The 57671-nt window shown below is 40.8% G+C and carries 50 protein-coding genes, 3 tRNA genes and 2 pseudogenes; 33 read left to right on the top strand and 22 right to left on the bottom strand.

Annotated features, from left to right (window positions below; genetic code table 11):
• Positions 1-45 precede the first annotated feature (45 nt).
• Positions 46-2883: an RNA polymerase-associated protein RapA gene (rapA, locus tag C1A47_RS09235; protein WP_111894646.1), complete on the top strand. Its 2838-nt coding sequence runs from the start codon at positions 46-48 to the stop codon at positions 2881-2883.
• 56 nt (positions 2884-2939) lie between these two features.
• Here rapA and C1A47_RS09230 read toward each other — a convergent pair whose 3' ends face one another.
• Both C1A47_RS09230 and fabR read right to left on the bottom strand, forming a co-directional pair.
• Positions 2940-3956 (bottom strand): AI-2E family transporter, encoded by a 1017-nt coding sequence (locus C1A47_RS09230; protein WP_111894892.1) that lies wholly within the window; start codon positions 3954-3956, stop codon positions 2940-2942.
• A gap of 142 nt (positions 3957-4098) precedes the next feature.
• A complete protein-coding gene (gene fabR, locus C1A47_RS09225) occupies positions 4099-4797 on the bottom strand; it encodes an HTH-type transcriptional repressor FabR (protein WP_111894644.1) in 699 nt (232 codons plus the stop codon).
• A gap of 158 nt (positions 4798-4955) precedes the next feature.
• Between fabR and C1A47_RS09220 the strand changes: the two genes are divergently transcribed.
• Positions 4956-6026, top strand: coding sequence for a flavin reductase family protein (locus C1A47_RS09220; protein ID WP_111894891.1), 1071 nt, complete (start codon positions 4956-4958; stop codon positions 6024-6026).
• A 14-nt stretch (positions 6027-6040) separates the two neighbouring features.
• On the top strand, positions 6041-7135 hold the full coding sequence (locus C1A47_RS09215) for a fatty acid desaturase family protein (protein WP_111894642.1): 1095 nt from the start codon (positions 6041-6043) through the stop codon (positions 7133-7135).
• A gap of 43 nt (positions 7136-7178) precedes the next feature.
• Here C1A47_RS09215 and C1A47_RS09210 read toward each other — a convergent pair whose 3' ends face one another.
• Positions 7179-7541 (bottom strand): hypothetical protein, encoded by a 363-nt coding sequence (locus tag C1A47_RS09210; RefSeq protein ID WP_111894640.1) that lies wholly within the window; start codon positions 7539-7541, stop codon positions 7179-7181.
• A gap of 32 nt (positions 7542-7573) precedes the next feature.
• The gene (locus C1A47_RS09205) at positions 7574-8272 is read right to left on the bottom strand and encodes an SIMPL domain-containing protein (RefSeq protein ID WP_111894638.1); all 699 of its coding nucleotides are present in this window, start codon (positions 8270-8272) and stop codon (positions 7574-7576) included.
• 463 nt (positions 8273-8735) lie between these two features.
• Here C1A47_RS09205 and C1A47_RS09200 point away from each other — a divergent pair, with 463 nt between their 5' ends.
• Together C1A47_RS09200 and C1A47_RS09195 are read left to right on the top strand one after the other, a co-directional pair.
• Positions 8736-10109, top strand: a complete 1374-nt coding sequence (locus C1A47_RS09200) for a diaminobutyrate--2-oxoglutarate transaminase (protein WP_111894636.1) — start codon at positions 8736-8738, stop codon at positions 10107-10109.
• Positions 10109-11641 carry a pyridoxal phosphate-dependent decarboxylase family protein gene (locus tag C1A47_RS09195; RefSeq protein ID WP_111894634.1) on the top strand — a complete coding sequence of 511 codons (1533 nt, stop codon included), beginning with the start codon at positions 10109-10111 and terminating at the stop codon, positions 11639-11641. The genes C1A47_RS09200 and C1A47_RS09195 overlap by 1 nt, the downstream gene beginning before the upstream one ends.
• A 57-nt stretch (positions 11642-11698) precedes the next feature.
• On the opposite strand, the gene C1A47_RS09190 is transcribed toward C1A47_RS09195, so the two are convergent.
• Positions 11699-12169 carry an Lrp/AsnC family transcriptional regulator gene (locus C1A47_RS09190; RefSeq protein WP_111894632.1) on the bottom strand — a complete coding sequence of 157 codons (471 nt, stop codon included), beginning with the start codon at positions 12167-12169 and terminating at the stop codon, positions 11699-11701.
• Positions 12170-12301: 132 nt separating this feature from the next.
• On the opposite strand from C1A47_RS09190, the gene C1A47_RS09185 reads away from it, so the two are divergent.
• The 7 genes and pseudogenes from C1A47_RS09185 (at position 12302) to sohB (ending at position 21858) form a co-directional block, all read left to right on the top strand.
• Positions 12302-14023 (top strand): alpha-keto acid decarboxylase family protein, encoded by a 1722-nt coding sequence (locus tag C1A47_RS09185; protein ID WP_111894630.1) that lies wholly within the window; start codon positions 12302-12304, stop codon positions 14021-14023.
• 71 nt (positions 14024-14094) lie between these two features.
• Positions 14095-15506, top strand: a pseudogene (locus tag C1A47_RS09180) (amino acid permease).
• Positions 15507-15924: 418 nt separating this feature from the next.
• Positions 15925-16956, top strand: coding sequence for a PstS family phosphate ABC transporter substrate-binding protein (locus C1A47_RS09175; protein ID WP_111894628.1), 1032 nt, complete (start codon positions 15925-15927; stop codon positions 16954-16956).
• Positions 16957-17039: 83 nt separating this feature from the next.
• Complete coding sequence (gene pstC, locus C1A47_RS09170; RefSeq protein WP_111894626.1) at positions 17040-18419, top strand: phosphate ABC transporter permease subunit PstC; 1380 nt, start codon at positions 17040-17042, stop codon at positions 18417-18419.
• Positions 18416-19807: a phosphate ABC transporter permease PstA gene (gene pstA / locus C1A47_RS09165; protein ID WP_111894624.1), complete on the top strand. Its 1392-nt coding sequence runs from the start codon at positions 18416-18418 to the stop codon at positions 19805-19807. The genes pstC and pstA overlap by 4 nt, the downstream gene beginning before the upstream one ends.
• A gap of 15 nt (positions 19808-19822) precedes the next feature.
• Positions 19823-20734 carry a phosphate ABC transporter ATP-binding protein PstB gene (pstB, locus tag C1A47_RS09160; RefSeq protein WP_111894622.1) on the top strand — a complete coding sequence of 304 codons (912 nt, stop codon included), beginning with the start codon at positions 19823-19825 and terminating at the stop codon, positions 20732-20734.
• Positions 20735-20895: 161 nt separating this feature from the next.
• Positions 20896-21858, top strand: a complete 963-nt coding sequence (gene sohB, locus C1A47_RS09155) for a protease SohB (protein WP_111894620.1) — start codon at positions 20896-20898, stop codon at positions 21856-21858.
• Positions 21859-21904: 46 nt separating this feature from the next.
• On the opposite strand, the gene C1A47_RS09150 is transcribed toward sohB, so the two are convergent.
• On the bottom strand, positions 21905-22507 hold the full coding sequence (locus C1A47_RS09150) for an alpha/beta fold hydrolase (protein WP_111894890.1): 603 nt from the start codon (positions 22505-22507) through the stop codon (positions 21905-21907).
• A gap of 135 nt (positions 22508-22642) precedes the next feature.
• On the bottom strand, positions 22643-23899 hold the full coding sequence (locus tag C1A47_RS09145) for a L,D-transpeptidase family protein (RefSeq protein WP_111894618.1): 1257 nt from the start codon (positions 23897-23899) through the stop codon (positions 22643-22645).
• Positions 23900-24083: 184 nt separating this feature from the next.
• Between C1A47_RS09145 and hemE the strand changes: the two genes are divergently transcribed.
• On the top strand, positions 24084-25157 hold the full coding sequence (hemE, locus tag C1A47_RS09140; protein WP_111894616.1) for a uroporphyrinogen decarboxylase: 1074 nt from the start codon (positions 24084-24086) through the stop codon (positions 25155-25157).
• 51 nt (positions 25158-25208) lie between these two features.
• Positions 25209-26000: a DUF817 family protein gene (locus tag C1A47_RS09135; RefSeq protein ID WP_171294369.1), complete on the top strand. Its 792-nt coding sequence runs from the start codon at positions 25209-25211 to the stop codon at positions 25998-26000.
• A gap of 24 nt (positions 26001-26024) precedes the next feature.
• Here C1A47_RS09135 and folE read toward each other — a convergent pair whose 3' ends face one another.
• The 6 genes from folE to C1A47_RS09105 all read right to left on the bottom strand — a co-directional run bounded on the left by folE (position 26025) and on the right by C1A47_RS09105 (position 30538).
• A complete protein-coding gene (gene folE / locus C1A47_RS09130; RefSeq protein ID WP_171294368.1) occupies positions 26025-26573 on the bottom strand; it encodes a GTP cyclohydrolase I FolE in 549 nt (182 codons plus the stop codon).
• 91 nt (positions 26574-26664) lie between these two features.
• Positions 26665-27351, bottom strand: coding sequence for a Smr/MutS family protein (locus C1A47_RS09125; protein ID WP_111894610.1), 687 nt, complete (start codon positions 27349-27351; stop codon positions 26665-26667).
• Between the two features lie 84 nt (positions 27352-27435).
• On the bottom strand, positions 27436-27909 hold the full coding sequence (locus C1A47_RS09120) for a hypothetical protein (protein ID WP_111894608.1): 474 nt from the start codon (positions 27907-27909) through the stop codon (positions 27436-27438).
• A 170-nt stretch (positions 27910-28079) separates the two neighbouring features.
• Entirely contained in the window at positions 28080-28886 is an 807-nt protein-coding gene (gene trpC / locus C1A47_RS09115) for an indole-3-glycerol phosphate synthase TrpC (protein WP_111894606.1), read from the bottom strand.
• A gap of 9 nt (positions 28887-28895) precedes the next feature.
• Positions 28896-29945, bottom strand: coding sequence for an anthranilate phosphoribosyltransferase (gene trpD, locus C1A47_RS09110; RefSeq protein ID WP_111894604.1), 1050 nt, complete (start codon positions 29943-29945; stop codon positions 28896-28898).
• An 8-nt stretch (positions 29946-29953) separates the two neighbouring features.
• A complete protein-coding gene (locus C1A47_RS09105; RefSeq protein ID WP_111894602.1) occupies positions 29954-30538 on the bottom strand; it encodes an anthranilate synthase component II in 585 nt (194 codons plus the stop codon).
• Positions 30539-31326: 788 nt separating this feature from the next.
• On the opposite strand from C1A47_RS09105, the gene glnA reads away from it, so the two are divergent.
• The 3 genes from glnA to C1A47_RS09090 all read left to right on the top strand — a co-directional run bounded on the left by glnA (position 31327) and on the right by C1A47_RS09090 (position 33799).
• Positions 31327-32736 carry a type I glutamate--ammonia ligase gene (gene glnA, locus C1A47_RS09100; protein ID WP_111894600.1) on the top strand — a complete coding sequence of 470 codons (1410 nt, stop codon included), beginning with the start codon at positions 31327-31329 and terminating at the stop codon, positions 32734-32736.
• A gap of 113 nt (positions 32737-32849) precedes the next feature.
• Positions 32850-33284, top strand: coding sequence for a MarR family winged helix-turn-helix transcriptional regulator (locus C1A47_RS09095; RefSeq protein WP_111894598.1), 435 nt, complete (start codon positions 32850-32852; stop codon positions 33282-33284).
• Between the two features lie 89 nt (positions 33285-33373).
• Positions 33374-33799 carry an organic hydroperoxide resistance protein gene (locus tag C1A47_RS09090; protein WP_111894596.1) on the top strand — a complete coding sequence of 142 codons (426 nt, stop codon included), beginning with the start codon at positions 33374-33376 and terminating at the stop codon, positions 33797-33799.
• A 47-nt stretch (positions 33800-33846) separates the two neighbouring features.
• Here the strand turns inward: C1A47_RS09090 and C1A47_RS09085 are convergent, their stop codons facing one another.
• Both C1A47_RS09085 and C1A47_RS09080 read right to left on the bottom strand, forming a co-directional pair.
• Complete coding sequence (locus C1A47_RS09085) at positions 33847-34116, bottom strand: hypothetical protein (protein ID WP_111894594.1); 270 nt, start codon at positions 34114-34116, stop codon at positions 33847-33849.
• Between the two features lie 160 nt (positions 34117-34276).
• A tRNA-Asn gene (locus tag C1A47_RS09080) sits at positions 34277-34352 on the bottom strand.
• A gap of 195 nt (positions 34353-34547) precedes the next feature.
• Here C1A47_RS09080 and phoA point away from each other — a divergent pair.
• The 5 genes from phoA (at position 34548) to C1A47_RS09055 (ending at position 39934) form a co-directional block, all read left to right on the top strand.
• Positions 34548-35966: an alkaline phosphatase gene (gene phoA, locus C1A47_RS09075; RefSeq protein WP_111894592.1), complete on the top strand. Its 1419-nt coding sequence runs from the start codon at positions 34548-34550 to the stop codon at positions 35964-35966.
• Positions 35967-36213: 247 nt separating this feature from the next.
• A complete protein-coding gene (locus tag C1A47_RS09070) occupies positions 36214-37587 on the top strand; it encodes an amino acid permease (protein ID WP_111894590.1) in 1374 nt (457 codons plus the stop codon).
• 20 nt (positions 37588-37607) lie between these two features.
• Positions 37608-38090 (top strand): Lrp/AsnC family transcriptional regulator, encoded by a 483-nt coding sequence (locus C1A47_RS09065; protein ID WP_111894588.1) that lies wholly within the window; start codon positions 37608-37610, stop codon positions 38088-38090.
• Positions 38083-38718: a YitT family protein gene (locus C1A47_RS09060; RefSeq protein ID WP_111894586.1), complete on the top strand. Its 636-nt coding sequence runs from the start codon at positions 38083-38085 to the stop codon at positions 38716-38718. Before C1A47_RS09065 ends, C1A47_RS09060 begins: the two co-directional genes overlap by 8 nt.
• A gap of 16 nt (positions 38719-38734) precedes the next feature.
• Entirely contained in the window at positions 38735-39934 is a 1200-nt protein-coding gene (locus C1A47_RS09055; RefSeq protein ID WP_111894584.1) for an aromatic amino acid transaminase, read from the top strand.
• Between the two features lie 110 nt (positions 39935-40044).
• Here the strand turns inward: C1A47_RS09055 and C1A47_RS09050 are convergent.
• The 4 genes from C1A47_RS09050 to C1A47_RS09035 all read right to left on the bottom strand — a co-directional run bounded on the left by C1A47_RS09050 (position 40045) and on the right by C1A47_RS09035 (position 41902).
• A tRNA-Asn gene (locus C1A47_RS09050) sits at positions 40045-40120 on the bottom strand.
• A 4-nt stretch (positions 40121-40124) separates the two neighbouring features.
• Positions 40125-40200 (bottom strand) — tRNA-Asn (locus tag C1A47_RS09045).
• 167 nt (positions 40201-40367) lie between these two features.
• Entirely contained in the window at positions 40368-40994 is a 627-nt protein-coding gene (locus tag C1A47_RS09040) for a superoxide dismutase (RefSeq protein WP_111894582.1), read from the bottom strand.
• 149 nt (positions 40995-41143) lie between these two features.
• Complete coding sequence (locus C1A47_RS09035) at positions 41144-41902, bottom strand: Nif3-like dinuclear metal center hexameric protein (RefSeq protein WP_111894580.1); 759 nt, start codon at positions 41900-41902, stop codon at positions 41144-41146.
• 191 nt (positions 41903-42093) lie between these two features.
• Here C1A47_RS09035 and C1A47_RS09030 point away from each other — a divergent pair, with 191 nt between their 5' ends.
• The gene (locus C1A47_RS09030) at positions 42094-43275 is read left to right on the top strand and encodes a S1C family serine protease (RefSeq protein ID WP_111894889.1); all 1182 of its coding nucleotides are present in this window, start codon (positions 42094-42096) and stop codon (positions 43273-43275) included.
• A gap of 60 nt (positions 43276-43335) precedes the next feature.
• Here C1A47_RS09030 and C1A47_RS09025 read toward each other — a convergent pair whose 3' ends face one another.
• Positions 43336-44283 carry a Tim44 domain-containing protein gene (locus tag C1A47_RS09025; protein WP_111894578.1) on the bottom strand — a complete coding sequence of 316 codons (948 nt, stop codon included), beginning with the start codon at positions 44281-44283 and terminating at the stop codon, positions 43336-43338.
• Between the two features lie 159 nt (positions 44284-44442).
• Positions 44443-45837 carry a DNA repair protein RadA gene (gene radA / locus C1A47_RS09020; protein ID WP_111894576.1) on the bottom strand — a complete coding sequence of 465 codons (1395 nt, stop codon included), beginning with the start codon at positions 45835-45837 and terminating at the stop codon, positions 44443-44445.
• Positions 45838-46073: 236 nt separating this feature from the next.
• Here radA and C1A47_RS09015 point away from each other — a divergent pair, with 236 nt between their 5' ends.
• The 8 genes from C1A47_RS09015 (at position 46074) to xerC (ending at position 55936) form a co-directional block, all read left to right on the top strand.
• Positions 46074-47486: an amino acid permease gene (locus C1A47_RS09015; protein WP_111894574.1), complete on the top strand. Its 1413-nt coding sequence runs from the start codon at positions 46074-46076 to the stop codon at positions 47484-47486.
• An 853-nt stretch (positions 47487-48339) separates the two neighbouring features.
• Positions 48340-49836 (top strand): alanine/glycine:cation symporter family protein, encoded by a 1497-nt coding sequence (locus C1A47_RS09010; protein WP_111894572.1) that lies wholly within the window; start codon positions 48340-48342, stop codon positions 49834-49836.
• 271 nt (positions 49837-50107) lie between these two features.
• Entirely contained in the window at positions 50108-51517 is a 1410-nt protein-coding gene (locus C1A47_RS09005; RefSeq protein WP_111894570.1) for an amino acid permease, read from the top strand.
• Between the two features lie 102 nt (positions 51518-51619).
• On the top strand, positions 51620-51826 hold the full coding sequence (gene lptM / locus C1A47_RS09000; RefSeq protein ID WP_111894568.1) for an LPS translocon maturation chaperone LptM: 207 nt from the start codon (positions 51620-51622) through the stop codon (positions 51824-51826).
• 15 nt (positions 51827-51841) lie between these two features.
• Positions 51842-53092, top strand: a complete 1251-nt coding sequence (lysA, locus tag C1A47_RS08995; protein ID WP_111894566.1) for a diaminopimelate decarboxylase — start codon at positions 51842-51844, stop codon at positions 53090-53092.
• Positions 53093-53096: 4 nt separating this feature from the next.
• Positions 53097-53942: a diaminopimelate epimerase gene (dapF, locus tag C1A47_RS08990; RefSeq protein ID WP_111894564.1), complete on the top strand. Its 846-nt coding sequence runs from the start codon at positions 53097-53099 to the stop codon at positions 53940-53942.
• Positions 53943-54202: 260 nt separating this feature from the next.
• On the top strand, positions 54203-55006 hold the full coding sequence (locus C1A47_RS08985) for an enhanced serine sensitivity protein SseB C-terminal domain-containing protein (protein ID WP_227539762.1): 804 nt from the start codon (positions 54203-54205) through the stop codon (positions 55004-55006).
• Positions 55007-55024: 18 nt separating this feature from the next.
• Positions 55025-55936 (top strand): tyrosine recombinase XerC, encoded by a 912-nt coding sequence (gene xerC, locus C1A47_RS08980; protein ID WP_111894560.1) that lies wholly within the window; start codon positions 55025-55027, stop codon positions 55934-55936.
• Positions 55937-55939: 3 nt separating this feature from the next.
• Here the strand turns inward: xerC and C1A47_RS08975 are convergent, their stop codons facing one another.
• Positions 55940-56434, bottom strand: coding sequence for an Lrp/AsnC family transcriptional regulator (locus C1A47_RS08975; RefSeq protein WP_111894558.1), 495 nt, complete (start codon positions 56432-56434; stop codon positions 55940-55942).
• A 114-nt stretch (positions 56435-56548) separates the two neighbouring features.
• Here C1A47_RS08975 and C1A47_RS08970 point away from each other — a divergent pair, with 114 nt between their 5' ends.
• Positions 56549-57154: a LysE family translocator gene (locus C1A47_RS08970; RefSeq protein WP_111894556.1), complete on the top strand. Its 606-nt coding sequence runs from the start codon at positions 56549-56551 to the stop codon at positions 57152-57154.
• Positions 57155-57569: 415 nt separating this feature from the next.
• Positions 57570-57671 (top strand): annotated as a pseudogene (locus C1A47_RS08965) (electron transfer flavoprotein subunit beta/FixA family protein); the annotation flags it as partial.

Raw genomic sequence — 57671 nt, 5'->3', positions numbered from 1 at the left:
AAGCTAAAAGCCAGCGCGTGCTTTTAGTGCAAACTTGAAATAAAGGTGAAAAAATTGCAACAGTTTGCTATTGGTCAACGTTGGTTATCCGATACTGAAACAGAACTTGGTCTGGGCGTGGTCATCGATGTAGATGAGCGTTCCCTCAGCATTTTATTCCCAAAAAGTGACGAAACACGAGTGTATGCGCGTAGCAATGCACCTTTATCTCGAATTATCTTTAATATCAATGATGAAATCCACGATCAGGAAGGTCAGCTGTGGCTGGTTGAGTCATTAGAAGAACGCTTTGGCGTAATTCGTTACAATGCTGTTCGTACCTTAGACAACGGCGAAGAAGAGCGTAAAACGCTGAATGAAACCCGTATTGGCGCACAAATTCAGCTTTCTAAACCCCTCGATCGCTTATTGGCAAGCCAAGTTGATATTAAAGCTTGGTATGACCTGCGTATCGAAGCGCTTCAACTACAAGCGGGCATGCAAACTAGCCGTTTACGTGGTTTGTTAGGCGCACGCGTCGGTTTAATTCCGCATCAGCTTTATATCGCACATGAAGTGGGTAAGCGTTTTGCACCGCGTGTTTTACTCGCCGATGAAGTCGGTTTAGGTAAAACCATTGAAGCAGGCTTAATCGTACATCAGCAGCTTAAAACTGGGCGTGCTGAACGTATCCTGATTTTGGTGCCAGATTCACTTCAATATCAGTGGATGATTGAAATGCGTCGCCGTTTCAATCTGAATTTTTCATTGTTTGATTTGACCCGTACAGCATCGATTAAAGAACATGATCCTGAACTCAATCCATTCCTGACTGAGCAATGTATTATTGCCAGCGTCGATTTGATGATTGACCATGACGATTTGCGTGAACAAGCAGTCGAAGCAGGCTTTGACTTGCTTGTGGTCGATGAAGCACACCATTTGATGTGGAGTGAAGAAGAGGGCGGCAATGACCGTTACGACTTGGTTGAAGAACTTGCAGAACAAACCGCAGGGGTATTGTTACTGACTGCGACACCTGAACAGTTGGGTGTTGAAAGCCATTTTGCCCGTTTACGTTTGCTTGATCCTCAACGCTTTAGCAGCTTAGATCGTTTCTTGGATGAAGAAGAACAATATCAGCATACTGCGAAAATTGCTGAAGTTTTAATGTCTAATGAAGCCTTGACTGAGCAGCATTTAACTGCGCTTGAAGGTTTGTTGGGGCATCGTATTGAAGATCAGCCTGAACAGCGTTATCAGGCGATTCATGAATTGCTTGACCGTCATGGTACAGGTCGTATTTTATTCCGTAATACTCGTGAAGCCATTCAAGGCTTTCCAGGGCGTGATTGTCAGCCTGCGGCATTGCCTGCACCTGCTGATTGGTCAATCGATGGTAAGCTACGTGAGCAAATGTGGCCAGAAGAAGAACAGCTTGATGGTTCTTGGATGGAAACAGATCCACGCGTGGCTTGGCTCATGGAAATTCTGCGTAAAGATTTAAAACACAAAAAAGTTTTATTGATTGCACGTAGTGGGCCAGTAGTTGAAGCATTGGAAAGTGCTTTACGCTTGCATGCGGGTGTACGTACCGCAATGTTCCACGAAGGCATGAGCCTACTTGAACGTGACCAAGCGGCAGCCTACTTTGCTGAAGAAAGTTATGGTGCACAAATCCTCCTGTGTTCTGAGATTGGTTCAGAAGGGCGTAATTTCCAGTTTGCCAGTGACCTGATTTTATTTGACTTGCCTGCCAACCCAGATGTACTCGAGCAGCGTATTGGTCGTTTAGACCGTATTGGTCAGCAAAACCGTATTCAGATTCATGTGCCGTACTTACAAGGTACAGCGCAAGAACGCATGTTCCGTTGGTATAACGAAGCCTTAAATATCTTTGGCAACATTTCACCAACTGCACAGACCTTACAAGAAAACTTTATTGTTGATCTGAAAGAATGCTTGCTGGCGGATATGGGGCAGAAGTTTAAAGATTTACTTGAAGAAGTCAATGTTCAGCGTGAAGCACTTGAAGCAGAACTCCAAGCAGGTCGTGATCGTTTGCTTGAGTATAATTCTTGTCGTCCAGTGATTGCACAGGAAATTGTGCAGGCACTTGAAGATTACGATGACAATACGACATTGCCAATGTTTGTGAAGCGTTTCATGTCTTCGACCAACATTGACTTTGACGAGCAAAGCAATGGTACGGTCATCATTAAACCGACGGATCAAATGCAGGTTCAAGGTTTGACACTGGATGAAGAAGGTATGACCGCGACGTTCTATCGTGATCAGGCGCAGATTCGTGAAGATGCACAGTATTTGACCCTTGAGCATCCATTTATTGAAAGCATGATGGAAATGATCAACACCCAAGCGTTTGGCAGTACCAACGTTGCTGTGTTGAAATCAAATGCCTTGAAACAAGGTTCAGTGCTGATTGAAGTTTGGTTTAAAGTTGATGTGATTGCACCAAAGTCACTGAATTTACCTGCAAGCTTGCCACAGCAGTTGGTGCGTGTCTTACTCAGTGAAAATGGTCAGGACTTGTCAGCCAAGATTGATCCAATGATGTTGAGACCACATTTGCACCATCTTGATGGCAATAGCTGTCGCCAAGTAGTGAAAGCTCGCCGTGATGTGATTGAATCACGCTATCGTCAGGCACTCGACATTGCTAAAACTGTGCTGCCTGAACTGAAACAGCAAGCGAAAAACAACTATGGTCAGCAATGGCAATACGAAATTGAGCGTTTAAGCTATTTAAAACAGTTCAACCCAAGTATTCGTCAGGATGAAATTGAACGCCTGCAAAAATTCCAGCAGGAAGGTTTGAGTTTGTTAGATAGCTTGTCGATTACACCAGAAGCGATTCAGGTTTTGGTCGTGGTTAAGCCTTAATCTACGCTGAAAAGAAAAAAGCCCTTCATTTTGAGGGGCTTTTTTATACATCAGATTTATATCAGTTTTGCATCGGTCATTTCGAGCTTGATATAGGCATAGAAAATTGGTGCTGCAATCAGTCCACCAAAACCGAAAATGGCTTCGAAGATCAGCATGGCAAGCAAGACTTCCCATGCATGTGCATTTATTTTGCTGCCTACAATTTGGGCATTAATAAAATACTCAAGTTTATGAATCAAAATTAAATAAACCAGTGCAGCAGCAGCTACAGGCAAAGAAATTGTTAGACCTGAAATGATGATTAGGGTATTTGAAATTAAATTTCCAGCAATTGGAATTAATCCAAAAATAAATGTCAAAATGGTTAAGGTCTTTGCGAAAGGAATGTGCACACCAAAAAATGGTAAAGCGATAAACACAAAAATAATAAAGAGTGCGGTATTGATCAGTGAAATTTTAATTTGGGCAAAAACCACATTTCGAAATGATAATGCTAGTTTTTCAATACGTTGCATCAGCGCAGATTTGAATACGGGTTGAGTATCTTGGTAGCTAAAGGAATGAATCGAAACTAAAACTCCAATAATCAGTCCAATTAGCATTGTGGCGAAATTATGCAGAATATCAGAGCCTGTATGCCTTAAAATGGTGACATTATCCTTTAATAAAATAAAGATATGATTTTTGAGATCAGTCACACTGTTCGGAATATAGATCGGAACATATTTGGAGACTTCTTGTTGTAATAAAATCAGGGTTTGGTCTACTTTTTCGCTAAAAGCAGCAAGACCAGGGCCTTGCAGATCGTAAATGACAAAGCTGGTTAGGCTGGTAATCAGGAAAGCGATTAAGGAAACAACAACAATGCTGAGCACAATACTGATAATCAATCTGGCACGATGACTATCAATATATTTATCAATCATTTTGCTTAAGCTATGAATAATTTCGTAAATTAAAAAACCAGAAAAAAAGCTCGGTAAGAGGTGCAAAGGGATAACGACGAGCAAAAAAAGAATAACAAGAATATAGCTTGCCAGAGTACTCTGTCTGTCGCTCAAGATATTCATGATGATGTATGACCCGATATTTAGCAAAAGAAGTGCCATAGGAGATGCAATGAGACGGGGCAGAATTGTATTAATCCTAGACAAGTTGTCATTCTAACTGCTTCGGGAATACTTAGAAATAACCAAATTGATGTTTATTAATTTAGTGAATTTTTGCTTCATCTAGTCGGCGGGCACCTTCCAAAATCATCTGAATCATGATCATGGTTTGCGCAGCAACAGCATTTCGCTCATTCGCGGGTAGATCAATGACTTTAGCGCCCATATTAAAAACAAGCTGGGTAATGGCTTTAGCGGCCAAATCTGGATGAAAAAGACGGTTTCGATTCAATCGCTCTAAACGAATCAAGTCTTCTTGTAATTCTTGTTGGAAAAAACTGAGCTGTTGTTCAACGGCTTGTTTATAAGAAGTAGAGCCTGTATAGCCTTCTCTGAGTAAGAGGCTCAAGTTGCCATCATCTGCATCTAGCTGCTGTAAAAAAACTTCGACTGATGTACGAATGATACTTGCTTCTTTAGATGCTTTAAGGCGTGCTTCACGAATAATTTGACGTAGCACAACCCCTGCACGATTGATGAGTTCGATGGCAAGTTCATCTATATCTTTGAAATGTCGATAAAAGCTATTAGGTGCAATGCCTGCCTCACGTGCGACTTCACGCAAACTTAGTGAGGAAATACTTTTTTCTGGACCAATCAGATTAAGTGCAGCTTGAAAGAGTTCTTCCTTGGTAATTGTGGCTTTTCGACCTGCGCTACGCGTAGGTGTTTTTGCTTGAGCAGCAGGAGCGTCAAGTAATAAGTGGTCAGTCGGCACAGCAATTGTCGATACAGGTGGCATGGAAACTCATGTAGCAAGCTCGGATTTATTTATGGATTATAGCCTTAGAATTGAAAGATAAGAAATAGTAGAAAGAATTGTTTATCTATTGCATAAATACTATACAAATATATATACATGTGTATAATAATTAAAAAGTCATAGTTGAGATGACCATGGTGCATACAATACAACGTAAAAAACAGCTTGTAGATTTTTTGTCTGGCAGTGTTTATGACAGTAAAACAGTGAATTTCTGGCTTCAGAAAGTGAACCCACTGTGGTCAACTCATGAGATGCTTGGACGAATTGTTAAAAAGCAAGAAATTGCTGATGATGTCGTGAGTTTGACGATTCACTGCAACCAGCGCATGCAATTTGGTGTTGCGGGTCAGCATCATCCTGTACATGTCGAAATTCATGGTCGTCGTTATGAGCGTACATATAGCTTGACGCAGTTGGATGCACATCATGTACAGCTGACTTTGAAAAAGATTCAAGGTGGTATTGTGAGTACTTGGTTGTGTGAAACAGCACAAGTCGGCGACATTATTGAATTTGGTCAACCGTATGGCGACATGCTGATTAATACACAGTCACAAAAGCAGTTGTTACTCTTGGCTGCAGGTAGCGGTATTACACCAATTTACAGTATGTTGGCTGCATTAGCGAAATCAGGCCAGCTCAAAGATTATGACATTCATTTGATGTACTGGGCTCAACATGCAACAGGTTTAGCCTTTAAAACAGAATTTGAAGCGTGGCAACAGACTTATCCAAACTTCAAATTCACCGCTTTGTGTACACGTGATGAGCCAGCAGCAGAGCGTATTAATGCAAAACATACAGAATTGGCTGCTGATTTTGCTGAGCGAACTGTCTTTGCTTGTGGTCCATCTGGTTTTGTAAACGCAGCAGAAAATGTTTTTGCTGGTGCAAAACTCTTTAAAGGTGAAGCCTTTAGCTTAACGCCAATCGAAACCAATGATATTGGTTTTGTAAACGTGACTTTAAGCAAATCAAATAAAACGATTGCAATTGCAAAAGGACAGCCAATTTTGGTGGGTCTGGAGCAAGCTCAGTTAAAACCAACACATGGTTGCCGTATGGGTATTTGTAACAAGTGTGCTTGTAACAAAGCATCTGGTGCAACAAAGAATTTAAATAACCAGTCTGAAAATACTGAACCTAATAGTTTACTCCGTTTATGTGTCAACTCCGCCCAAACTGACCTTGTGTTAGATCTTTAAGAGAGGCATCTACTATGAATATGCAAGTAAAACCGCAATATTTTAAAAATCCGAAAAACAGCGAACTTACAGAAGAACAGTTAGATGCACTTGCTCAAGAGTTAGATGCAATCAAGCAAGAAGTTGTGGATGACTTGGGTGAAAAAGATGCCAAGTATATTCGCCGTGTTTATTCAGTGGTGCGCTATAGCAGCCTTGCAGGTCGTGCGTTGTTGTTCGCGGGCTGGTTCCCGCCAGCATGGATATTGGGTACGGGCTTATTAGGCGTATCTAAAATTTTGGAAAACATGGAAGTCGGTCACAACGTCATGCATGGTCAGTATGACTGGATGAACGATCCGAAATTCATGGGTCAAACTTACGAATGGGACAACGTGGGGACAGGGGATAACTGGCGCCAAACTCACAACTATAAGCATCATACTTATACCAACATTAAAGGTATGGATGATGATATCGGTTATGGCTTGGTTCGTTTGTTCCCAGAACAACGCTGGAAGAAAAGCTACCTGTTGCAACCGTTGTACAGCATTCCATTTTGCTTGTTGTTCCAATGGGGCGTTGCGATTCAAAATCTAGAAGTTGGTAAACTGATGATGGGTCGTAAAACCAAAGCTAGGTTCTTGCAAGAAATGCGTCCAGTTCAACGCAAAGCTGCAAAGCAATTGTTTAAAGACTATGTCTTTTTCCCATTGGTTGCAGGCCCAAGTGCTGTTCCAGTTCTACTTGGAAACTTGGCTGCAAATGGTATCCGAAATGCTTGGACATTTAGCATTATTTTCTGTGGGCACTTCACTAAAGATGTTGAAGTTTTCCCGAAAAGTGTTTTGGAAAATGAAAGCCGTGGACACTGGTATATGCGCCAAATTCGTGGTTCATCAAACTTATCAGGTTCAGAAGCATTTCATATTTTGACTGGTCACTTGAGCCATCAAATTGAACATCACTTGTTCCCAGAAGTACCTGCACGCCGTTATCGTAAGATGGGGCCAAAAGTTGAAGCAGTATGTAAAAAATATGGCTTGAACTACAACAATGCCAGCCTGTTTAAACAATACGGACAAGTTTTAGGACGTATCTTGAAATACTCATTACCATTTAAAAAGTAATGTGTTAGGCATAAAAAAGCGCAGTTTAAACTGCGCTTTTTTATTAATTAAAGATCAGGTTGACACTTGATCCAGTAAACATCTGCTTGATTGCTTTACGTAAGTCATCATGCTGATCTGCAAGTTCAATATGAATACTGCTGTACTCTAAATCTTCGGCAACATCGTCCGTGAGTTGAATGACCATTTGTGTATCAAAGATACGAATAGATTCAATTACATGTTGGAACTCAACATCAGTTTCATTGACGAGTAATCCGATTTGTTGATCGGCAGGGACATCAGATTCTTCAAAACGGCTTAAAATGACAAAATCAATTGGGTCAAATTCATCATCTGCTAAGCCAATGCTGAAAACATCATCATCATGACTACATGAAATATGATTGGCATTGAAAGATTTCATCTGGTTATCCCGCTAAATATTAATTCAAGCTTTTATTTTAATTGAATTGTTCCGTTTGCGCTGACACTAATTTTAGATTCACCCGCATTCATATCCTGTGCCATTGGTGAAGCTTCAGCAAATTTTGCAGTGCGCAATGAACTCATCATCACTGGTCGGTAATTATTATTTGTGTTGATGTTGAGATTAATCAGGTTGTAACCATTTTTGTGCCAAGACTGGCTCATGAGTTGGGCACGTTGTTGGAAATTTTTGGATGCTTCCATCATAAGCTCATTTTCGATTTTGCTACGTTGTTCATCAGAAACACTAAAGCCGATTGAATCTGTTTGGAAGTTTTGTTGCAATTCACTGATTAGCTGACTTGCTGCTTTAAAGTCATGGCTTTGAATCTGTAATTCGGCACGACCACGCCATTCTTTAAGCTTCTTGTTGTCAGTATCATAAATTGGGTACGTGCTTTGAGCCCCTGTTTTGACTTTTACTTGAGGATATTTTTTTGCTAAAGCTAATGCCTGATTCATTTGCATGTTGATCTGATTGGCCAGTTCAGCAGGTTGTTTGTTGCTTTTCTCAATATAGAGTACAGCTTGAATCTGATCGTTAGAAACTTCGCGAGAAGCATCGGCCTGAATACTCACAACGTTGTAATTTAATGCATCTGTGGTGGCTGCAAAAACAGGGCTACTGACACTAGCAAGAATTAAGCTAGATACAAGCAAATTTCTCATAAATTTTCCTTAAATTTGGAGTGTTTGTTATCAGGCTCATGTTAATTGTATAAAACGGATTATATAAAGTGAAATTGTCGCTTCTTTGTAATACTTTTTTGGTTTTTGTATCTAATGTTAAAGTATAAAAATTTTTAAATTCAGTAGCTTAAATATTGAGTGATTTATTGTGAAAGCTATTGATTGAAAAATAGAAAAATATTTCTTAAGAGATGGATTTTCTTATTTTTGTCATGGAGTATCATGATAATGAAGCTAATTGATTAGATAAATTTTTTTTTTAATGAAATTAGGTTAAATAAAGAGCTAAAAGGTCTTTATTTTTATAGAAAAAAGGGTATTATCGCCCTCCTAGTTATAAGATATAAATTTTGTCTAACTAGAACTCTACAAGCACCGAGTCAAAGGACCACAAGTCACCAGACTTATTTCTTTCAACCCATATCAGAGATGGTAATTCGATATGAGCGTTACTTCTGTAAATCCTGCCACCAATTCTACTAACGAATATTATTTGACTCGCCAAAGTCAGATGGAATCGAATGTTCGTAGTTATCCACGTAAATTACCGTTAGCGATAGCGAAAGCACAAGGTTGTTGGGTTACTGATGTTGAAGGTACTGAGTACCTTGATTGTTTAGCTGGTGCAGGGACATTGGCATTAGGTCATAACCACCCTGCGGTTATTCAAAGCATTCAGGACACTCTTACAAGTGGTATTCCTTTGCATACTTTGGATTTAACGACTCCTTTAAAAGATGCTTTTACCGAAGCTTTATTGGCGTACTTGCCAGGTGGTAAAGAAGAATATTGTTTACAGTTCTGTGGTCCATCTGGTGCAGATGCAACAGAAGCAGCAATTAAACTTGCAAAAACATATACTGGCCGTTCAACAGTGATCAGCTTCTCTGGTGGCTATCACGGTATGACACACGGTTCATTGGCAATGACAGGCAACTTGAGTGCAAAAAATGCAGTCAATAACTTAATGCCTGGCGTGCAATTTATGCCATATCCACACGAATACCGTTGCCCACTAGGTCTTGGTGGTGAAGCGGGTGTTGATGCATTAACTTACTACTTTGAACAATTCATTGAAGACGTTGAAAGTGGTGTAACTAAGCCAGCAGCCGTGATTCTTGAAGCAATTCAAGGTGAAGGTGGTGTGGTTGTTGCGCCAACCAAATGGTTGCGTAAAATCCGTGAAGTGACTGAAAAGCACAACATCGTTTTAATCTTGGACGAAGTTCAAGCTGGTTTCGCACGTTCAGGTAAAATGTTCGCCTTTGAATATGCAGGAATCGAGCCTGATGTTGTTGTAATGTCAAAAGCGGTTGGCGGTGGTTTACCACTTGCTGTATTGGGTATTAAACGTAAGTTTGATGCTTGGCAACCTGCGGGTCACACGGGTACTTTCCGTGGTAACCAATTGGCAATGGGTACAGGTTTAGTGGTATTAAAAACCATTACTGAACAAAAACTTGCTCAAAATGCCCAAGAACGCGGTGATTTCTTACAAGCTGAAATTAAACAATTGGCACAAGAATTCCCATGTATCGGTAACGTACGTGGCCGTGGTTTGATGGTTGGTATTGAAATTGTAGATGAGCGCAAAGCGGCTGATCACATGGGTTCTTTACCAGCAGATGCACAACTTGCAGCAGCAATTCAGACAGCATGCTTTAACAACAAATTGTTGTTAGAAAAAGGTGGTCGTAACGGTACAGTAATTCGTTTACTTTGCCCATTGATCATCACTCAAGAAGAGTGTGTAGAAGTTATTACACGCTTCAAGAAAGCAGTTGCTGAGGCGCTTGTTGCCGTTCGAGGTGCTTAATGGTTGATTTTGCGCAACATCGTAAAGCTTTACTTTGTAATGATGCACAATCTATTGCTGACTATGAGTCAGCAATGGGTGAAGCTGTAAAAGCAGTTTCAGCATGGTTGCAAAATGACAAAATGTACACGGGCGGCAGCATCAAAGATTTGCGTGCAGCGATTTCTTTCAAGCCATCAAAAGATGGTTTGGGTGTACAAGACTCATTGCAACGTATGGTTGAGCTTTTTCTCAATAAAAGCTTAAAAGTCCATCATCCACATTCTTTAGCACATTTACACTGCCCGACTATGGTGATGAGCCAAATCGCGGAAGTGTTAATCAATGCAACCAACCAATCGATGGACTCTTGGGATCAAAGCCCAGCGGGCTCATTGATGGAAGTTCAGTTGATTGACTGGCTTCGTCAAAAAGTCGGTTATGGCTCAGGTCAGGCAGGGGTATTTACCTCTGGTGGTACGCAATCTAACCTTATGGGTGTATTGCTTGCACGTGACTGGTGTATTGCTAAAAACTGGAAAAATGAAGACGGTCAGGAATGGTCTGTTCAGCGTGATGGCGTACCTGCCGATGCGTTGAAAAAAGTCAAAGTCATTTGTTCTGAAAATGCACACTTCTCTGTGCAAAAGAACATGGCAATGATGGGCATGGGCTTCCAGTCAGTTGTTACTGTTCCTGTGAATGAAAATGCACAGATGGATGTTGATGCGCTTGAAAAAACCATGGCGCATTTACAAGCTGAAGGCAAAATCGTGGCTTGTGTGGTTGCAACAGCAGGTACAACCGATGCTGGTGCAATTGATCCACTCAAGAAAATTCGTGAACTGACCACTCAGTATGGCGCATGGATGCATATCGATGCAGCTTGGGGTGGCGCACTGATTCTTTCTAATGACTATCGTTCAATGCTGGACGGTATTGAATTGTCAGACTCAGTGACACTGGATTTCCATAAGCACTATTTCCAAAGCATTAGCTGTGGTGCGTTCTTGTTGAAAGATGAAGCCAACTATCGCTTTATGCATTATGAAGCAGAATACCTAAACTCTGCTTATGATGAAGAACATGGTGTACCAAACCTTGTTTCTAAATCATTACAAACGACTCGTCGTTTTGATGCATTGAAATTGTGGATGACTGTTGAAGCATTGGGTGAAGAACTTTACGGTTCAATGATCGATCATGGTGTTAAATTGACACGTGAAGTTGCTGACTATATTAAAGCAACACCAGGTCTTGAATTGTTGATTGAGCCACAATTTGCTTCTGTGTTGTTCCGTGTTGTGCCTGAAGGTTATCCTGCTGAATTCTTGGATAGCTTGAACCAGAACGTTGCTGATGAATTGTTTGCACGTGGTGAGGCAAATATTGGTGTAACTAAAGTGGGCGATGTTCAATCATTGAAAATGACCACTTTAAGCCCAGTGGCAACACTAGAAAACGTTCAGAACTTACTTGCATTGGTCTTGGCTGAAGCAGATCGCATTAAAGATGCGATTGCAGCAGGAACTTATGTTCCAGCGATTGACTAAGCCCTAAGCTGCTTTGTAAAAAAGCCCAGTTTCAATGACTGGGCTTTTTTTATGGAATTAATAACGCAGTTTTGGCTGAACTGAAAAATGACACTGTTCTTTAAATTTTTTTAGGACGATGTAGGATTTAATATGGCTGATTAAATTACAGGATAACAGCTTGTCAGTCACAAACTGCGAGAGCTGTTCCAGATTCTCAGCGACCACTTTTAAAATAAAATCAGCATCACCACTTAAAGAAAATGCATCCTGAATGCTGTCTTCGTTTTCAATTAATTCCTGAAAGGCCTGTTGTGATTGTTTTTCATGTGTACGTAGATTAACGTGAATCATGGCGGTCACTTCAAGCCCTAACGCTTTCTGATAAATGCGGGCACTGTAACCCAAAATTACGCCTTTTTGTTCAAGGAGCTGTCGCCTGCGTGAGCATTGGGATGCAGATAAACCAATCAAATCGCCAATTTCCTGATTGGTCAATCGACCATTGTGTTGTAAGGCATGAATGATCTTCCAGTCAAACTTATCCATTGCATCAAATCCTTTTATGATACACATCTTGTGCATTTTTATTAAAATCCGTTTCTATTATGCATGAAATCAAAAAAACAGATGAAATATTATTTCTTATGGAAGGATATCTAAAATAAGGAATAGATAAAAATGCGTATGGAAATTGGTGAGTTTTTAAATAAACGATTGAAACAGCTTGGAATTTTTCATGTATTTGGTGTGCCAGGCGATTTTAATTTGTCTTATCTTGAGCAGATACAAGCAGATACCCAGCTCGAATTTATAGGCAACTGTAATGAATTAAATGCAGCTTATGCCGCTGATGGTTATGCACGTATTCAACGTTTTTCAGCTTTAGTGACGACTTATGGTGTGGGTGATTTAAGCGCGATCAATGCCATAGCAGGAGCTTATGCTGAGCATGTGCCTGTGGTTCATATTTCAGGTATTCCACCATTGCATGCAGTGCAAAATGGGGAGTTGATTCACCATACCTTGGTGGATGGTAACTATGATAACGTCATGCACTGCATGCAAGAGTTTACAGTTGCACAAACACGTTTAACACCTGCCAATGCCGTGAGTGAAATTGATCGTGTACTGCGTCAGTGTATTTTGGAACGTCGACCTGTCTATTTGCAATTGCCTTCCGATATTACTCATCTCAAGATAGAAGTCAATGTGCCTGAACTTGATTTAAATCATCCTCACAGTGATCCTGAGCAGTTGCAGGCTGTGGTTGAGAAAATTGCGCAGAAGTGGAGTAAAGCACAGCGACCAGTATTGTTAATTGATCAGGAAGCTCAGGTTTTTCAGGTCACAGCATTATTAAAAACACTGGCTGAACGATGCTCGATTCCTTTTGTTTGTTTGCCCACCTCTAAAAACATTATGGATGAAGGCTCGGCATCTTATGCTGGGGTCTATGTTGGAGCGGCGAGCCATCCGCAGACACGTGAGATTGTGGAGAATTCAGACTGTTTGATTGGTATCGGTGTGCGTTTTACCGATGTGGCAACAGGGCTTTTTTCACATCAGATTGATTTTCAAAACTACATTGAGATTCGACAGTCTTTTATTGGTGTGGGAAAACATAATTTTTCAGGCATTGAAATTCAGCAATTACTCACCGAGTTGAATCACTGTCTTGTTAAAAAGACAGTTACTTGGTCAAAACCACAGCAGCCAGTAGCAACACTCGATGTCATTCAGCCAGAGCAAAAGCTCTCTCAAGCAATCTTGTGGAACAGGGTGATGCCATTTTTCCAAGCAGATGATGTGATTTTAGGTGAAGTGGGAACGTCTAACTCAGCATTGTCAGGTTTAAGTTTGCCAGCCACAGCGACTTATATTTCACAACCAATTTGGGGTTCGATCGGTTATACCTTGCCTGCTTTGTTGGGCACATTATTGGCAGCACCTAAGCGTCGTCAAATTCTTTTTATTGGGGATGGTTCACTACAACTGACTGTGCAGGAATTATCGACCATTGTTCGTCATGGACTTAAGCCGATCATTTTTGTGTTGAACAATGGCGGCTATACCATCGAACGGCTGATTTTGGGTGAGCATGCAGCTTATAACGATATTCAAAACTGGAAATACACCAAAATTTTGGATGTCTTTAATGCCGAGCAGCGCTACCACAATTTTAGTGTTGAAACAGAGGGACAACTTGAAACGGTGTTACAGCAGGTGGCGAATCTAGATGAATTGACTCTGATTGAACTCAAGTTGCCTGCCTTGGATGCACCTGCAAGCTTGCATAAATTTGCCGATGCTGTAGCACGTTATGACTATGGTGATTTGGCCTATCAAAAATTAAAAAAGGTTTCAGCAGAACTTAAACCTCAGGTGGTCGTGCCTGTATGAGGTGAGTTAAAAACGCCCAGTGTGAAATGTGTTCAGGGTCACTGGGCAAATAAAAAATCAGTCAAGGATAGATGACGATGACAGTAGATAACATGATGGATGAGCAACAGACATTAAAACAGGGATTATCCAATCGGCATATTCAGTTGATTGCACTGGGTGGTGCAATTGGAACAGGGTTATTTTTAGGAATTTCTCACACTATTCAGCTTGCAGGGCCATCAGTTTTGTTGGGATATGCATTGGCGGGTGTAATCGCATTTCTGATTATGCGGCATTTGGGTGAAATGGTGGTTCATGAACCTGTCAGTGGCTCTTTTAGTTTTTTTGCCAACAAATACTGGGGGCGTATGGCTGGCTTTATGTCGGGCTGGAATTATTGGGTGTTATACGTCTTGGTTAGCATGGCAGAGCTCAGTGCGATCGGGACATTTATTCAGTTTTGGTGGCCTGCAATTCCAACGTGGATGAGTGCATTATTTTTCTTTGTGCTGATCAATGGGATTAACCTGATTAATGTACGTTTTTTTGGTGAGTCGGAGTTTATATTCTCCTGTATCAAGATTATAGCCATTTTAAGTATGATCGGGTTTGGCACAATTTGTTGCTGTCAGGCAATGCAGGTGCTCAGGCGTCGGTCAGCAATTTATGGCAACATGGCGGATTTTTCCCGCATGGCGGTTATGGTCTGGTAATGGCAATGGCACCGATCATGTTTGCTTTTGGTGGGCTGGAACTCATCGGAATTACTGCCGCTGAAACACGAAACCCAAGCCAAACCATTCCTAAAGCCATCAATCAGATTGTGTATCGAATCCTGATCTTTTATGTGGGGGCGATTGGGATTTTACTGTGTTTGTTTCCTTGGGATCATGTGGCACAAGGTGGTAGCCCATTTGTACTGATTTTTCAGTCACTCAATAGTCACGGCGTTGCCAATGTCTTGAATTTTGTGGTGTTGGTGGCCGCGATTTCGGTCTATAACAGTTGTATCTATTGTAATAGTCGGATGCTCCACGGTCTGGCGATGCAAGGCAATGCACCTAAAATATTGAAACGTGTAAATGGGAGAGGAATACCTGTACCAGCAGCTTTGGTCTCTGCTGCGATTACGGCGGGTTGTGTATTGATTAATTATGTGATGCCTGAACAAGCTTTTGGGTTGCTGATGATGCTGGTTGTTTCTGCATTGGTGATTAACTGGTTAATGATTTCATGGACGCATCTAAAGTTTAAGAAAGCGATGCATCAACAGCAATTACAGCCAAGCTTCCAGAGTATTTGGAGTCCTTGGAGTAATTATCTCACCATTGGTTTTGTATTTTTTATCTTACTGATTATGAGCTTAACGCCAGATATGCGAATCGCTGTCATTATGGTGCCGATTTGGTTAGGTTTTTTAGCGGCGATGTATATTTTCAAATACCGTAAACAACAGCTTAGTGGAGATGTTCAGCAAGCACCTTCTAAATTAACGATGTAAAATTACGTCTGAAACAATGAAGCCTTTTCAAGTAGATAAGGCTTCAATCAGATAACAATGACATATTTATGACCGATTAATATGAACTGATATAAATCGGTCATGAATTCGTGACAAATTATTGAGTAACTGATGTTTTTCGCTTTAAAAATAAACAAAAAATATTTGCTAATTCTCTAAATTGTTCAATTTTTATAAGATTTAATGATGAATTTTAGAGGCTTTTTAAGATTTCTAGAAAATACATAAACTTAAGGTTTTGAATTTTAAATATTTTATTTATTTGTTTAAAAAATATGAATAAGTCGTGGGGTTGTAACCTAAGTGTAATATAAAAAAATCAGAATGCAGTCTATCAAATATGAGTTTGCGCAAGAAAAAAGTGAGAGAATTTCTTGGCATAAATTGAGAGATGACAATGAATTTTGGCAACAAATACCTAGCCCTGGCATTTGCTTTGACTGGAGGAACGCTGGCAACAGGTGCACATGCTGCACGCGATACCATCCAAATTGCAGGTTCTTCTACGGTATTGCCTTATGCAAGTATTGTTGCTGAAGATTTTGGGCATATGTTTCCACAATTCAAATCACCTGTTGTTGGTTCTGGTGGTTCATCTGCGGGTTTAAAGCAGTTTTGTCAGGGTGTTGGTGATAACACGATTGATATTGCAAATGCATCACGAAAAATTAAAGACACAGAAATCAGTGCATGTAAAAAAGCAGGCGTCAACAAAATTCAGGAAATCAAAATTGGTTATGACGGTATTGTGTTTGCATCAAGCAGTTCCAAACCGGCATTCAAGTTAAAGCCTTATCATATATTTGCAGCCTTGGCTGAAAAATTGCCATCTAAAGGTAAATTGGTTCCAAACCCATATACACGCTGGAACCAGATTGATCCTACTTTGCCAAATGAACCCATTACACTTGTCATTCCTGCCGCGAATCACGGCACACGTGAAGTATTTCAGGAAAAGATGGTTAACGCTGGATGTGAAGCATACGAATACTTTAAAAAGCTAAATACAGATGAACAGAAAAAAGCATGTTCGAGCTTTCGTAGAGATGGTCGTGTGATTGAGATTTCGGGAGACTACACAGAAACCTTGGCACGTTTGAAAACTGCGCCAAATGCTGTTGGTGTATTTGGATTGGGTTTCTATAATCAAAACCGTGACCGTTTGCGTGTTGCAACGGTAAATAATGTTGTACCAAGTGAAAAAACCATCTTAAATGGTCAGTATCCTGTGTCTCGACCTTTGTATTTCTATGTTAAAAGTGAGCATATGAAAATTATTCAAGGTTTGCCTGAATATGTTGAGTTCTTTTTGAGTAAAAAGGTTTCTGGTAAAGGTTCACAACTTGAAAAAGCAGGTTTGATAGCAATGTCTGATGCTGAGCGGGCACAAGTATTGGCAGATTTCAAAGCAGGTAAAACGGTTAAGTAATTGGATTTGCTCATAAGAAGTTAGTCTAAATCTTCAGATTGACCTTTTGAGCTTTATATAGATGTAAAACGAGCGGAGATACGATGAATCTGCTTCTTTTAGGCGTGCTTTTAGCACTCGTTGCAGTGGCATACCAGTTAGGCTTGAAAAAAAGCCGCCAGTTGGCAGGAGCAGGCAATAGCTCAGTCAGTTTACATTCTCGTCCAGGGTATTATGGGGCACTTGTTGCGATTTGGTGTGGAATTCCTGCTTTTCTCATTTTAGCTCTTTGGAATATTTTAGAGCCTGTTTTCTTAAATCAGGCCATATTTAACCAAGTTCCTACTGCTGTTTTGTCAAGTTTAGATGAAGCGAGTCGAACCGTGCTACTTGAGCGTGTGCAGGCTATTGCTTCAGGGTTTGGTGTAACCGACAGTGCAATGCCGTATGAGCTAAAGGCGGCAGCAGAATATGCCCAAATGGCAAAAATTGGTGAATATGCCAAGTTTGCAGTTGTCATTTGTGTAGCATTAATTGGACTTATTGTTGCACAAAAGAAAATTAGCCAGAAATATCGTGCAAGGAACCGTGTTGAGATCACCATTCGTGTCGGTTTGGCACTTTGTTCAGGTGTTGCGATTCTCACTACCATTGGTATTGTAATGTCGATGCTGAGTGAGGCATTGCACTTCTTCCATTTTGTCAGCCCAAGGACATTTTTCTTTGGTACAGAATGGAATCCTGGTTTTAGTAGCACAGGAAGTGCAGATGGGAGCTATGGTTTATTGCCATTGCTATGGGGAACACTCATGGTCAGTGCAATTGCCTTACTGGTTTCTATTCCTGTGGGACTCATGGTTGCAATCTATCTTGCAGAATATGCTTCATCACGACTACGTGCATGGGCAAAACCAACCATTGAAATTTTGGCAGGTATTCCAACGATTGTGTACGGTGTATTTGCATTAATGGTGATTGGCCCATTTTTTAAATATTTAGGTGCAATAGTCGGACTGGATATTAATGCAACCAGTGCGTTAACGGCTGGTTTTGTCATGGGAATCATGATTATTCCCTTTGTTTCGTCTCTATCGGATGACATCATTACCCAAGTTCCACAAACGCTACGTGATGGTTCTTTAGGCTTGGGTGCGACCCATTCGGAAACTATTCGTCGAGTTGTGCTTCCAGCCGCATTGCCAGGTATTATTGGTGCTTTTTTGCTGGCGACTTCACGAGCCATTGGTGAAACCATGATTGTGGTGCTTGCAGCAGGCAATAGTCCATTGTTGAATGTAAATCCATTACAGGCAGTCTCAACGGTTACCGTGACGATTGTGAACCAGTTAACGGGTGATACAGACTTCGCAAGCCCTCAGGCATTGGTGGCTTTTGCGTTAGGTTTAACTTTGTTTGTGATTACTCTTTGTCTTAATGTTGTTGCACTCTATATTGTGCGTAAATATCGTGAGCAATACGAATGAGTATGTCAGAGACCTCAACGCAGAAAACCTCATGTGATCCGAATATTGCAGCCGAATTGCGTGAGAAACGTAAGCGAATTATTAGTCAGTCTTTGGCAAAGCGCCATCGTAAAGAAAAAACCTTTCGCTTTTTAGGATTATCGGCAGTCATCATTGGATTGTCTTTTGTCGCGATATTATTCGGCAGTATTTTGTACAAAGGTTTGCCATCCTTTTGGCAAATGAGCATGAATTTACCTGTATATTTTGACCCTAAAGTGATTAATGTCGGGCCAAAACCAGTCAAATTTGCAACGGAATCACCAGCAAAATATCAAGAACGATATATCGATTGGCAAACCAAAATGGGAATGCTCGATTGGGACAGTTTGATTGTCAAAGGCATGATTGCGAGAGATGCTAGACTTGCGGGGCATGAAGATGATTTGCGCAGTATGTATGCCAGTACAGAATCATATCGTATTCGAGATATGGTCATTGCAGATCCAAGTCTGGTGGGCAAAAAAGAGGACATCAAATTCCTTGCAGAAGCCAATGTCGATGTTTGGTTAACTGGGAAAATTGACCGTAGTTTACCTGATGATCAGCAACAGCTGAGTCATGAAGTGCGCCAGTTGGCAGATCAATTGAAACAGCAAGGCATCCTTGAGCGCACATTTAACTTCAAGATCTTTACCAATACAGACTCTCGTAGTGCACCAGCAGCCAGTGGTCTGGCTGGTGCATTTATGGGCTCGTTATTCATGATGTTGATCGTGATCTTTGTTGCGATTCCGATTGGTGTTGCAAGTGCAATCTATCTTGAAGAATTTGCTAAGAAAAATATCCTGACCGATATTGTTGAGGTGAACATTAACAACCTCGCGGCTGTCCCATCTATTGTATTTGGTTTGCTGGGCGCTGCAATTTTTGTAGGATGGATGCATTTACCTTTATCGGCGCCATTGGTCGGTGGTTTGGTACTGAGTTTAATGACCTTGCCAACGGTGATTATTACCACGCGTGCATCACTCAAAGCGGTACCACCGTCAATTCGTCAGGCTGCTCAAGGTTTGGGGGCATCAAATGTACAAACCGTTTGTCATCATGTTTTACCACTCGCATTACCAGGGATTTTAACGGGTTCGATTATTGGGGTTGCACAAGCCTTGGGTGAAACTGCGCCGTTACTCTTGATTGGAATGAGTGCTTTTGTGCCAAGTGTCCCATCTACACCGTTAGACCAGTCAACAGCTTTACCTGTACAAATTTACTTATGGCAAGGCAATGAATTACGTAATTTCTTTGAAGGCCGTACCGAGGCAGCCATCATTGTCTTGTTAGCCATGATGCTTGGCTTAAATGGCTTGGCAATTTGGTTACGTAAGAAGTTTGAAGTTCGCTGGTAAGCGGGGCAAAATATAATGAATACGGCAAATAACACTCCATTCCATGCACAGGATACACAGGTGAATCCAGAATCTTATACATCACGCCATGGCACAGAATATCACTCGACAGGCAGTGTACATATTGGGCAGTTCGATCCATACGAAAGCCATAAGAAAAAAGCAGCTCAAGAAGTGAAAATCACAACTGAAAATGTGCATGTGTATTATGGTCAGACTGAAGCCATTAAAGGTATTGATTTAAATATTTACCAAAATGAAGTGATTGCTTTTATTGGGTCATCTGGTTGTGGTAAATCGACATTTTTACGTACTTTGAATCGTATGAATGACACGATTGATGGTTGTCGGGTGACAGGTAAAGTGACGCTGGATCAGCAAGATATCTATGATTCTAGTCTCGATGTGGTGTTATTACGTGCGCAAGTCGGCATGGTGTTTCAGAAACCCAATCCATTTCCAAAGTCTATTTTTGACAACGTGGCTTATGGCCCCAAGTTGCATGGCTTGGCACGCGATAAATACGATATGGAAGAAATTGTGGAAAATAGCTTGCGTAAAGCAGGGCTTTGGGATGAAGTAAAAGATCGTTTAACTCATTCGGGGACAGATTTGTCTGGAGGTCAGCAACAGCGTCTATGTATTGCACGGACTATTGCGGTGAGCCCTGAGGTGATCTTGATGGATGAGCCTTGTTCAGCACTAGACCCGATTGCAACAGCAAAAATTGAAGAACTGATTTCTGAATTGTCAGATCAATATACGATTGCAATTGTCACGCACTCTATGCAACAAGCTGCACGTGTTTCGGATCGCACTGCGTATTTCCATTTGGGCAATTTAATTGAAGTGAATTCGACAGAGAAAGTTTTCACTCAGCCCGATCATCAATTGACAGAGGCCTATATTACAGGGCGCTTTGGCTAGTTTGTTTCTAGACTTTCCTCTTAATATGAAGTCCCTATGCGTTTTGCATGGGGATTTTTTATGAGCTTTAAAATGGAATTGTAGTGATTGTTATTCGACTATTGATTTTTCATGCTTTAGCCCTCATTTTGGAAACATAACTTTATGCTTTAGGCGAAGACATGCTATTTCAATTGCCCAAAATTCCTGCTGAAATTCACGTGACTCATTTAAATGCACGTGTGAATGAACAAAGAAAGAAAATTATTCAAAGTACGACATCAAAATTAGAATTTTTGCAGTTTAATAAGCAGTTAGCCAAAGAAGCCAAGCAACGCAAAAAGAATAATCAAAAAGTGTATGTGATTGACTTCAAAGGTGATGTACAAGCATCTGCGGTTGCAGCATTGCGTGAAGAAATCACCCTGATTTTGTCGACTGCAAAAGCAGGGCAAGACAAAGTTCTAATTCGCCTTGAAAGCCCAGGTGGTATGGTTCATGGTTATGGTCTGGCGGCTGCACAATTGGTGCGGTTACGCGAAGCTGGTTTTCACGTCACGATTGTGGTCGATAAAGTCGCTGCTAGCGGTGGTTATATGATGGCATGTATTGCCAGCGAAATTATTGCAGCACCATTTGCGATTGTCGGGTCAATTGGTGTTGTGGCTCAAGTACCGAACTTTAATCGTTTGCTGCGCGAACATCATGTCGATTTTGAACTCTATACTGCGGGACAGTACAAACGTACAGTCACCATGTTTGGTGAAAACACGCAAGAAGGCAAAGACAAGTTTGAGCAAGAATTGCAGCAAACCCATACTTTATTTAAGCACTTTGTTGAAAAATACCGTCCAAAACTCAATGTTGAAAAAGTCGCCACAGGCGAACACTGGTATGGTCAAGATGCACTAGAGTTGAATTTAGTTGATGAGTTACAAACCTCAGATGAACTGATTTTAAAACTCTTGCCACAGCATGAAGTGTATTTAATTAGTACACGCCGTAAACCGACATTAGGTGAAAAACTGGGTTTACAAGCAGCACAAGTTGCAGATCATGTTGTGCCTGCGGTCATGAATAAATTTGTGGATGTACTGACTAAAGCCAATCAGTCCTTGGTTCAATTACGCGATCCAAAATTATAATCAATGATAGATAAGCCCCAAAGAAGCCAGCGACATGCTGGCTTTTTTAATGCTTGTGTAGAAATGCTCGGATCAGTTGGCTCACTTCACTAGCATGTGTTTTGGCAAAGTGGTGTTGACCATCAGCAATCGTATGAAATTCAGATTGAGGTAATTGTTGATGTAAATACTGGCCTACAGCAATCGGGCTAATCGGATCCTGTTCTCCCCAAAGTAATAGACTTGGACATTTGATTCGATGTAGTTGATCCTGATAGTTGGCTTGAGTTGTAATAAACCAATCGGGGTGATTTAAGTATTCCTCTCGATAGATCTGCCGCCAGTCAGCAACATGAAAGGGGCTAAGGTCAATGCCACCTGAGGTTGCAATGAGTACTACAGCATGAATTAACTCTGGTTTAGCCAGTGCGGCAGCAACAGCAAAGATTCCACCCATGGACTGGGCGACTAAATAACAGGGTTTCTTGATCTGGTTAAGTACGTATTCGGTGAGTTGTTGAAAATTATGAAGGTCAGGGTTGCTGGGGGTTTGACCAAAGCCAGGATAACCTAATATTTTCGAGGAATACTCATCTGAAAGGTTTTGTTGTACAGGCTGCCAGAACTTTGTGCTTCCTGAAGCGCCAGGTAAAAAGAGAATCTGCTTCATATCCATTGAAATTCTTCTTATATTGTTGATTTCTCTCGCAGCGATTTAAAAATTGCTGAGGTTGAAAGTAGTTGAATATTATTTGATAAAAAATAAGCCCAGAAATTCTGAGCTTATTGAATTGCTGAGTTAAAATTATTCAATAAATTTAACGGTAACGCCAGCTTTTACTTTGCTTGCTAAATCATTGGCATCCCAGTTGGTTAAACGAATACAACCATGCGATGCTGTTTTAGAAATTAAAGATGGGTTTGGCGTACCATGAATACCAAATGAACGCTTGCTTAAACCAATCCATACATTACCTACAGGGCCGTTAGGGCCAGGTGGTAACATTAAAGGTTTCAAGTTCTTACCTTGAATAAAGTTACTTGGTGAGTAGCTATAGTAAGGGTTCTTGGTTGCGCCAACAACTTTATAGGTGCCTGTTGGTGATGGAGTATCTGTACTCCCAATAGTCGCTGGGAATGAACCAACCATTTGGTTGCGATCATTAAACAAATACAATTGTTTAGCGCCTTTAATTGCCACAATCAGGTGAATATCTTCTGGCAAATTATTGCGAATATTGGTCACAATAATTTTTTCACCAACTTTGTTGAAAGTTGCTTTTGGATTGAGCTGTTTTAAGAACGCTTCATCCATATGGAACTTTTCACCGAGCATTTCAGTCACGCGAGTGTAGTACAAACCTGGCATTTTGGCCTGAAGTGCATAGTCTGAAGGAATGCTTTTGGCATATGGACCTTTAAGGTCTGCTTCAGTCAGTGTGTATTCAATAAAAGCAGGTTTGTTCTGAGTTGCAATCAGTGCGTTCCATGTTGCTTGATCAAGCTCACCAGAGGTTGGTAGACCTTGCATTTGCTGGAAAGATGCTAAAGCCTTGAGGGTATTTTTACCACTTGTCCCATCGATTGCACCTGGAGAAGCATGGTTGTTATTCAACATGACTTGGGCACGGGCGTAGACAGGGAATTGTCCTTTGCCAATATCTGGGTACCATTGAATATTATTTAAATTATCCAATGTCCAAGCGTGTTTTGCAGCATTACTGATGGTTGGTTTTGTTGTTTTATCTGGAGTTTGATCAATCGTTTTAACAGTCTTGGTGACCTGATTAATATTGTTTTGTTCCTGCTGGGAAATCTGAACCTCAGATGCCGCTGTCGTTTGAGAAACGTCAGATGCAGCAGCGCCGACAACATCAGTGTCATTTTCCATGACTTGAGAAGCGGCTTTAGTGTCCAGAGCAAGCGGATTGATCGGATCTTGAATGGTAGTCGTTGAAGCGACTTTTGTAGGAGTTAATGGTTGCTCTGCATTAGAAGCTGCAAAAGCAGTATTTAGCATGAGGTAGCTTAAACTCATAGCGAGTAATGAGCGAACGAACATCTAATTCAACCTTAAGAATTATGTATCTGTAATGAAAAAACGGGGTCAGTATTACAGAATTTGTAAACCAGTGCATTAACTATTTCGTATCGATATTGCGCCTAAAAATAACAAGCGTCTTGATTATTCAAAATACAGGCTTTTTGTTATGATAGGTAAATTTTTTCTAACTTATGGAAAGGACATGACGACCTTGAAAAATGATCGTTTCCTGCGTGCTTTACGACGTGAACCTGTTGATACTACCCCTGTCTGGATGATGCGTCAGGCAGGTCGATATTTACCAGAGTATCGTGCTACACGTGCCCAAGCGGGTGATTTCCTTTCTTTATGTAAAAATACTGATTTTGCATGTGAAGTGACACTGCAACCTTTGCGTCGTTATGAATTGGACGCTGCAATTTTATTTTCAGATATTTTAACTGTGCCAGATGCTTTGGGGCTGGGTTTATATTTTGAGGCAGGTGAAGGGCCAAAATTCCATAGAACAGTTCGAACAGAACAGGATATTGCCCAGTTACCAAAGCTCAATTCAAAGGCAGACTTGGCTTATGTCATGGATGCTGTTTCAACCATTCGTTCAGCATTGGCAGGGCAAGTTCCACTGATCGGTTTTTCTGGTAGTCCTTGGACACTGGCAACTTATATGGTGGAGGGTGGCTCAAGCAAAGAGTTTCGTTTTACCAAACAAATGATGTATGCCCAACCTGAGTTGTTACATGCTTTGCTGAATCATTTGGCTGATTCTGTGATTGATTATCTCAACGCGCAAATTGATGCAGGTGCACAAGCCATTCAGATCTTTGATAGTTGGGGTGGTTCATTGGCACATCGTGAGTATCAGGAATTTTCTTTGCAATATATGCAGAAAATTATTGCAGGCTTACAGCGCGAAAAAGATGGGCAGCGTATTCCTGTCATTCTATTTACTAAGGGTGGTGGACAATGGTTAGCGCCAATGTTGACGACAGGTGCAGATGCTTTGGGGTTAGACTGGACGACTTCACTGAAAACTGCCCGCGAAATGGTGCAAGGACAGATGGCACTGCAAGGAAATCTTGATCCTGCAACTTTATATGGTTCAACAGAAACCATTCAAAAGGCAGTTTATGCCATGCTTGATGATGCGTATGCGCACGGTGAAAAAACGGGTTATGTTGCAAATCTTGGGCATGGCATCACGCAGTGGGTTGATCCCGATCATGCCAAAGTATTTGTCGATACTGTTCATGAATATAGCGCCAAGTATCTAGGCTAAATTTGCGTGAACCTTGCCGTTCGTTTTATTTTTACTGTAGTGCAGCGAGCCATGTCCGCTGCACTTTTTGGTATTTTATTGCTGATCGTTTTTGCCTTGAGTTTTAAAATGGGGCATCAGTCTTATTTGGGTTTTTATCGTTATGATTATTTATTTTTCTGCGCGATTCTGATCCAGTGCTTGATGCTGTATTTTCGAATGGAGTCATGGCAGGAAGCCAAAGTGATTGCGTTGTTCCATGTCATGGCAATGGTGATGGAACTGGTGCTCACTGCGCCGAATATCGGTTCGTGGCAGTATCCAGAACCTGCAATTCTAAAAATTTTAACTGTACCTTTATTTGCTGGATTTATGTATTCGGCAATCGGCAGTTTTTTTGCACGCTCGATTCGTTTATTTAATTTGTCATTTGAAAAACTTCCTAGCTTGGTCAATATGCTAGCTTTGGCATTATGTGCTTATATCAACTTTATCAGTAAGTTTTTTGTTCCCGATATTCGCAGTATTTTGTTTGTATGGAGTGTACTGATTTTCTGGAAGACTAAAGTTAATTTTCGGATTTTGAGTTTTTCATGGCATTTGCCAATGTTGCCTGTGCTGCTATTTCTCGCTTTTTTGATTTGGATTGCAGAAAATATTAGTACCTTTTACGACATTTGGGTTTATCCAAGTCAGATCGATGGCTGGCACGTGGTTTGGTGGGGGAAAATTGGTTCGTGGTACTTATTGTTATTGTTAAGTTTGGTGCTGGTATTGAAGATTTTGGGACTGCGTGATGCACAGGGAAATTGGCAGTTACATGAAGTTTATGTTCAACATCGCAGACATAAAAAAGGCAAGTAAAAACTTGCCTTTGGTCGTCCAAGCTTAATAGCTTTCAGGCACAACGCGTAAAAACTCACGGCGTACTTCTTCATCAGTTTTGAATTCACCAACAAAAGAGACAGTACGGGTTGTTGAGTTTTGTTTGCCAACGCCACGCATCATCATACACATATGTGCAGAGTCAATAACCACAGCAACACCACGTGCATGCGTCACGCTTGCAACGGCTTCAGCGATTTGCTGGGTTAGATTTTCCTGAATTTGCAGACGACGCGCAAACATTTCTGTAATGCGGGCAAATTTAGAAAGACCCAAGACTTGCCCTTCAGGTAAATAGGCAATATGCACACGACCATAGAATGGTAATAAGTGGTGTTCACACAACGAATAAAATTCGATGTTTTTCACCAAAACCATTTCGCGGTTTTCTGAAGGGAAAACAGCATTGTTTGTAACTTCTTCAAGCGTTTGGTCATAACCTGAAGTCAAATACGAAAAAGCACGCGCCGCACGAACAGGCGTGTCTTTAAGACCCGGACGTTGAAGATCTTCACCGACCGCGGTGAGAATTTTTTCGTAGGATTGCTGCATAGACATAACAGGTGTTCACTTACACTGGTTGAGCAAGCTCGGCATTTTAACAGAAAACTTGCCAAAGACCGACAATAATTATTAAAACAGCTTACTGTTTATACTTTGGGTTTTTCTCAGCACGTTTAAGCAGCACCAAAACTGCACCAGTACCACCTTGGTTTTCGGGAGCACTGACAAATGCCAGTACATCTCGATGTTGACGTAACCAGCCATTCACATAGGTTTTTAAAATGGCTTCTGGGCCTTTGCCATGTACAATCTTAATGACATTTTGATTTTCATCTTTTGCCATTTGAATGACTTGTAGAACAGCAGCACGCGCTTGTTCAACGGTACAGCCATGCAGGTCTACTGCCTCGAACCAGCGTAAATTGCCTGCCTTTAAATCTTCAAACACTCGATGCTGTAAGGTTGCAATGCGATAACTTAGAGTTTGCTGGCTGCCGACGGGGTTAAGTGCAGCTTGGGTATCTGAAAGTTCAGTACCTTCAGTTTCAGCTGATCCTTCCGCAGCAACGCGTTTTGCAAGTGTTTGAGCATCAAGTTTTTTGCGTTTGGTTTGATTGAGATTGGCAATATTGGCGTGATCTAACTTCTGCACACCTTGGGTGGCTTTTTTAAATAAATCTAAGTCATCCTCAGGTTCTTCAGCTTTCGCTTTTTCAACAGCCTGTTGTTGTAACAGTTGAGTCGTCTGAGGATGAGTGATTTGTTTTTTAAACTGCTTGAGCAGTGATTGTTGCTCTTTAGACAGAGCAGAATCTTTATTACTCATGATAATAAATCATAAAAAAGTGAAATTTTGCTAAGTATAGTACGAAATAGTGTGGGGTGAGAAATCAGATGCAGGCATCACATTTTAGAAGCGACAACTTTTTTGTGGAGAAGTGAGTGGTTTGAATTGATTTAGATCAATAAAGCCATAGCTTTCTCCCGCTATCTTATTGACGATCATGTCAATTTCTTGAACTTGAATTTCTGCCTGTCCCGAATAGTGACAAGGGTATTTGACCTTTGCTTTTGCTAAATTGAGTAAAGACAGGATGTGATCGGGATTGTTGACTGAGAGAAGACCTGTAATGAATGTGTTTTGAGTATCTTTCGAATTGAAGAGGATAGTTAATTCATCTTGATCGATATCGATATTGTGCTGATAAACATATTTAACTTGAATGGGTTGGAGCTGCTGAGCAGTTTTATAGTAATAGGTTGTATAGCTGGGTTCATATTGATCTCCTTTTTCAAATGCTTGATTTACGAGTTGAAAAGGTGAGTTTGAGGCAAAACTGTTTTGCATGACCAGATAAGTAAACAAAATGATGGTTTTTTTCATTGGGATTTTGCTCTCTTGTTATTGAATTTTTGGGAATTTCTATCAATTTATAAATATGAAAATGAGGTTTTATTTATCATTATGTGTTTCCTCAAGCGTCTTACCCTGAGGAAATTTTTAATATGAGCCGAATCTAGACGCATCTAAATTCGGCTTGCATCAAGATGCTTTTATAACTGTTCAGGTGTTCCAAATAGGGCTTGGAATGCCTGTGCAGGATCAGGTTGCTTCATAAAGCTTTCGCCAACAAGGAAGCTGTGAATATCATGATCTTGCATGATTTTGACATCTTCGGTTGTGGCAATGCCGCTTTCTGTCACGAGTAATCGTTGTGGATCAAGTAATTTTTTCAAACGTAATGAAGTGTTTAAATCGACTTCAAAAGTTTTCAGATTGCGGTTATTGACTCCGAGTAAGCAGCGTTCATCGAGTTGTAATGCACGTTCCAGTTCAGCTTCATCATGCACTTCAACCAAGACATCGAGGTTGTGCTCGAATGCAGTTTGTGACATTTCCTGAAGTTGTTGATCGGACAAACATGCCACAATCAGCAAAATACAGTCTGCATGCAAAGCACGTGCTTCAACCACATTGTAAGGATCAATCAAGAAATCCTTACGTAGGGCAGGCAACGCGCAATGTGTGCGTGCAATCTGAATATTTTCATCTGCACCTTGGAAAAAGTCGACATCCGTCAGGACGGATAAACAGGCTGCACCCGCACGCTCATATTGCTGTGCAATTTCAGCAGGATTGAAGTTGGCACGAATCACCCCTTTTGAAGGGGATGCTTTTTTAATTTCAGCAATCACGCCTGGGCGTTTAGCGCGCAATGCTTGTGCAAAACCACGTACAGGTGTTGCCTGCGCAGCCAGTTGTTCAAGGTCTTGCAGGCTGTAAGTTTTACGGCGTGCGGCAAGCTCCTCAACTTTACGGTCAACAATTTTACCTAAAATTGTGTTTGCGATATCTACCATCACCGTTCCTTATGCGCTTTCAATCTGTTTTAGGGTTTTTGTAAATTCGGCAAAAACACTCAATTTTTCAAGTGCCTGACCGCCATCAATAATATCTTGGGCAAAGGCCACACCTTGTTTGTAGTCTTTGGTCAAGCCTGCAACATAAATCCCTGCACCTGCATTGAGTGCAATCATATCTGCCGCTTTTTGCCCAATGTCTGATTTGTTGCGTCCAAGCGCATCTTTAATCAGTTTCAGGCTAGCATCTGGGCTATCAATAATCAGGCCATGCAAACTTTGTGGGGTAATGCCGACATCTTCAGGGGAAATCGTCCAAGTTTGAATTTCACCGTCTTTGAGTTCGGCAACCATTGTAGTTGCTGCAAGGCTGATTTCATCCAGACCATCTTTGGAATGAACCACCATGACATGCTCTGCACCGAGCTGCTTCATGACTTCTGCCATTGGATAGCATAGTTCATCAGAGAACACGCCAATCACAAGACGTTTTACACCCGCAGGGTTGGTGAGTGGGCCAAGTAAATTAAAGATGGTACGAATACCCAATTCTTTACGTGGGCCAATCGCATGTTTCATGGCTTGATGATGATTTGGCGCAAACAGGAAACCAATACCCATTTCACGAATACAACGTTCGGTTTGGGCAATGTTTAGATCCAACCGAATTCCTGCCTGTTCGAGCAGGTCAGATGAACCCGATTTACTCGAAACACCACGGTTACCGTGCTTGGCAATGCTGGCACCTGCGGCAGCAATCACAAAGCTAGAGGCAGTCGAGACATTAAATAAGTTCTGACCATCACCGCCTGTGCCCACGATATCGACCAAATGAGGAATATCACGGGCATCAATTTTGATGGCTAACTCACGCATGACTTCGGCTGCGGCAGTAATTTCATCGATGCTTTCACCTTTGAGACGTAGTCCCATCAGTAAGGCACCAATTTGAGCATCTGTAGCTTCACCTTGCATAATGCTACGCATCACATCTTGCATCTGGCTTCGGGTGAGGTGAATGTTTTTTGTAATATGATTTAGAGCTTCTTGAATATTCATGGCAACCGCTATTTATAAATATCGAGGAAATTTTGGAAAATTTTATGTCCGTGTTGGCTTAGGATCGATTCTGGGTGAAATTGCACACCTTCAACAGGCAATGTCTTATGTTTCACACCCATAATTTCTTCCATAGAACCATCAGGTTCATTGGTCCAACATGTCACTTCGAGGCACTCAGGTAACGTCGCTTGGTCAATCACAAGTGAGTGATACCGTGTCGCTGTAAATGGTGATGGCAAGTCGCTGAAGATGCCTTTGTCGCTATGGTACATTTCTGACAAACGACCATGCATGACATGTTTGGCACGAACAATTTTTCCGCCAAAGGCTTGTCCAATACTTTGATGCCCCAAGCACACGCCAAGCAATGGAATCTTGCCTGCAAAGTGCTGAATGGCAGGAATTGAAATGCCAGCTTCAGATGGAGAACAAGGGCCAGGGCCAATCACCAAATACTTCGGTTGCCATCGTTCAATATCCTCTAATGAGACTTGATCATTGCGAACTACTTTTACTTCTTGATTTAATTCGCCAAAGTACTGGACGATGTTGTAAGTAAAGGAGTCGTAATTGTCTATCATTAGAAGCATGATATTTAACCTATTGAAATGTTTGCACGTTAAATGTGCTTGGTCCAAAATTACTGATATAGAACATGAAAAACCAATATTTGTCTAAAAAAATAAAGGCGGTTTTCTATAGCGAAAATCATCATAGCAAAAAATAACCGTTTTTTGCTGAACTATTTCACGCTGAATTGTTGCATTCTCAATCAAGTACAAACTCAAAGATGGTAGAAATGCTGACTGTGTAGAGGATTTAAATAAATAGGTGAGTGGAGACCTGAATCAGGTGTGGAGGAGATCGTCAACTTCTCATATTTTATGATGAAATGCTAAACGCACTAAAGCGATACAATTTTAGGCTTTTCTCTTAATTTTAGTTGAATTGAAATCAAGAGATCTACGGAATGTTTGTGTTCGAATATGCAAAAAATATCAATCTTGAGAATTAGGATAAGTGTTGCTGACATCAAACTTTCAAATATAAGTAGTATTGTATAAAAAAATAGCGATTAAATGGCAGTAAATGACTTAGAAATGCACTGCATTAAAACACAAAACATAAAATGCACTTTTTTGGTTCGTTTGGTGTGGTTTTTTAGCTAAAACAATTTAAAATGTTTGAATATGGTGCATTTCATTTTGTGCACAGTATAATGATTGAAGAATAATTAGCGAAAAACTATTTAGAATATAGACTTATCAATAGTTTAGCTAAGGGTTGTAAAGTTGGCACGAGAGTTGCTTAATTACGTCCAACTTCTAACACGCACCTCAGACGTGCAATAAAAATACTTGATTGGAGCATAAAGAGCATGGCGAACAAGGTCCTTGAACTTATCAAAGAAAGTGGCGCTAAATGGGTCGATTTTCGCTTTACAGATACTAAAGGTAAAGAGCAACACGTAACTTACCCTGCTGATTCAATTGATGAAGACTCTTTTGAAGACGGTAAGATGTTTGATGGTTCTTCAATCTCTGGTTGGAAAGGTATTGAAGCGTCTGACATGATCTTGCGCCCAGACGCTGCAACTGGTTTTATCGACCCGTTCTTCGCTGAGCCAACTGTTGTTGTAACTTGTGACGTTATTGAGCCATCTACTGGTCAAGGTTACGAGCGTGACCCACGTTCAATCGCGCGTCGTGCAGAAGAATACTTAAAATCTACAGGTATTGGTGATACGGCATTCTTTGGTCCAGAACCAGAATTCTTTGTATTTGACGAAGTAAAATGGGACATCGACATGTCTGGCGCTCGTCATACTTTGATCGCTGAAGAAGCAGCTTGGTCAACTGGTAAAGATTACGACGCTGGTAACTCAGGTCACCGTCCACGTGTTAAAGGTGGTTACTTCCCAGTTCCACCTGTAGACTCTCACCACGACATGCGTGCTGAGATGTGTAACAAAATTGAAGATGTAATGGGTGCTGGTCGTGTAGAAGTTCATCACCACGAAGTTGCATCTTGCCAATTAGAAATTGGTGTAAGCTTCAACACTATGGTACGTAAAGCTGACGAAGTACAGCAATTCAAATACATCGTACATAATGTTGCTCACCAATATGCAAAAACTGCAACCTTTATGCCTAAACCAATGGTAGGTGATAACGGTTCTGGTATGCACGTTCACATGTCGATCTCTAAAGACGGCAAAAACTTGTTCGCTGGTGATGAATATGCTGGTTTGTCAGAAATGGCAATTTACTTCATCGGTGGTGTAATCAAGCATGCTCGTGCATTGAACGCGATTACTAACCCATCTACAAACTCTTACAAGCGTTTGGTTCCTCACTACGAAGCGCCAATCATGTTGGCTTACTCAGCGCGTAACCGTTCTGCATCTATTCGTATTCCTTACGTTTCTAGCCCTAAAGGCAAACGTATTGAAGCACGTTTCCCTGATCCAATGATGAACCCGTACTTAGGTTTTGCTGCATTGTTGATGGCTGGTCTTGACGGTATCCAAAACAAGATCCACCCAGGTGAAGCTGCTGACAAAAACTTGTATGACCTTCCTCCTGAAGAAGAAGCTAAAATCCCTACAGTTGCTCATAGCCTGGAAATGGCTCTTGAAGCACTTCAAGCGGATCAAGAATTCTTGTTGAAAGGTGGCGTGTTCACTAAAGAAATGTTGGATGCTTATATCGAACTTAAAATGGAAGATGTTCGCCGTCTTAACACAACAACTCACCCAGTTGAATTTGATATGTACTACAGCTTGTAATTTAGCAGCTGTAACCATATTAAAAAAAGCTCGCCTTGTGCGGGCTTTTTTATTGTTAATCTTGGCTATAATATTAGTTAAATCAGCTGTACTAAGACCATGAGGAGAGGCTTTTGAGTGACGATCGATTATTGAAATTAGATAACCAGCTGTGTTTTGCGGTGTATTCTGCCAATTTGGCATTTAATCAAAAATATCGTCAGTTACTTGCGCCTTTAGGAATTACCTATCCGCAGTATTTGGTCATGTTGGTGCTTTGGGAGCAAGACCAGCGTACAGTTTCGGATATTGGGAAACGTCTGTATCTAGAATCTTCGACACTAACCCCAATGCTCAAAAAACTGGAAAGTTCTGGATTTATCACGCGTCAACGCTCAGAGCAAGATGAGCGACAAGTATTGATTGGGCTTACGTTGAAAGGACAGGCACTAAAACAACAAGCACAAGCTATTCCTGAGCTGATTCAGCAAACCAGCCAGTGTGATGTGCAAACACTAATTGCACTAAAACAACAGCTTGAAGAATTGAGAAGCAAATTGATCAAATAATTTACAAACTTTAATCTTGGAAAGGTTGATTAATTATTTATATCGTGTACGATATATTTGTGTAATAATTAATTTACAGGAATTTAAAAATGGCATTGGAACAAGTTGTTTATACTGCAAAAGCAAAAGCTACAGGTGGTCGAGATGGTCGTGCTGTTTCAGATAACAGTGTATTAGATGTAAAACTGGGCGTGCCTAAAGAAATGGGTGGTGCTGGTGGTGAAGTGACCAATCCAGAACAACTCTTTGCAGCAGGTTATTCGGCATGCTTCTTGGGTGCGATGAAATTCGTTGCGGCACGTGATCAAATTACGATGCCTAAAGATGCTTTCATTGAAGGGGAAGTCGGTATTGGCCCAATCCCAACAGGCTTTAGTATTGAAGTGGTTTTAAATATTCATTTGCCAGAAATGGATCGTGCAGAAGCGCAAAAGCTTGTTGATGCTGCTCATGTTGTATGTCCATATTCAAATGCAACACGCGGCAATATTGATGTAACACTAAAAATTGCTTAATCGGATTTTTAGACTAAAAAGGCTTATCTTTAGATAAGCCTTTTTTATTAATGCTGATCTGCAGTTTGAGCTTCAGGATCTTTTTTGAGCTTGTCGAACTGTTGCTGAGAAGTCATTTGCTGAGCAGATGAATTGTCTTCTTGCTGATAAGTTTGAGCATATTCAGCGCGCTCTTCATCATATTTAGCTTTGGTCTTGGCATCTTGTGAAGCTGCGACATAAAGTAATAAAACAAGTGCAATTGGAATGAGTAATGCGATCGCAAAAATCGTCCAGCGCTTACGGTCGCGAGCTCGGATTTCTTGTGGCGTTAACATATGAAGTATCCTAAATGGAGCGAGAAGGAACTGCCAGATACAGTGCTTGGCCGCTAGTTTAGAGGATAGTTGCAAGCAGTCAAAACAAATTATGCTTGTAATTGGTAACTATGTACGTACATTAAAAAAGCCCATAAGAAAACTTATGGGCTTTTGAATTTGGCTCTCCAACCTGGGCTCGAACCAGGGACCTGCGGATTAACAGTCCGTCGCTCTACCGACTGAGCTATTGGAGAATATGGAAAAGGATTCTATGGATTCTTCAAGGTTTGGTCAAGGTTTTTAGATCTATTTTTCGATTTTTAGGGTTTAATTGTTTTAAAAATAATCAGTTATCTGTGAGTTAGGGTACTGAAGTTAAATCAAATTGCAATATAAATCCATTAATTTAACTCAAGTGGCAAAACAATATAAATAACTGGAGCCTCTTGGTGAATTTAAAACCGCTTTTACTCAGCAGTTGTATCGCAATTGCAGTCAGTGCATGTAGCAATATGCAGCAATCGTCATCATCACAAAATCATTTGATAATGCCTCAGGCTAAAGGTCAACTGGATCAGTTTGCGGGTGCAACTCGTTTAACGAAAGAACGTAGTGAAGCCCTCGAAGCGTCAATTGACTCGCACCATGTTAAACATGTGATTTTATTTATTGGGGATGGGACAAGCGATTCAGAAATCACGATCGCCCGAAATTATGTTGAAGGTGCAGGTGGCTATTTTAAAGGAATCGATGTGTTGCCATTCACTGGCAGCTATACCACCTATTCAATCAATAAAGATAAAACCATTGACTATGTAACCGATTCAGCAGCTTCGGCATCTGCTTGGGCAATGGGTATAAAAACCTATAATGGTGCAATTGGTGTGGATATACAGGCAAAAGCACATGACTCGATTTTGGCTTTGGCAAAACGGGCAGGCTATGCCACAGGAAATGTCACCACAACTGAATTGCAGGATGCGACGCCTGCTGCATTGATTGCACATGTAACACATCGTAAATGCTATTCACCATCATCAACAGCCAAACTTTGCCCAACGAATACTTTGGAAAATGGTGGCTTGGGATCAATCACGGAACAGTTAATAGATGCTCGTGCAGATGTGACCTTGGGTGGTGGTGCAACTTCATTTAATGAGATGGCAACGGCAGGGCAATATAAAGGTCAGACTTTATTGGCACAGGCACAGGAGCGTGGCTATCAAGTGGTGTCAAATGCCGACCAACTTAACCAATTAACTGTGGCGAATCAAAAGCAACCCGTTTTAGGTTTGTTTGCAAAAGGTAATTTACCTGTAAGCTGGATGGGGCCGAAAGCGGTGTTGAATGGTAACAAGCAAGCGGCTCAGCGTTGCCAAGTGAATCCTGAACGTGGAAATGAAATTCCAACTTTGCGAATGATGACGGCAAAAGCGATTCAGCTCTTGGATAAAAATCCAAAAGGTTTTTTCCTGCAAGTGGAAAGTGGTTCGATTGATAAGCAAAACCACGCAGCCAACCCGTGTGGTCAAATTGGTGAAACTGTGGCTTTAGATGAAGCAATTCAGGAGGCACTGGCATTTGCGAGAACTCATCCGGATACGCTGATTATTGTGACGGGTGACCATGCACATACCAGCCAGATTATTCCATTGGATGCTGATAGTCCAGGAAAAACGGCGACTTTGCTGACCAAAGATCAGTCAGCAATGGCAGTCAATTATGCGACATCGATAAGTGATAGTCAGGAACATACAGGGGCGCAAGTTCGAATAGCGGCTTATGGCCCACGTGCAGCTAATATTTCAGGTTTAATTGATCAGACCGATCTGTTTTTTATTATGCGTGATGCACTCAATATTGATTAATGAGTTAAAAAATAACGATTCAACGCACAGCCAGTCTGTGCGTTTTTTATTGTGCGTAGTCTTTATGCAAAACTGCATTAAAAAGAGTCAAAAATGATTCTGAATGATTTAATTTGGCGCTTGTTTACAGCGTGAAAATATAATTAATGCAATAAATAACGGTTAAAATAATAATAATAGGCATATATCCTGTTTTTGGCACATCAATTGCAAAGTTATTGCATATTTATAAATATGAGCTATTGTTATGTCGGATCAGTCTCAGCAACTTAAACAGGGGTTATCGAATCGGCATGTGCAATTAATTGCGCTTGGTGGTGCGATTGGCACAGGCTTATTCTTGGGGTTATCACACACGATTCAGTTGGCTGGGCCGAGTGTATTGTTAGGGTATGCTATTGCGGGTTTTATCGCATTTTTAATTATGCGTCAGCTTGGGGAAATGGTGGTTGAGGAACCAGTGAGTGGGTCATTTAGTCATTTTGCTTACAAGTATTGGGGGCGGATGGCAGGCTTTATGTCGGGCTGGAATTACTGGGTTTTGTATGTACTTGTGAGTATGGCAGAGCTGAGTGCGATCGGGATTTTTGTGCAGTTTTGGTGGCCAAGTGTGCCGACATGGCTGACCGCATTGGTGTTCTTTATTGCAATCAATGCGATCAACCTGCTGAATGTTCGCCTGTTTGGTGAACTTGAGTTTGTTTTTTCGTGCGTCAAAGTCGTGGCGATCATTAGCATGATTGGTTTTGGAGCTTATTTGCTATTTTCAGGTCATGCAGGTGCATCGGCAGGTGTTAGTAATTTATGGCAGCATGGTGGTTTCTTGCCACATGGTTGGTCAGGTTTAGTCTCTGCCATGGCATTTATTATGTTTGCTTTCGGTGGTCTGGAACTGGTTGGAATCGCAGCGGCAGAAACTAAAAATCCACAGCATACCATTCCAAAAGCAACCAACCAGATCGTGTACCGTATTTTGATTTTCTATATTGGTGCGATTGGTGTCTTGTTGAGTTTGTATCCGTGGGATCAGGTGGCGCAAGGTGGTAGTCCCTTTGTGATGATTTTCCAGTCGCTCAATAGCACAGGCGTTGCCAATGTCTTGAATATTGTGGTGTTGGTCGCAGCGGTGTCGGTTTATAACAGTTGTGTGTATAGCAATAGCCGTATGTTGTTTGGCTTGGCAGAACAGGGCAATGCACCAAGTTTCCTGAAAAAAATCAACAGTCGTGGTATTCCTGTTGCTGCATTATTGGTGTCAGCAGCCGTTACGGCACTCTGTGTTGTCGTGAACTATGTTGCGCCGAAAAATGCCTTTGAAATTCTGATGATGTTGGTGGTTGCAGCATTGGTATTGAACTGGTTAATGATTTCAATTACCCATTTAAAATTTCGTAAATTTATGCAGCAAGAGAAGCGTCAAGCGTTATTCCCGAGTATTGCTGCGCCGTGGAGTAACTATTTAACCATTGCTTTTGTGATTGGTATTCTGGTGATCATGGCTGTATCTGAAGAAATGCGTATGGCTGTGATTTTATTGCCAGTCTGGCTGATGGTGCTCAGCGCGGCATATATTTTGAAATATCGGCAGAAAGAAAACAGCATCTCGGTGCTGGAACAGTAAGTAAATAGAGGTAGTGAATTGTGAGCAATCAGCTTGATGAATATGATCAAAAGATTTTACAGCAGTTGCAAGCCAATGGTCGTCTGAGTAATCAGGAACTGGCAGAGATTGTTGGATTATCGACATCACAATGTTCAAGACGACGTATTGCGCTCGAGCAACAAGGTATGGTGGTGGGGTATTTTGCCCAGTTGCACCCTAGTGCTGAGCGTTACCCTGTGATGGGGGTTATAGAAATCAAGCTGTTGCAGTATAGCGCTGAAATTTTGGAAAAATTCCTCGCCTTTGTTGAGCAGGAATCCATGATTCGCGAAGTGTATAAAATCACAGGTAATTATGACTATATGTTGAAAGTTACCGTGAGTGACTTAAATCAGATGAGTCAGCTCATTAATCGCTTGGCTTCTATCAATATTGGTATTGGTAACTTTAATACCTCGATTGTGCTTGAACGCATTAAAGAAAATCATCAAATGATGAACGTGGATAATCAGCATGAGTAATACAACATCTATGGTTAATTATCAGCCTGAGGTGCAATTAAAACCTCATTCCTCAGTTGAAGATGGTTTGGCGATGCTGATCGCGACCTTCATGATTTCCTTTGCCATGTTGCTGATGCAAAGTGCAGGCACATTGACAGGTGGAACAGCGGGTCTGGCTTTGCTGATTCACTATGTCACAGGCATTAAATTTGGTTTTATTTTCTTTACTTTGAATTTGCCATTTTATTACTTGGCATATAAGCAGCTTGGTCTACAAATGGTGATTAAAACTTTTATTGCGGTGGGCTTACTGTCTGTACTCACTGAAATACATCCTTTATTCATTCACGTGCAAGGCATGTCTCCATTATATATGGCCATTTTAGCCAATATTTTTATGGGCTTGGGCTTCTTAATTTTATTTAGACATCGTTCAAGTTTAGGTGGATTTAACCTGCTCGCATTGTTCATTCAAAAGCGTTATGGCATTCCTGCAGGAAAAATTCAAATGGGCTTGGATATTTGTATCTTGTTGGCATCTTTAGCGTATGTAAATACCAAGTTGCTTGCAGTTTCTATTTTAGGTGCAGTGATTTTGAACATGATTCTAACGTTGAATCATCGTTCAGATCGTTATGTGGCGTAATTCATCGAGAAAAACTATGTTTGACCATATTCCAGTTTATGCGGGCGACCCGATTTTATCGTTAATGGAAAGCTTTAAAGTTGATCCGCGAGATCATAAAGTGAATCTAAGTATTGGTTTGTATTACAACGAAGACAGTATTGTTCCTCAGCTAGACGCGATTTCTCAGGCGCAACAGCAATATGCTAAAACTGAGCAGCAAGCCAAATTGTATTTACCAATGGAAGGTTTGTTGAGTTATCGCGCAGCAGTTCAGCATTTGTTGTTTGGTGAGCAGCATACGGCGGTGAGTGCAGGACGCATTGCGACAATTCAGACCTTGGGTGGTTCTGGTGCACTTAAAGTCGGTGCAGATTTTTTAAAAACTTATTTTCCAAATTCTGAAGTGTGGGTGAGTAATCCTACTTGGGACAACCATATTGCAATTTTTGCAGGTGCTGGATTTAAGACTCATCAATATCCATATTTTGATGCAGCAACAGGGCAAGTTGATTTTGCTGGTATGTGTCAAACCCTGTCTCAGTTACCTGAACAAAGCATTGTATTGTTGCATCCATGCTGTCATAACCCGACAGGCGTGGACTTGTCTGCGGATCAGTGGGATATCGTGATTGGAATTATTCAACAGCGTAACCTGATTCCATTCTTGGATATTGCTTACCAAGGTTTTGGACAAGGTGTAGAGCAAGATGCTTATTTGATTCGTGCTTTAGCCAATACATCAGTACGTTTTGTTTTAAGTAATTCATTTTCTAAAATTTTCTCACTGTATGGTGAGCGTGTGGGTGGTTTGTCTGTGGTGTGTCATAGCGCAGATGAAGCTACACGTGTTTTGGGTCAGTTAAAAGCAACAGTACGTCGTAATTATTCAAGCCCGCCAACGACAGGTGCATCTTTGGTGAATGTGGTGTTAAACCAAGATGAACTGAAACAGTTGTGGCTGAATGAAGTGGAAGAAATGCGTCAGCGTATTTTGGAAATGCGTGTCACTCTACGTGATTTGCTTGAGCAAGCTGTTCCAGGGCAGAACTTTGGCTATTTAACCGAGCAACGAGGCATGTTTAGTTACACAGGTTTGAGTCCTGAACAAGTTGAGCGCTTACGTGAAGAATTTGCGGTGTATTTAGTGAAAAGCGGACGGATTTGTGTGTCAGGTTTGAACCGTAAAAACATTGAACACGTTGCACATGCGATTGCTCAAGTGATTCAAAGCTAAGTCATTCGTTATATAAGAAAGCAGTCTGATCAGGCTGCTTTTTTATTTTTATGGTTTTCTTTTATCCAAAGAAAAAGCCCAACATGTGTGATGTTGGGCTTTTCGAATCTTGGCTCTTCCACCTGGGCTCGAACCAGGGACCTGCGGATTAACAGTCCGTCGCTCTACCGACTGAGCTATGGAAGAATAGTGGCTCTCCAACCTGGGCTCGAACCAGGGACCTGCGGATTAACAGTCCGTCGCTCTACCGACTGAGCTATTGGAGAATCTGAAGCGCATTCTATGGATTACTGACAGTGAGGTCAAGTCAAAAATCAAAAATAAATTTATTTGTTGGATTAATAATCATTTTTCTGTTTGGAAACCAAGATGGTGAGTATTTGAAGCATAAAAAAGGCGTCATCTGACGCCTTTTTTTAAGTTTTATAAAAACTTATTTTTCTACGCCTGCAGCTTCACCAGCAAGTTTCGCATTTGCATAATCCCAGTTTACTAGGCTTTCTAGGAAAGTAGAGATGTATTTAGGACGAGCATTGCGGTAGTCGATGTAGTAAGCATGTTCCCAAACATCGATTGTTAATACAGCAACTTGACTGTGTGCAAGTGGAGTGTCTGCATTTGAAGTTTTTACGATAGAAAGATCGCCATTTACTTTGTCTGCAACCAACCAAGCCCAGCCAGAACCGAACTGAGTTGTTGCTGCAGCAGCAAATTGTTCAGCAAATTGTTCGTAAGAACCAAATGCAGCATCGATTTTTGCAGCGATTGCGCCAGTAGGTTTACCACCACCGTTTGGTGCAATAGAGTTCCAGTAGAATGTGTGGTTCCAAACTTGAGCAGCGTTATTGAAAACACCTGCTTTAGATGCATCGCCAGCGCTTGCAAGGATGATTTCTTCTAAAGATTTACCTTCAAGGTCAGTGCCTTTGATGAGGTTGTTCAGGTTAGTCACATAAGTTTGGTGATGCTTGTCGTGATGGAATTCTAAAGTCTCTTTTGAGATATGTGGTTCAAGCGCATCATATGCGTATGGTAATGCTGGTAAAGTAATGGTTGTCATCTTTCGTTCCTTGCATGAGCTGGGTTGGAAAATTTTGTGTCACTAGTTTAATGTATTTTTCAACAAAAAACGTGGTTGATAAACAATGAAATACAATATACGTGCAGTTTTCTCGAATGACAATTCTTTCAATCTGATTTAGATATCATTTAAATTGGATTGTGCTGTTCGTAATAAATTGTCTCAATGCCAAACTGTTTTGCTAATGCTTGAGCAAGTCGTTGTACGCCATAGCGTTCAGTCGCATGATGGCCACAAGCAAAGTAGTGTACTCCTAGCTCACGCGCTTCATAAAAAGTACGCTCACTGACTTCACCAGAAATGTAGGCATCACAGCCTTGTTCTGCTGCTTGAGTAATAAAGTCTTGTGCTGCGCCAGTACAAAAACCAACTTTTTGAATCGTGCTGTTATGTGCAGGTAGATGAGTAATATCGCGGGCAAAAACTTCAGAAAGTTGCTGTTTAAAGGCTTCGGCTGAAATCGGTTGTTCTAGAAAGCCAATATTCCCAATTGGATGACGATCACTTGGATCAAGTGGCTGAATATTTTTCAGTTGTAGAAGTTCTGCAATCGCAGCATTATTCCCCAAACTTGGATGTGCATCTAAAGGTAAATGATAGCCTAACAATGAAATATCATGCTGAATCAGCTTTTTAATACGTGTACCGCGCATGCCAGTGATGGGTGCAGGTTCACCTTTCCAAAAATAACCATGATGTACCAACAACAGATCAGCTTCTGCTTCGATTGCTGCTTCAATTGCATCTAAAGATGCTGTTACAGCACAAAGTATTTTTTTAACCTCAGATTTCCCTTCGATTTGTAAGCCATTTGGAGCGTAATCTTTAAACTCTGCTACAAGCAAAGTCTGCTCACACCACTGTAAAATCTCCTGTAAATGCGCCATAAAATTCCTCATTTTATCAAATTGGTTCGCTTAAAATCGCTGCTTTTGTTGTGAAGCCGATCACGGATATTGTAACTAAAGCTAGACAAAACCTTGTGAACTTTTTGGATTTTCTTAGGTGTTTCACTTTACAATGTTATTTCAAATTTTTTTGATTGATGAAAGAAAATACCCGATTAGAGGATGATAACGTGCGCAAAACCGTGACATGGTTGCCATGGATTTTACTTGTTTTAGTGATTTTAGGTTTTACAGTTTGGCAGAAGTTGCAACACCCGAAAGCTGTTGTGGCATCCGATGGCGTAGAAATGCCAATGGAGAAGCAACAAACATTGGTTGAACATGACCAGACTGGTGCTGTGCAATCATATAGTAGTGCAGTGAAAGTTGCAGCACCTGCTGTTGTGAATATTTTTACGACGCAAAAGGTGAATCGCAGCGACAATGCTTTGTTGAATGATCCTGTATTTCGTGAGTTTTTTGGTGACCGCACCCCTGAACAATTGAATAAAAATGAAAACAGTCTGGGTTCTGGGGTTATTGTTCGTTCAGATGGTTATATTCTGACAAATAATCATGTAATTGCTCAGGCAGATCACATTATTGTGGGTTTAAAAGATGGTCGCCGTGCCGAGGCAAAGGTGGTGGGTACTGATCCTGATACAGACTTGGCGGTCATTAAAATTAACCTGCAAGACTTACCTGTTGTGCCATTTAAACTGAGTGGTAATGAAGTTGGAGATGTGGTTCTTGCAATTGGTAATCCTTTTGGTGTCGGGCAAACGGTGACACAAGGGATTATTTCAGCCACAGGTCGTTCCGATTTAGGGATTAACACTTACGAAGACTTTATTCAAACAGATGCGGCGATTAACCCGGGCAATTCGGGGGGTGCGCTGATTGATGTTGCTGGGAATCTGGTGGGTATTAACACCGCAATTTTCTCACAATCGGGTGGTTCTCTTGGAATTGGCTTTGCTATTCCAGCCAAAATTTGTCAGCAAGTCTTTGATGCAATTCTGAAAGATGGTCGTGTGATTCGTGGCTGGCTGGGGATTAGCTTAATGCCACCAAAACAAGATGCCGATTGGCAATCTTCTAATGGTAATACAGGGGTGACTGTTGCTGGTGTTTTAGCAGATGGCCCAGCTGCGAATGCAGGTGTGCATATTGGCGACAAAATTTTAAAAGTGAATCAGCATGATATTACCTCAGCCGCACATTTAATTAACTATGTTGCCTTGCAAGCACCGAATAGCACCATTCATTTGGCAATTGATCGGGAAGGTAAGCCTTTAGATTTGGCTGTGAAAGTGGGTGAGCGCAAGTTGAAAAATACCAGTGCACAATATATTCCCTTACCAAAACGCTAAATCATCTAGACATAAAAAAATCAGTTGCAAGCAACTGATTTTTTTTATTGTAAGTGGAAATTAATTTTCCACTTGAATACCTGCAACTAACCAATCTTGCTGAGATCCAGCTGGTTTTACAAAGTGCCAAACTTCGGTAAATGGTTGAGGGAGACTATTTAGGTCTTCTGAAACTGTACCTGTGAAGCGGACACTGACAATGTATTGACCATTTTCAGTTGCTGAACCAGCAATCATAGCATTGAGGTTGCTAAACTCTGCAACATCCTGATCACGATTGGCCATGATGTCTTGATACATTGAGTTATAGAGGTCAGGTGTTAGATAGCGACGAATTTCTTCAACATTGCTCGCACTGTTGACAGATTGAATGTGGTTGAAGCGTTGACGGGCAATACGTAAGAACGCTGCAGGTTCGCTACCATCTGGAAGCTGGTTGCCACTATTGGTAAAAGCACCACCATAACCTTGGTTGTTATTGGTAGAGCCACCAACATTTTGACCAAAAATGTTGGTGCTGTCATTGCTTGGTCGTGGTTGTTGGGTAAATGGTGCAGAACCTTGGTTTGCAGCGTATGGATTAGTCGCTGCCGATTTTTTAGCACTCATTTTACGGAAAATGAAGAAACCAATACCTGCAAGTAAAATCAGCCAGATCCAGCCTGGAATACCTGATTTTTGTGGCGCTTGAGCTTGCTGTGGATGACTAGCAGCATTGCTATTATTGTTGTCATTTGCCAAAGCATGTGTCGCTAATGCACCAACAGCAGCACCAGCAGCGCCAGCAGCAACCATTTTACCAAGGTTTGAACCTGATTTTTGCTGTTGCGGTACTGGTGATGTCTGGTAAGAAGATGGTGTTTGATGTTGATAAGACTGACTTGGTGTAACAGAGCGCGACATGCCATGGCTGCGACCGCCACCAGCACGTTTCGCCTCAACTAAAGGTGAAACCACCAATGTTGCCATTAAAATACCAGCAACTAAGCCACGTTGGCGTACGTTCATTGATTGTTCCTATATAAATACAGATTTTGCTCTGCATTTATGCAGCTAATTCGACTGAATTTCAAGAGCAAACACGTAACTTTCATTCAGTTGAATTGTGTGAGTTGTGAATCAAATATAAAAAAGATATTTATAGCTAGAAAGTCTTAAACTTAACAATTACGCCAGTTCTTCGCTTAATTGCATTGCTTCATTCAGTGCCTCATGTAAACGCGCTACAGCAATCACTTGCACACCTGCAATCGGTTTTTGCGGCGCATTACCACGTGGCACAATGACATGTTTAAAGCCATGCTTTATGGCTTCTTTTAAGCGTTCCTGACCATTTGGAACTGGCCGAATTTCACCAGACAAACCCACTTCACCAAAAACAGCCAGTTGTTGTGGAAAAGCTTTACCACGTAAACTTGAAGCACATGCCAAGAGTACAGCGAGATCTGAACCTGTTTCTGTAATTTTTAAACCACCAACAATGTTGACGTAGACATCTTGCCCAGTGGTTTGAACTCCTCCATGTCGATGCATCACAGCCAGTAGCATATTTAAACGGTTTTGCTCCAAACCCAATGCAACTCGGCGTGGTTGTCCTTGAGCATCATCAACTAACGCTTGGACTTCAACCAGTAGAGGGCGAGTGCCTTCGCGACTGATCATGACAATAGAGCCAGGAATCGCTTCGTCATAACGGCTGAGAAAAATTGCTGAAGGATTGGCGACCTCACGTAGGCCTTTGTCTGTCATGCCGAAAACCCCCAGCTCATTGACCGCACCAAAACGGTTTTTGACAGCACGAATCATTCGGTAGCGTGAATCGGATTGACCTTCAAAATACAGAACACAATCCACCATATGTTCAAGTACCCGAGGGCCAGCTAAAGCACCTTCTTTTGTTACATGACCAACAATAAATAAAGCCGTACCACTATTTTTGGCAAATCGGGTGAGTAATGCTGCCGACTCTCGGATTTGCGACACACCACCAGGTGCAGATTGTAACGTCTCGGTATATAAAGTCTGAATGGAATCCAGAATCGCGACAGCAGGGCGTTGTTGCGCTAGGACTTCACAAATGCGTTCTACACAAGTTTCAGCCATCACTTTGAGGTGGTCGGTCGGCAATTCTAGGCGCTGGGCACGTAAGGCGACTTGGGAGAGTGATTCTTCACCTGTGACATAGAGTGCAGAGCTTTTTTGACTGGCCATGTGTGTGGCTGTTTGTAGCAGGATGGTTGATTTCCCGATACCAGGGTCACCGCCAATTAAAACAACAGAACCAGTTACCAGTCCTCCACCTAAAACACGATCAAACTCACTAATTCCTGTTGCCAGTCGTGTTTCATTGGAAATTGATACTTGGTTGAGTGTGGTGACTTGTGCATGTTGCCCAGCATAGCCACCAGAGAAGGATTGGGCTTTTGCGCGATGAGTAACGCTAGGTTCAATGCGGACTTCGACTAAACTATTCCATTCGCCACATTCAGAGCATTGTCCTGCCCATTTGGAATGATCTGCTCCACATTGCTCACAGCGATAGACGGTTTTTACTTTACTCATGATTTAGCGCTTTTTTCTATAACAAATCTATTTTAAGGTAACTTTAACATTAGCATGTTCATCTGCCAAAAACACCAAGGGTTATAAAATTGAGCTTACTTGAGCTCATGTTTTTTAAAAAGGTGTTTTGATCGGCATATCAATTGTACTGTATGTCGTTTTTTTAAGCTTTAAACATTAAAGTTGGAATGTTAATTGCTTTTCGTTGCAAGCAACTCTGTTATGGATAATCATCAATGAGTTTTAACGAGCTAAATGATATTAACGCACCTGACGATTCGATTCATGAATTACAACGTAATTTACACAATCGTCATTTGCAGTTAATTGCTATTGGGGGTGCCATTGGCACTGGTTTGTTCATGGGGTCGGGTAAAACCATCTCATTGGCAGGCCCATCTATTTTATTAATTTATTTTATTATTGGTATTATGGTTTTCTTCCTAATGCGTGCATTAGGTGAACTTCTCCTGTCTAACTTAAACTATAAATCTTTCGTGGATATGACCTATGATTTAATTGGTCCTAAAGCGGGGTTTTATGTGGGTTGGACCTATTGGGTTGGCTGGGTGCTTACGGGTATGGCCGATCTAACTGCAGTAATTAACTATCTGACATTCTGGCTCCCACCAGATATGCAGTTTACTCCTGCGGGACAGGCATTGATTAGTGCGGGCTGTGTACTATTATTGATGCTCCTTAACTTGCTTACAGTACGTTTGTTTGGGGAAACAGAGTTCTGGTTTGCAATTGTTAAAATTGTCGCAATTATTGCCTTGATCTGTGCTGGTGCATTCATGATTTTCACTCATTACCAATCACCAAATGGTGATGTGGCATCATTGAGTAATATCTGGTCACACGGGGGGATTTTCCCGAAAGGAGCGGAAGGCTTCTTGGCAGGCTTCCAGATCGCAATCTTTGCATTTATTGGTGTGGAACTTGTCGGAACTTCAGCTGCTGAAGCGAAAGATCCGCAGATTAACTTACCAAAAGCAGTCAATGCGATTCCTGTACGTGTAATTTTATTCTACGTATTGTCTTTGACTGTTGTAATGTCTGTAATTCCTTGGAACCATGTGATTCCAAACAAGAGCCCGTTTGTTGAATTGTTCTTGATGGCAGGTATTCCAACTGCAGCAATCATGATGAACCTTGTTGTTCTATCTTCAGTGATGTCATCAATGAATAGTGGTATTTTCTCAACAAGCCGTATGCTTTATGGTCTAGCTAAAGATGGCCAAGCACCACAGACATTAGGTAAATTGTCAAAAAGTGCTGTTCCTGCAAATGGTTTGCTATTTTCATGTGCATGTATTATGGGTGGTGCGGTACTTCAGTTCTTCGTACCAGACACGATTACTGCATTTACTTTAGCAACAACGTTATCTGTAATTCTATTTGTATCAGTATGGATCATCATCATGGTGAACTATATTTGCTACCGTAAAAAACGCCCAGAATTGCATGAGAAATCGACATTTAAAATGCCTGGTGGTGTCTTTATGTCGTATTTAGTGATTGCATTCTTTATCTTTACAATTGGTATTTTGGTGCTTGAACCAGATACTCGCCAATCCTTGATGATCAGCCCTCTTTGGCTATTGATTTTGGCAATTGGCTATATGTTTAAGAAAAAGAAAGCGTAATTTATGAGCTCAACTTAAGCCCTCTGTAAAGAGGGCTTAAGCTTTTATGGGGTGGGTAAAAACTTGATTGAACTAATTTGGTTCAAAATATGTTAAATTGCACTAAAATGATTCGTAAAAATAAATCATTAAAAGATCTGTTATTTTTCACATTAATAATTTTTGAATATTTGAACTTGTTTGGTGCATTATTGAGCATGTGTTCTTATCCTTTAGATCATTGATTATTTTGAGTAAATTGAGTGATTGCTTTTATGGGGTTTTGATATTTATTTGTATTTATTAGGTTTTTTAGTTATATATTTTTAATTATGCTGGGTAATGAAGCTAGTTTTTATGATGAGCGGTCAGTTTTATCGCTCATACTTTTGAAAATTTCATGTATTTCTATATGTTGAAGAGTAAATGTCTTAAGTGTGTATTTGCACATATATTGTGCACTTTTAGTTGATTCTGAAAGTAATTATGAGAAAAAGTATGAATGAGTATCTTTTAAGAGGCATGATTTTAACTTTACTCATTAAAAAAACAATAATAGACTAAAATCGAAATTTTTACGTTGATCACAAATAAATATAAAAAGTTTAGTTCTGGAATGAACACGATAGATATAAAAGGAAGTAGGAGGAAATATATTTATAGGGACTATATCTTATGATGAGAAAATACATGTAAAAATTTGGTGAAAATATTTTTGATGATTTAGTGAAATATAAACGAATTTGATTTTTATATGTATTTGGAACTTGGGTTTCTTTTTTAAAATTTTAAACAAATGGCATGGATATTGCTGATTTAGTGGATAAAGAAAATATGTTGCTACATATCTTCAAAATAAGGAAGGGGTAATTTTATGAATGCAGCAGAAATTGTTGATTGGGTAAATGGGGTTGTTTGGAGTAAAGCACTCATTTATTTATGTTTGGGTGCGGGTGTATTTTTTTCAATTCTTACTCGTTTTGTACAAGTTAGACATGTGAAAGAAATGATCCGACTTTTATTTAATGGATCGTCTTCAGCACAAGGGATTTCATCCTTTCAGGCTTTAGCTGTTTCATTATCGGGACGTGTCGGTGTAGGTAATATTGCAGGTGTTGCTGCTGCAATTGGTTTTGGTGGCCCTGGTGCAGTATTTTGGATGTGGGCAGTTGCGTTTTTAGGTGCAAGTACCGCATATGTTGAATCTACGTTAGGCCAAATTTATAAGGTTGAGTATCAAGGGCAGTACCGTGGGGGGCCTGCTTTTTACTTTGACCGTGGTTTAGGTCAGCGTTGGCTTGCAATTTTGTTCGCAATTGGTGCGATTGTCTCTTGTGGTTTGTTCTTACCAGGTGTTCAGGCGAACGCAGTCGGTAAAGCTGTGACTCAGATTACTGGTGAAGGCTCAATTGTTTTTGGTGATGTTGGTTTATACAAGTTATTTGCTTTAGCTTTCATTGTTATTTTGCTTGCGATCATTATTTTTGGTGGGATTAAACGTATTGCCCACTTTGCGGAATTTGTTGTTCCATTTATGGCTGCTGGCTATATTGCAATGGCTGTGATCATTGTGGGTGCAAATATCCATGAGTTACCTGGCATTATTAAATTAATCTTTAGTGATGCATTTACTCCGATGGCAGGCTTAGGCGCTGCAATTGGTTGGGGGGTAAAACGTGGTGTTTACTCAAACGAAGCAGGACAAGGCACAGGCCCACATGCAGCCGCAGCGGCAGAAGTACATCACCCTGCACAGCAAGGTTTTGTTCAAGCATTCTCAGTTTATATTGACACCTTATTTGTTTGTTCAGCGACAGCATTTATGATTCTGATCACAGGCAAATATAATGTTCAAGGCACTTTGGATGCAGGTCATTTTATTGTTCAAAATGTAGCAGCAGCGACAGAAATCGGTTCTCCTGCATTTACACAAATGGCAGTAAGTACCATGTTCGGTAGCTTTGGTGAATTGTTTGTTGCAGTCGCAGTATTCTTCTTTGCGTTCACAACAATTATTGCGTACTACTATATTGCTGAAACTAACATTACCTATTTAAGCTATATTACTAAAATGCCATCGCTATTATTTATCACTAAATGCTTCATTATGATTTCTGTTGCATATGGTGTTTTAAATGCGAGTGGTTATATTTGGGGTATCGGTGATATTGGTGTTGGATTAATGGCTTGGATTAACATTGTCGGTATTATCATTACCTACTTCTTATATAAGCCAACCATCAAAGCATTACGTGATTACGAAGCACAACAAAAAGCGGGTGTCAAAGATAATGAATATACTTTTGACCCTGTGAAATTGGGTATTCGTGGTGCGACTTTCTGGGAAGAGAAGTTGAAAAACAAAAAATAAAATCTGATGATTTTATAAAAAGGAGAGTGTTGATCACTCTCCTTTTTTTGTTTTGCACATTAAGAGTGCATTCAAGACAACTTTAGTTTGATTGTGCTTAAAGTTTCATGCTCGTATGATGGGCGCGATTTTGATGAAGTAACTTATTGATCAAAATACATTTGTTAGCTAAAAAATGATCAAAACCATAGTGCTTGGTAACTCCTAAGAATGTTCGATGATTTTGAAGTTAGCTAATAGACTCACCATCTATTAGGAGATATGAATCAAGATGTCGAATCTCAATGTAAATAAAACATCTGACACACCTGAATTAAGTAAAAGCTTATCTAACAGACACTTACAATTGATCGCCATAGGCGGTGCCATCGGTACAGGACTCTTCATGGGTTCAGGCAAAACCATTAGTCTTGCAGGGCCATCTATCTTATTTATTTATATGGTTATTGGATTGATGGTGTTTTTTGTGATGCGGGCTTTAGGCGAGTTGTTGCTTTCCAATTTAAGCTATAAGTCATTTATTGATTTCTCTACAGATTTAATTGGCCCTTGGGCGGGTTATTTTGTGGGCTGGACCTATTGGCTGTGCTGGATTACCATCGGGATTGCTGATTTATCGGCGATTATTAACTATTTACAGTTTTTTAATGGAGGTCAGCCATTTAGTCCTGCCGAAGGTGCGCTGATTTGTGTCGCTTCGATTTTCTTTATCATGGGATTGAATCTCGTGACTGTAAAACTTTTTGGTGAAATGGAGTTCTGGTTTTCTCTGGTCAAAATTATTGCGATTGTGGTGCTGATTGCGGTTGGGTTGTGGATGATCTTTACAGGATTTACCTCTCCAACAGGTGAAGTGGCTTCCTTTACCCATCTTTGGGCAAATGGCGGATTTTTCCCAACAGGAATGACAGGATTTTTGGCAGGTTTTCAGATTGCCATTTTTGCCTTTGTTGGTGTTGAACTGGTTGGTACAACCGCCGCAGAAACACATGATCCTGAGCGTAATTTACCCAAAGCCGTTAATTCGATTCCGATCCGTATCATCATTTTTTATGTTTTTGCACTCACCATTGTGATGTCTGTAACGCCGTGGGACAGAATTAATCCGAATGTCAGTCCATTTGTGAACTTGTTTAGTCATGCGGGGATTGCCGCTGCCGCAATTATTATGAATTTGGTGGTGCTATCTTCAGTCATGTCATCCATGAACAGTGGTGTATTCTCCACCAGTCGCATGCTATTTGGTTTGTCACGTGAAGGGCAAGGGCCAAAACTGTTTGGTAAATTAAGTCCTCGTTTGGTGCCTGCCAATGCGTTGTATTTTTCAGCATTTTGTTTGTTGGGTGGCGCTGCACTTCAATATTTTGTCCCGAATACCGTAGAAGCTTTTACACTTGCAACCACGTTATCAACTGTACTGTTTATTTGTGTTTGGTTGATCATTATTTGGAGTTACATCAATTACTATAAAACGCGTCCTGAATTACATCATCAGTCCAAGTTTAAGTTACCAGGTGGTTTGTGGACATGTTGGGCAGTGATTATCTTCTTTATCGGGATGATTTATGTTTTGTCTTTAGAGCCTGATACATTAAAAGCGCTCAAGGTTAGCCCAATCTGGTTCTTGATTTTGCTAATTGGATATTTGTTCTTTAGACCGAAGAAAGTGAGTAAACACTAGTAGTGAACGCCAGTTTTAAACTGGCGTTTTTTATTTAGAAATACTTTGGTCGGAACAGGGTTCAAGGTATACTGCTTTTCAGTTTATATACAGGTGATGTCTATGATGCGTCAAATGATTGCCGTAATCAGCTTGGTGGCTACAGGTCTAAGCTTGGTAGGTTGTGGTCAGGCGGGAGATTTACAGTTACCGAACGATCCAAACTTGGATACTCGTCCAAAATATCTGCTTTACCATCCGAAAGAACAGCCAAAAGCTGCATCTGAAGTCCATACATCAACATCTACACCATCTTCTGAAGTTCAGTAATTTTAAGGATTTATCATGAGTTTTACCCGTATCCAAGGGGTTTTGCATGCTGAACAATGTTCTTTGGAACAGCTTGCACAGCAATTTTCTACACCGCTTTATGTCTATTCAAAAGCAAGTTTTGAAAAGCATTATTTAGATCTTGATCAGGCATTTAGCTATATCGATCATCAAATTTGCTTTGCGGTGAAGTCAAACTCAAATTTAGCTGTGTTAAATGTTTTGGCAAAGTTGGGTGCGGGATTTGATATTGTCACGGGTGGTGAACTTGCACGTGTTTTGGCGGCAGGCGGTAATCCAAACAAGGTGGTCTTCTCAGGCTTGGGTAAATCTGAAGCAGATATTGAAACAGCATTGAATGTTGGTATTGCATGTTTCAATGTCGAATCTTATGCAGAACTTGACCGTATTGAAAAAGTGGCAGCACGTTTAGGCAAAAAAGCGCCGATTTCATTGCGTGTGAACCCAGATGTCGATGCGAAAACACATCCATATATTTCAACGGGTTTAAAAGAAAACAAGTTTGGTATTCCAAGTGACAGCGTATTTGAAACGTATCAATATGCACACAGCTTGCCGCATTTAGACATCGTGGGAATTGACTGTCATATTGGTTCGCAGTTGACTGAAACTCAGCCCTTTGTCGATGCACTGGATCGTATGATTCTGATGATCGGGCAACTCAAAGCGTTAGGCATTGAACTTAAACACATCGACATCGGTGGTGGTTTGGGTGTGACTTATAATGATGAAGTTCCACCAACAGCCGCAGAGTATGCCAATGCGATGCGTCCAGCCTTGGAAAAACTGGGTTTAAAAGTCTATATGGAGCCAGGTCGTAGCATTAGTGCCAATGCGGGTGTATTACTCACCAAAGTCGATTTGCTTAAACCAACCAATCACCGCAACTTTGCAATTGTTGATGCAGCCATGAATGACTTGATTCGTCCATCACTTTATCAAGCATGGATGGATATTCAGGCAGTAACGCCTCGTCAAGATACAGAAAGCAAAACATGGGATATTGTTGGTGCAATCTGTGAAACAGGTGATTTCTTAGGTAAAGACCGCGAGTTGGCACTGCAACAAAATGACACATTAGCGGTGTTAGGTGCAGGTGCATATGGCTTTGTCATGAGTTCAAACTATAACTCTCGTGGCCGTGCTGCTGAAGTTATGGTCGATGGTGACAAGGCATATTTAATTCGTGAACGTGAAAGCATAGAATCTCTATGGGAAAGAGAGCGTTTATTGCCTGAGGAGTAATTTGATGTTGTTAGAATTTACCAAAATGCATGGTCTGGGCAATGACTTTGTGGTGATTGATCTGATTCGTCAACGTGCCTATCTTGATGCGACCACCATTCAGCGAATGGCACATCGTCATTTTGGTATTGGCTTTGATCAGTTGTTGATTGTTGAACCACCTGATCTGCCAAATGTTGACTTTAAATACCGTATTTTCAATGCAGATGGTTCTGAAGTTGAACAATGTGGGAATGGCGTGCGTTGTTTTGCACGTTTCGTCCATGAGCAACAACTGACACATAAAACCAAAATCAAGGTGCAAACCAAAGCAGGTATTGTTGAGCCTGAACTTGGGCCAAATGGTTGGGTTCGCGTCAACATGGGTTATCCGAAGTTCTTGCCTCAAGAAATTCCATTTCTTGCTGAAGAACAAGAGGAACTGTATCGCCTTGACCTTGCCAATAATCAAAATATTTTGATTGATGTGGTGAATATGGGGAATCCCCATGCGGTTACGATTGTGCCTGATGTACTGACCGCTGATGTGGCTACGCTTGGCCCACAAATTGAATCGCATGTTCGTTTCCCTGAACGTGTTAATGCAGGCTTCATGCAAATCGTTGATGAAAAACATGCGCGTTTACGCGTGTTTGAACGTGGTGTAGGTGAAACTCTGGCTTGTGGTACAGGTGCATGTGCCGCAGCGGTCAGTGGTATGCGTCGTGGTTTGCTGGGCAATGAAGTTGAAATTCAACTTGCGGGTGGTTCATTGCATCTGGCGTGGCGTGAAGGTGATGTGGTTTGGATGACAGGTCCAACAGCCAATGTCTATGAAGGGCGTTTTGATTTGCGTTACTTCCAAGGCTAATCCATTTTGTGCCAAATCAGATGACGATGTGATTTGGCACAGTTATTATCTCAAACCCGTATTTAAATTATTCTGATCACAAGAAATCGAATCATTATTTTAAATAGACTTGTTTCATAGTTGCGTACACTCTCTTTATTTTTCCCTCTAAGATTATTGTTGATCTTAATTTAATCAACTTGATTCTGCCGTGGAAGTTTTTCATACTGTCGACAACAACAAAAAATCCAACCATTGAGCGTGGAGTTATGTCAAATTACATGTCTGAACAGCAACTTGAACAATTGTTAGAAAAAGCGGCCAAAGAACCAGCCTATCGTCCAGAATTTTTACAACAACTATTAATTGGGCATATTTACTGCTTAGGGGTTACAGGTCAAAATACTGATCCGATGCAGACAACACAAATTCATCTCAAAGCAGGAGATGAAATTCAGTTACAGAAATGGACGAAAGCTGATGGAAGTGAAGCTCTACCTTTCTTTTTATCTTTAGATACCTTGCAGAAATCGATCGAAGAAGAACATTCGTATTTATATCTTCCGACACAGCAATTTTTTGAAATGACGATGGGAGATACATTGGTGTTAAATCCTATGTCACCGTATGGCAAGGAATTTAGCCCAAATGAAATCCGCCAGTTACTGCAAATCGATGCGGGGCAGGTTGAAAGCTATGAAGTTGAACAGGATACGGAAGTATTGCTTGGACAGCCTGCTGAATATCCCTATAAAATGGTGACGCAGTTACAAAAATTTTTGCAGACCAAACCGCAAGTTCAAGCTGCCTATTTGGCGTTAATGCATAATCCACAACGTGATGCCGAGCCAACGTTAATTATTGGACTTCAGCTTGACGCTCCACAATCTTTGGATCAACTGATTCAGCAAACGGGTCAGGTCGCATTTGATAGTCTAGATCAACCCAGTCTTGTTGATTTAACAATTATTGATGATCAGCAAATGGATGGTTTGAGCCGTTATATGCGTGAAGAAACAACACCATTTTATCAGCGCGAACAGCCTGAAAAACGGCGTGGTATTTTAACTCGGTTTTTTTCTTAATTTATTTGGGTCGATTTCATGGATATGTTTGAATTGCTTCATATATGGCTGAATTCTCGTAAAATTCAGCAGCAATCCGAGCATACCTTGTCCGCTTATGAGCGAGATGTTCGTGATTTTCTCAACTTTTGTCTACGAAAGCGCCTAGATTTAGATAATATTGCGGCTTCCGATTTACGTGAGTATCTTGCTGAAAAAGTAGAACGGCAACAACTGGCGACCAGTAGTTTGCAGCGAACTTTAAGTGCGATTCGCCAGTTTATGCAGTGGGTTGAGCATCAAAATAAAATTGCCCAAAATCCCGCTCAAGACTTTCGTTTGAAACGACAACCCCGACCATTACCAGGCATGCTAGATGTCGAAACCATTTTACAAATTTTAGAACAGCCTGCACCTGAAAAACCTGTAGAGCAACAATTGTGGTTACGCGATAAAGCAATGTTGGAACTACTTTACTCTAGTGGTTTGCGTCTTGCTGAGTTGCAGAGTCTAAATGTACAAGATCTGGATTTTGAACGGCTGCTGGTTCGTGTTACAGGTAAGGGAGACAAAACACGAATTATTCCTTTTGGGCAAAAAGCAAAACACAGTTTACAACGCTGGTTGCAAATGGCTGCCATCTGGATGGGGCAAACCCTACAAATGGAGGATGCTGTTTTTATTTCTCAACGGGGAAAGCGCTTAACACCACGTCAGATTGAAAATCGGGTAAAAGTGCAATCGCAACGTGCAGGGGTAAATGCGGATTTGCATCCACACTTACTGCGCCATTGTTTTGCAAGTCATTTGCTTTCTGCAAGTGGGGATTTACGAGGCATTCAGGAAATGCTGGGTCACAGTAATTTGAATACCACACAAATTTATACCCATATTGATTTTGATCACTTGGCACAAATTTATGATCAGGCGCATCCACGTGCACAAAAGTAAAACTTAGTATTCATCTAAAGGCAGTTGATAGCTTTGTTTAATAAACTGGCTAGGTAAATCTGTTTTGACACTGGTAATGCCATTTTTTTTGGTGAGGTGGCTCGACTGAAATTTACGGTAACTTTCGAGGTCAGGCACCACAACTTTCAGCATGGCATCGCACTCGCCTAGAATAATGTAGCATTCCATGACTTGTGGTAACTCTTTCATGGCTTCAATAAAACAGTCAATGGTCTCGGCATCTTGACCGATCAGCCAAATTCGTGAAAACAAAATTAAAGAGAATCCAACCTTTTGTGGATCAACCAAGGTGGTATAGCCACGAATCACACCTGCTTCTTCAAGCAACTTCACGCGCCGTAAACAAGATGACGGAGAGAGTCCTACCGCTTTGGCCAGATCGTTATTTTGAATACGCCCATTTTTTTGCAAATTCAAAATAATATTTTTATCGATACGATCAAGCTTTATTGAAACTGATTTATTAATTTGTTTCATAAATTAGAATTTAATTCGAAAAATTAATTTAATTATAGAATATTTGCAATCCTATTTGATGGGTTTTTCTCAATAATAGCACTACTTTATTAGTTGCTGATTAAGGCAAAAGCGATGTCTGATTTTACTCTCTTTGCAATCACCGTCATTCCACTGGTTTTAACCCCTGGGCCTGATATGTTGTTTGTGCTTTCGCAAGCGATGGGAAAAGATTTTAAGTCAGGCATGATGGCGACATTTGGCGTATGTTCTGGATATTTAGTCCATTCTGTTCTTGTTGCACTTGGAATTTCCGCAATTATTGTGTCTTATCCAGTGCTATTTAATGCGATTCGTTTCTTTGGGATCGCCTATTTGATTTATATTTCGATTCAATTGTTTCGTTCGGCATTCAATAGTAAAGGAATTCGTTTGCAGGCAACACAAACGCCTAATCCAATTCGTAAAGGCTTTGTGACCTCATTATTGAACCCTAAAGTCATGCTGATTTATTTTGCAATCTTGCCGCAATTTATGCATAGCAAAGGTAATCCAGTGGTTGAGGGATTGCTCTTGTCCTTGATTTTTATTGGTTCATGTGTGGTGGTGTATCTTTCGTTGTCATTTTTCGTGGCAAAAGCGACACAAAAAGCAGGCTTAGATCAAAGCAAACAAAAATGGGTCGATGCAACTTCAGCAAGTATGATTATGCTTGCTGCAACATGGTTAATTGCAAATTAACGCTATCTTGAAGCTTTCTCCTGCCAGCATTTTGCTGGCATTTTTTATGAAGAGGTATGTTGTATTTATGACAACGCAATCAAATTTCTTTATCGTCTCTATTATCAATAGATGTGGATATTTCTGATGTTAATCATGAGTAAAACTAATAATTTAATAGAAAATGACTCATAAGTTTTATTTTTTAAATCATTGTTTTTTATTTTAAAAATAAATAAAAACTAGGGTAGAATACCCCGCGCTGCACTTTTCTTTGAACTGGTCAATTCACGTTTTTCAAGCAAAATCAGGCTTTGTCAAAAAATTGTGACTTGACCGAAATGCCAAACGCATTGCAAGATAGGCAACGAAAACGAATTTCTGAAAAGTATCGCACTTTTCTCCTTGATCATTGGATAATACAGCCGAGGAATACATGAAGGCTCTTGTTGCTGTCAAACGTGTGGTAGATGCCAACGTTAAAGTTCGCGTTAAGCCGGACAATAGTGGTGTTGATTTAACCAACGTAAAAATGTCA

Origin of the sequence: Acinetobacter sp. MB5 (genome assembly GCF_003261585.1) — a bacterium.
Classification (GTDB): domain Bacteria; phylum Pseudomonadota; class Gammaproteobacteria; order Pseudomonadales; family Moraxellaceae; genus Acinetobacter.
Note: the sequence above shows the minus strand (reverse complement) of the source record. Positions and strands in the feature narration are given on the sequence as shown.

Coding starts and splice junctions, on each gene's coding strand:
- C1A47_RS09230 (WP_111894892.1), bottom strand. CDS start 3,956: ATGAATATCTTGAGCGACAGACAGAGTACTCTGGCAAGCTATATTCTT.
- fabR (WP_111894644.1), bottom strand. CDS start 4,797: ATGCCACCTGTATCGACAATTGCTGTGCCGACTGACCACTTATTACTT.
- C1A47_RS09215 (WP_111894642.1), top strand. CDS start 6,041: ATGAATATGCAAGTAAAACCGCAATATTTTAAAAATCCGAAAAACAGC.
- C1A47_RS09210 (WP_111894640.1), bottom strand. CDS start 7,541: ATGAAATCTTTCAATGCCAATCATATTTCATGTAGTCATGATGATGAT.
- C1A47_RS09205 (WP_111894638.1), bottom strand. CDS start 8,272: ATGAGAAATTTGCTTGTATCTAGCTTAATTCTTGCTAGTGTCAGTAGC.
- C1A47_RS09200 (WP_111894636.1), top strand. CDS start 8,736: ATGAGCGTTACTTCTGTAAATCCTGCCACCAATTCTACTAACGAATAT.
- C1A47_RS09195 (WP_111894634.1), top strand. CDS start 10,109: ATGGTTGATTTTGCGCAACATCGTAAAGCTTTACTTTGTAATGATGCA.
- C1A47_RS09190 (WP_111894632.1), bottom strand. CDS start 12,169: ATGGATAAGTTTGACTGGAAGATCATTCATGCCTTACAACACAATGGT.
- C1A47_RS09185 (WP_111894630.1), top strand. CDS start 12,302: ATGCGTATGGAAATTGGTGAGTTTTTAAATAAACGATTGAAACAGCTT.
- C1A47_RS09175 (WP_111894628.1), top strand. CDS start 15,925: ATGAATTTTGGCAACAAATACCTAGCCCTGGCATTTGCTTTGACTGGA.
- pstC (WP_111894626.1), top strand. CDS start 17,040: ATGAATCTGCTTCTTTTAGGCGTGCTTTTAGCACTCGTTGCAGTGGCA.
- pstA (WP_111894624.1), top strand. CDS start 18,416: ATGAGTATGTCAGAGACCTCAACGCAGAAAACCTCATGTGATCCGAAT.
- pstB (WP_111894622.1), top strand. CDS start 19,823: ATGAATACGGCAAATAACACTCCATTCCATGCACAGGATACACAGGTG.
- sohB (WP_111894620.1), top strand. CDS start 20,896: ATGCTATTTCAATTGCCCAAAATTCCTGCTGAAATTCACGTGACTCAT.
- C1A47_RS09150 (WP_111894890.1), bottom strand. CDS start 22,507: ATGAAGCAGATTCTCTTTTTACCTGGCGCTTCAGGAAGCACAAAGTTC.
- C1A47_RS09145 (WP_111894618.1), bottom strand. CDS start 23,899: ATGTTCGTTCGCTCATTACTCGCTATGAGTTTAAGCTACCTCATGCTA.
- hemE (WP_111894616.1), top strand. CDS start 24,084: ATGACGACCTTGAAAAATGATCGTTTCCTGCGTGCTTTACGACGTGAA.
- C1A47_RS09135 (WP_171294369.1), top strand. CDS start 25,209: ATGTCCGCTGCACTTTTTGGTATTTTATTGCTGATCGTTTTTGCCTTG.
- folE (WP_171294368.1), bottom strand. CDS start 26,573: ATGCAGCAATCCTACGAAAAAATTCTCACCGCGGTCGGTGAAGATCTT.
- C1A47_RS09125 (WP_111894610.1), bottom strand. CDS start 27,351: ATGAGTAATAAAGATTCTGCTCTGTCTAAAGAGCAACAATCACTGCTC.
- C1A47_RS09120 (WP_111894608.1), bottom strand. CDS start 27,909: ATGAAAAAAACCATCATTTTGTTTACTTATCTGGTCATGCAAAACAGT.
- trpC (WP_111894606.1), bottom strand. CDS start 28,886: ATGGTAGATATCGCAAACACAATTTTAGGTAAAATTGTTGACCGTAAA.
- trpD (WP_111894604.1), bottom strand. CDS start 29,945: ATGAATATTCAAGAAGCTCTAAATCATATTACAAAAAACATTCACCTC.
- C1A47_RS09105 (WP_111894602.1), bottom strand. CDS start 30,538: ATGCTTCTAATGATAGACAATTACGACTCCTTTACTTACAACATCGTC.
- glnA (WP_111894600.1), top strand. CDS start 31,327: ATGGCGAACAAGGTCCTTGAACTTATCAAAGAAAGTGGCGCTAAATGG.
- C1A47_RS09090 (WP_111894596.1), top strand. CDS start 33,374: ATGGCATTGGAACAAGTTGTTTATACTGCAAAAGCAAAAGCTACAGGT.
- C1A47_RS09085 (WP_111894594.1), bottom strand. CDS start 34,116: ATGTTAACGCCACAAGAAATCCGAGCTCGCGACCGTAAGCGCTGGACG.
- C1A47_RS09070 (WP_111894590.1), top strand. CDS start 36,214: ATGTCGGATCAGTCTCAGCAACTTAAACAGGGGTTATCGAATCGGCAT.
- C1A47_RS09060 (WP_111894586.1), top strand. CDS start 38,083: ATGAGTAATACAACATCTATGGTTAATTATCAGCCTGAGGTGCAATTA.
- C1A47_RS09055 (WP_111894584.1), top strand. CDS start 38,735: ATGTTTGACCATATTCCAGTTTATGCGGGCGACCCGATTTTATCGTTA.
- C1A47_RS09040 (WP_111894582.1), bottom strand. CDS start 40,994: ATGACAACCATTACTTTACCAGCATTACCATACGCATATGATGCGCTT.
- C1A47_RS09035 (WP_111894580.1), bottom strand. CDS start 41,902: ATGGCGCATTTACAGGAGATTTTACAGTGGTGTGAGCAGACTTTGCTT.
- C1A47_RS09025 (WP_111894578.1), bottom strand. CDS start 44,283: ATGAACGTACGCCAACGTGGCTTAGTTGCTGGTATTTTAATGGCAACA.
- radA (WP_111894576.1), bottom strand. CDS start 45,837: ATGAGTAAAGTAAAAACCGTCTATCGCTGTGAGCAATGTGGAGCAGAT.
- C1A47_RS09015 (WP_111894574.1), top strand. CDS start 46,074: ATGAGTTTTAACGAGCTAAATGATATTAACGCACCTGACGATTCGATT.
- C1A47_RS09010 (WP_111894572.1), top strand. CDS start 48,340: ATGAATGCAGCAGAAATTGTTGATTGGGTAAATGGGGTTGTTTGGAGT.
- C1A47_RS09005 (WP_111894570.1), top strand. CDS start 50,108: ATGTCGAATCTCAATGTAAATAAAACATCTGACACACCTGAATTAAGT.
- lptM (WP_111894568.1), top strand. CDS start 51,620: ATGATGCGTCAAATGATTGCCGTAATCAGCTTGGTGGCTACAGGTCTA.
- lysA (WP_111894566.1), top strand. CDS start 51,842: ATGAGTTTTACCCGTATCCAAGGGGTTTTGCATGCTGAACAATGTTCT.
- dapF (WP_111894564.1), top strand. CDS start 53,097: ATGTTGTTAGAATTTACCAAAATGCATGGTCTGGGCAATGACTTTGTG.
- C1A47_RS08985 (WP_227539762.1), top strand. CDS start 54,203: ATGTCTGAACAGCAACTTGAACAATTGTTAGAAAAAGCGGCCAAAGAA.
- xerC (WP_111894560.1), top strand. CDS start 55,025: ATGGATATGTTTGAATTGCTTCATATATGGCTGAATTCTCGTAAAATT.
- C1A47_RS08975 (WP_111894558.1), bottom strand. CDS start 56,434: ATGAAACAAATTAATAAATCAGTTTCAATAAAGCTTGATCGTATCGAT.
- C1A47_RS08970 (WP_111894556.1), top strand. CDS start 56,549: ATGTCTGATTTTACTCTCTTTGCAATCACCGTCATTCCACTGGTTTTA.